The organism is Castellaniella sp., assembly GCF_049671645.1.
Classification (GTDB): Bacteria; Pseudomonadota; Gammaproteobacteria; order Burkholderiales; family Burkholderiaceae_B; genus Castellaniella.
On sequence record NZ_JBATVG010000008.1, the window covers coordinates 113705 to 155617 of the forward strand.

Below are 41913 nucleotides of genomic sequence, written 5' to 3' on the forward strand. Positions count from 1 at the left end.
GTCCGGACGCCGGAAATCCGCGGCCGGCGCCGTAGCCGCAACGGGCCCGCTGGCCAGCATGCGGCTGAGTTCTTCCGGCGTCAGGCGCACCTGCTGGGCGAATTCGCGTTCGACCTGCAGGCGGAACCCGCCTTCCGGCATCTGGGCGAACAGGGGCCGCGCCTCGTGCACACAGGCGGCGCGGCCCTCGGCTTCGCGCAGGTCATGGCGCGCCGCCAGTTCCTCCAGCATGAAGCGCGACAACGGCAAAGCCTCGTCCAGGCAGGCCCGCAGGGCCTGCACCCCATAGGCCCGCACGTAGGAGTCGGGGTCCTGGCCGTCCGGCAGGAACAGGAACCGCATGGAGACATCCTCGGCCACCCACGGCAGGCACGCCTGCAGGGCCCGCCAGGCAGCCTTGCGCCCCGCGCCATCGCCGTCAAAACTGAAAATGATGCGGTCGCTGGCCCGGCACAGCTTTTGCAGATGGTTGCTGGTTGTGGACGTGCCCAGCGTCGCCACGGCATTGTTCAGGCCGAATTGCGCCAAGGCGACCACGTCCATGTAGCCTTCGACGACCAGCACGCAGCCTTCGCTGCGGATGCCGGCGCGGGCCTCGTGCAGGCCATAGAGCTCGTGTCCCTTCGAGAACAGGCTGGTTTCGGGCGAATTCAGGTATTTGGGCTCGCCCGCCTCGATGAGGCGGCCGCCAAAGCCGATCAACTGCCCCCGGCCGTTCAGGATCGGGAACATCACCCGGCCCCGGAAACGGTCATGGCGGCGACCGTCCTCGGCCTCGATCACCAGGCCGGATTCGATCAGCGCAGGGTCTTCGTAGTGCTCGAACACCGAGGCCAGGCCCCGGCGATCGGCGCTGGCCCACCCCAGGCCGTAGCGGGCCGCCACTTCGCCGCTGAGCCCGCGTTTCTTCAGATACGTGATCGCCTGCGGCGCCTGCTTCAAGGCCGCCCGATAGTGGGCCTGCGCCTGCTGCAGCACGTCGCGCTGGCGGGACCCTTCCTCGCGGCGCTCGCGCTCGGCGGCCCGCTGGCGCGGGGTGCGCGGTTCCTCGGGAACCGTCAGGCCCACGCTGGCCGCCAGCGTACGCACGGCTTCCGGAAACGGCGCGCCGGTGTGCTCGGTCAGGAAATGGATCGCGCTGCCATGGGCGCCGCAACCGAAGCAGTGGTAGAACTGCTTGGTGGGGCTGACTGTGAACGACGGCGATTTTTCAGTGTGAAAAGGGCACAAACCCAACAGGTTTGCGCCCCCTTTGCGCAGCTGCACATACCGGCCGACGACATCGACGATATCTACGCGCGCCAGCAATTCCTGGATGAAGGATTCAGGAATCAATCAATAGAGTCGCGGCGGCAGTTGTTGGCTGCGAATGCGTTTGTAGTGGCGCTTGACGGCAGCAGCCAGCTTGCGCTTACGTTCGGCAGTGGGCTTCTCGTAGAATTCACGCGAACGCAGCTCGGTCAACAGACCGGTTTTTTCGATGGTGCGCTTAAAGCGCCGCAGGGCAGCCTCGAAGGGCTCGTTTTCTTTGAGGCGGACAATCGGCATGTAAATCCTTGAAAGCCTGTAAAAATCATGAATGTCGGCGGCATCGATGCTGCCGGTGCACCCACGGTTAGGGAAATGGAAAATATCCGTATAAGACAGCAGAAGATTCTAGCACGAATCAGGACGGGAATCTATGCTTTCGCATCAGGATACGCGGTGCGCACCCCCTTGCGGATCCAGGACTCCAATTGATGCGGGCGCAGGCTGTCGTAATCTTCGAAGGGCTGGTGAATCCAGGGGTTGGTGGGCAACTGGTCCACGTAATAATCCGGCTGGACCTGGGCATGGCCTTTTTGCCACAGCACGGCCGTGCGCATTTCGGTGATGCCCGGAAACTGCTTGAGCAAGTGATCGTGCACCCGGCTGAAGGTCAGGCCGGTATCCACCATGTCGTCCACCAGCAGCACCTTGCCGTCCAGCGTGCCGCGCGTAATGGTGATGAACTGCGCGATGTCCAGCTGCCCCTGCACCGTGCCGGCCGCCTCGCGGTAGCTGCTGGTGGCCAGGATGCCCAGGGGCACATCGAAAATGCGCGACAGCACGTCGCCCACCCGCACGCCGCCGCGCGCCAGGCACAGGATCTTGTCGAAGGCCCACCCCGATTCATGCACCTGCAGAGCCAGGCGCTCGATCAGCGAGTGGTACTGTTCCCAGCTGACCCAGAGGTCGCGATCGGTGCTTGGCGGAATGCTCATGTTTCTATCCTGTGATGTGCGTATGAAATAGGCTCAAAAACTACGGCGTGGCCAGCGCGTCTTTGCCGGCGGGCCGCCCCAAGGCAAAAAAGCCCCCACGGGCGGCGGCAAGCGAGCTTCAGCCTGCGCAGCGTGGGGGCCGCCATTGTGCCGCCTTACCCCTGGAAGGGGTGGCGCAGCACGATGGTCTCCAGCCGGTCCGGACCGGTCGAGACCATATCGATCGGCACATCGCAGACTTCGGCGATGCGTTCCAGGTAGCGCCGGGCATTGATGGGCAGCTTGTCGTATTCGGTGATGCCCACCGTGGATTCCGACCAGCCCGCCATTTCCTCCAGGACGGGCTCGGCTTCGGCGGCCGCATGGGCGCCATAGGGCAGCACGTCCAGGAATTGACCCTTGTAGCGGTAGCCCACGCCGATCTTGATCTGCTCGACGCCGTCGAGCACGTCGAGCTTCGTGATGCACAGGCCCGTCAGGCCATTGATCATGACCGAACGCTTCATGGCGGCGCCGTCGAACCAGCCGCAACGGCGGGGGCGTCCGGTCACGGAACCGAATTCCTTGCCCACCGTGGCCAGGCGCAGGCCGGTGTCGTCCAGCAATTCAGTGGGGAACGGCCCCGAGCCCACCCGGGTGGTGTAGGCCTTGGCGATGCCCAGCACGTAGTCCAGCGCCTGCGGCCCGACACCCGTGCCGGCCGCGGCGGCGCCCGCCACGCAGTTGCTGCTGGTGACGAAGGGATAGGTGCCGTGATCGATGTCCAGCAAAGTGCCTTGGGCGCCTTCGAACAACAGGTTGTGACCGGCCTTGCGGGCGATGTGGATGTTGCTGGAGACGTCGGCCACCATGGGCTCGATCTGCGGCGCCAGCGCCATGACCTGGTCACGCACCTGGCTGGCCTCGACGGCCTTGGCGCCCAGGTATTGGGTCAGGACGAAGTTGTGGTAGTCCAGCACTTCGGCCAGTTTCTCGTCGAAGACGGCCGGATCGTACAGATCCTGCACGCGCAAAGCGCGGCGGGCGACCTTGTCCTCGTAGGCGGGGCCGATGCCGCGCCCCGTGGTGCCGATCTTGCCCTCGCCCTTGCGGGCTTCGCGGGCCTGGTCCAGCGCCACGTGATACGGCAGGATCAGCGGGCAGGCCGAGGAAATCTGCAGCCGCGAACGCACGTCCAGGCCGGCGGCTTCGAGTTCGCCGATTTCGGCCAGCAGGGCTTCGGGCGACAGCACCACCCCATTGCCCACATAGCAGGTCACGTGAGGATGCATGATGCCCGACGGGATCAGGCGCAAAATGGTCTTGCGGCCATTGATCCACAGCGTATGGCCGGCATTGTGCCCACCTTGAAAGCGCACGACCCCCTGGGCGGACTCGGCGAGCCAATCCACGATCTTGCCCTTGCCTTCGTCACCCCACTGGGTGCCAATCACGACGATGTTCTTGCTCATAAGCCTTGCTTGTGGCAGCACCATGCCGCCTTGGGAAACGAATAAGTTTATACCATCAGACGCCGAGCGTCCGCAGGACCCAACCGCCATCGGCCAGGACCAGTTCCTGGTCGATCCGGAATTCATCGTACTGCTGCGGTTCTCCCGGCAGGCTCTGGATGACGATGTGGCCTTGCGCCCGCAGCGTGCCGATCACCTGGGTCAAAGCCGGATTGTCCGACCAGGGCGCCCGGATCGCCCGGGCGCGCTGCGCATCGGGCAGGCCGGCCGAGAGCTTGCGCAAATCCAGACTGAAGCCGGTGGCCGGACGCGCGCGGCCGAACTTTCGACCGATGCCGTCGTAGCGCCCGCCGCGCACCAGCGCGTCGTGCCAGCCCGCGGCATAAATCGAGAAAACAACGCCGGAGTGATAGCCGTAGCTGCCCCCCATATCGGCCAGATCGATGGCGATGGGCGCATCCGGCAACGCCGTGCACAGGGTGCGCAAGGCATCCAGGGCGGCATGCACGGCCGGCAGATCCGGCAGGCACTGCCGCGCGCGATCGACCACCGACAGATCCCCATACAAGGTCGTCAGCGTCCGCAAGGCCTGGCGCGTATCGGCGCGCGCCCGGGTTTCGACGCACAAGGCGTCCAGCCCCGGAACGTCTTTGGCGCTGAGCAGGTCGTAGACCATATTGGCGACCTCCGCCAAAGCGGGGTCCGCATCGACCAGCGCACGCCCCACGCCGGGATGATTCAGATCCAGGCGCGGCTGCAGAACCCCCGCGCGGCGCACGGAATCCAGGGCCAGCCGCACGCATTCGATATCGGCCTGGACACCCGCATGGCCGAATATTTCCGCTCCGATCTGCAGCAGTTCGCGATCCGAGGTCAGACCCGCCGGCCGGGTATGGACGACCGGGCCGCAATAACACAGACGCGTCACCCCGGGGCGATTGAGCAGATGGGCATCGATGCGCGACACCTGCACCGTCATGTCGGCTCGCACGCCCATGGTCAGCCCCGAAAGCTGATCGACCAGTTTGCAGGTGCGCAGGCGCAGGGCCTCGTCGTCGACCAGCATCAGGGAATCCAGATATTCCACCATGGGCGGCGCGACCAGTTCGAACCCGTAGGTGCGATACAGATCAAGCAGTTCACGACGCAGCTCTTCGATGCGTCGCGCTTCGGCGGGCAGGATGTCCGACAGATTTTCCGGCAGCAGCCAGTTCGACATCATGGGTTGTTATTCCAAAATCACAGCCAAAAGAAAGCGGCCCGGCACCCGGCCAGGCCGCCCGTCGGTACTGTCTAGCGCGTGGCCGGCTTGCTGCCGGGAGCGCGGTCCCAATAACGGAAGAAATCCGAATCGGGGCTGAGCACCAAGGTGCTGTCGTGCCCGGAGAAGGAGGAACGATAGGCATCCAGGCTCTTGTAGAAACTATAGAACTCGGGGTCCTTGCCATAGGAGGCCGCATAGATGGCGGCCGCCGTGGCGTCGCCCTCGCCCCGCTTGGCCTGGGATTCGGCATACGCCTTGGCCAGGATTTCCTGGCGCTTGCGGTCGGCCTCGGCGCGGATTCGTTCGCTGTCGGCGGCGCCGCTGGCCCGCAGGCGGTTGGCTTCCTGCTTGCGCTCGGCTTCCATGCGGCGATAGACCGATTCGGAAATTTCCGGCGCGAAATCGATGCGGCGCAGCCGCACGTCCACGACATCCACCCCCAGAGGCCTTGCCCGCTGGGCCACCGAAGACTGGATTTCCTTCATGATGGTGTCGCGATCGCTGGAGACGACCTGCTTGACCGTGCGCACGTTCACCGCCGCATTCAGGGCATCCCGGATCTGGGCCTGCAGACGTTCGACGGCCGCCCCGCTGTTGGCGCCGAACGTGACGTAGTACAGACGCGGATCGGCAATGCGCCATTTGACGAACGAGTCGATCAGCAGGTTTTTCTTTTCAGCCGTCTGGATGCGTTCCGGATCGCGGGTTTCAATGGTCTGCAGGCGCTTGTCCAGATAGACCACGTTTTCAAACGGAGGCGGATACTTGAAATACAGGCCGGGCTCGGTGATGGTTTCACGCACTTCGCCCAGGGCAAACAGCAGGGCCGAGTCCCGTTCCCGCACGACGAACAGGCAGGAGGACAAGGCGGCCACCAACAGGACCAGACCGACCAGGGCAGGGAAAAAACGTTGCATCATGGGCTCCTAGTTCGAGTACGGGCTGCGCATCAGCGAATCCAGCCCCGATGGCACGCCTCGGGCGGCGGGACGCCCCGAGGACGGCGCGCTCTTGGACGCCGCCTGGGCGGCGCCGGCGCCGGCCGTGCTGACGGTGGAGCTGCTGGATGAAGACGAGCCCGAGGCCCCCGAAGACGAATCCGACGAAGCCGCGCTGCCCGAACCGGCAGCCGGGCCGCTGCGGGCGGCCTGCTGCATGATCTTGTCCAGCGGCAGGTACAGCATGTTGTTGCCCACCGGAGCGTCGATCATGACCTTCGCCGTATCGCTGAAAATATCCTGCATGGTTTCCAGATACATGCGCTCGCGGGTAATGGCCGGCGCCTTGGCGTATTCGGACGCCACGCTATCGAAGCGCGAGGTATTGCCCTGGGCCTGCCCGATGACCTGGGCGCTGTAGCCTTCGGCTTCCTGGATCATGCGGGCGGACTGGCCTTCCGCCTCCGGCAGGACCTTGCTGGCGTAGGCATTGCCCTCGTTGATCTGGCGTTCGCGATCCTGCCCGGCCTTGACGGCATCGTCGAACGCGGCCTGGACCTGTTCGGGCGGCTGCACGTTCTGGATGGCGACCGTGGAAATCTGAATGCCGGTCTGGTAGCGATCGAGAATGCTTTGCGCCAGCGCCTGGACTTCGGTGGCGACCTCGGTGCGGCCCGAATACAGGACGAAGTCCATGGGCTTGCGGCCGACGATTTCCCGCATGGCGGTTTCGGCGGCCTGACGCACGGACTCATCGGGCTGGCTGGTGTTGAACAGATAGGCCGGCGCCCCGTCGGGCCGCAGGCGATACTGCACCACGAACTGCACATCAATGATGTTTTCGTCGTTGGTCAGCATCAGGGATTCGGACAGGACCTTGTTGCGCGCCGACCCGCGGAAACCGACCTCGAAGGTGCGCAACTGGGAAATATTGACGTCCTGCGAGTTTTCGATCGGGTACGGCAAACGCCACTGCAGGCCAGGGTTCAGGGTGTGGATGTATTTGCCGAAGCGCGTGACGACGGCGACCTGACCTTCCTGGACGATCATGAAACCGCTGGCCAGCCACAACAGGATGGCGGCAATGATCAGCAGCAGGATGAATTTCGGCGAAGGCCCCGGCAGCGACGGCAGGCCGCCGCCCGAGGGCATGCGCGGACCGCGCCCCCCGCCGCGCTTGCCGAACAGGCCCGACAGGCGTTTGTTGAAATCGCGCCAGACCTCGTCCAGGTCGGGAGGCCCGCCGGCGGGGTTCGGTTTGTTGGAAGGCTCGTTGTCCTGATTTTGCTGACCGCGCCCCCAGCCCGGATCATTCAGGTTGAACAGTTTCATTCCACGCATTGTTTCCCGTAGGCCCCCCAAATTCTGCAATCGACTGCCGCAAGCCGTCCAGACCGCTGCGCTGCAGCGCACTGACAAAGACTCGCGCAATCGTACCATGTTCGTTTCGTTCGACCCGGGGATCATACCCGGCCGTGTCGATTTTGTTATAGACCCGGATCTGCGGAATTTCATCCGCGCCAATGTCCTTCAGCACCTTGTTGACTTCGGCCGCCTGCTCGTCGCGCTGCGGACTGGCGGCATCGATGACGTGCAGCAGCAGGTCCGCATGCACGGTTTCTTCCAGGGTGGCCCGAAAGGCGGCGATCAGGGTGGGCGGCAAGGAGCGGATGAAACCCACCGTATCGGACACCACGACCTGCCCCGCCCCTTCGATCCAGACCCTGCGCGTGGTCGTGTCCAGGGTGGCGAAGAGCTGGTCGGCGGCATAGGCGTCGGCCCGGGTCAAGGCGTTGAACAGCGTCGATTTCCCGGCATTGGTATACCCCACCAGCGACACCGACAAGGTCTGTCCGCGCACCCTGGCCCGTCGCTGGGTCAGGCGCTGGCGCTGGACCCGGTCCAGGCGTTCACGCAAAGCCCGCACCCGGACACCGATCAGGCGGCGGTCGGTCTCCAACTGGGATTCACCGGGCCCGCGCACGCCGATGCCGCCCCGCTGACGCTCCAGGTGGGTCCACAAGCGGGTCAACCGGGTGGACAGGTGCTGCAACTGCGCCAGTTCCACCTGCAGCTTGCCTTCATGGCTCTTGGCCCGCAAGGCGAAAATATCCAGAATCAGGGCGACGCGATCCACGACCCGGACCTGGAGCTGACGTTCCAGGTTGCGCTGCTGGGCCGGGCTGAGCGGGTGATCGAACAGCACGACCTCGGCGTCCGTGGCCTTGACCAGGGCGGCGGCTTCCTCGATTTTGCCGGAACCGATGAACCCGGCCGCATCCGGCCGGCTGCGTCGCGCCACCAGGACCTCGGCGATCTCGGCCCCCGCGCCCTGCGCCAGCATCAGGAATTCTTCGGCATGCGCCGCGTAATCCAGTTCACCCAGGTCCACGCTGATGACCAGAGCGTTCATGATTCCCGCCTCGCGGCCTGCATGCCGCTCGGATTCGTGAGGCGGGGCATGGCCCCCACGGGCAAAAACCCGTCCTGTCTCATCCCCCACGCTGCTGGCGAAGCAACAAAAGCAATGCCCGCCGGTGCGGGCCGCACGGCGGGCGATGGCGACACCGGATCAGCCAGGAAATTATTCGGCAGAGTCGTCCACCTGAAAGGCAACCGGACGCGCCGGAACGACGGTGGAAATCGCGTGCTTGTAAACCATCTGCGTGACGGTGTTGCGCAGCAGCACGACGTACTGATCGAAGGATTCGACCTGACCCTGCAATTTGATCCCATTGACCAGATAAATCGAGACAGGCACATGGTCCTTGCGCAAGGCGTTGAGAAACGGGTCTTGAAGAATTTGCCCTTTATTGCTCATGGACGAGGCTCCGGTTATTGACGTTATAGTACTTGGATTATTTTAATGCGATTCACGCACTGCAGCACGGCCGCGACCGTGCTGCAGTGCACTGAATTCATCAAGCGGACAAGACGGCCTTCAGCGTATCACACAAGCGGATGCATTGTTCCGGCGTGCCCACGGTGATGCGCAGATATTGTTCGATCCGCGGCGCCTGGAAGTGGCGCACCAGAATCCCCTGGTCGCGCAGTCCCCGGGCGATGACACCGGCGTCCTGGGTGCGATGGCGGGCGAAGACGAAGTTCGCCTGCGACGGCAGGACGTCGAACCCCAGCGATTGCAGAGTCTCCGTCAAGGACTCCCGGGCGTTCACGACGGCATGCCGGGTGCGATCGAACCAGGCTTCGTCTTCGATCGAAGCCTGGGCGCCGGCCAGCGCCACCCGATCCAGGGGGTAGGAATTGAAACTGTCCTTGACCCGCAGCAGGCCGGCCACCAGATCGGTCGACGCCAAGGCGTAACCCACGCGCAATCCCGCCAGGGACCGGGACTTGGACAGCGTATGGATCACCAACAGGTTGGGAAAGTCCTGCAGCAGGGCGGCGGCCGATTCCGCGCCGAAATCCACATAAGCCTCGTCCACCACGACGGCGCTGTCGGGGCGGGCCCGGGCGATGGCCGCGATCGCGTCCAGCCCCAGGCCACGGCCGGTCGGCGCGTTGGGGTTGGCAAAGATGATCCCGGCCGGTTCCTGTTCAGCGGCTTCCGTGTAATCGCTCACCCGCAGGGTGAAGTCGTCGGCCAGCGGAATCAGGCGATGCGGCACGTCGTAGAAACGGCAGTAGGTGCGATAGAAGCTGTAGGTGACGTCCGGCAGCCACAAGGGGCGCCCGCCTCGCAGGAACAAGGCATTGAACACGTGCGCCAGGATCTCGTCCGAGCCATTGCCCAGAAACACCTGATCGGCCTCCAGACGATAGCGCCGCGCGATGGCCTGGCGCAGGCCCAGGGCCTGGTAGTCCGGATACAGCCGCATGTCGTCGCCCAGCGCCGCCTGCATGGCCTCGATCGCCTTGGGCGAAGGCCCGTAGGGGTTCTCGTTGGTGTTGAGCTTGAGCAGGTTTGGAATCCGGGCCTGCTCGCCAGGCGTATAGGGAATCAGACCGGCGATGTGGTCGCTCCAGAGCGTGCTCACGACTGCTTATCCTTCAGATAGGGGTTATGCGAGGATTTGAATTCGACGCTCAGGGGCGTTCCGGCCAGTTTGAAGGCATCGCGGAACTGGCCTTCCAGATAGCGCCGATAGGAATCCGGCACGGCGTCCAGCGCGTTGCCGTGAATGATGATGCGCGGCGGATTCTGCCCGCCCTGGTGCGCGTAACGCATCTTGGGCCGAAAGATGCCCTTGCGCGGCGGCGGCTGCTGCTCGATGGCGGCCTGCAGCGTGCGCGTCAGCTTCGGCGTCGACAGCTTTGCGAAGGCGGCCGCATGGGCGGCTTCGACGGCCTTGATGACCGGCCCCACCCCCTGCCCCTTCAGGGCGGACAGATGCAGCACCCGGGCAAAGGACAAAAACCGCAGTTTGCGTTCGTATTCGCGCTGAACCCATTCCCGCTGTTCGCTGTCGACGGCATCCCATTTGTTCAGTCCGACCACCAGGGCGCGGCCTGTCTCCAGTGCGAATCCGGCGATGTGGGCATCCTGGTCGGACACCCCGTCCTGGGCATCGATCAGCAAGAGCACGACATTGGCGGCCTCGATCGCCTGCAAGGTCTTGATGACGGAAAACTTCTCGACGGTTTCAAAGACCTTGCCCCGGCGACGCAGGCCCGCCGTATCGATCAGGGTGTAGCGTCGACCCGCGCGCTCGAATTCGATTTCGATGGCATCGCGCGTGGTGCCCGGCAGGTCATAGGCGATCACGCGCTCTTCGCCCACGAGGGTATTGATCAGGGTGGACTTCCCGACGTTCGGCCGCCCGGCGATCGCCAGCTTGATCCGATGATCGGGTTCGGCGCCGGGTTCCTGCGCCGATTCGTCCGTGGAGACTTCCGCCGCTGCCTGACGGGCCTGGGCCAACAGCGCGGCCAGGGCTTCGTCCACCAGGGCGGAGACCCCGTCGCCATGCGCGGCCGAAATGGCGTAGGGTTCGCCCAGTCCCAGCTCGTGAAACTGGGCCAGGTCGGCATGATCGCGCATGCCTTCGGCCTTGTTCACGGCCAGCAGCACCCGCTGCCCGGTCTTGCGCAGCAGGCGGGCGATCTCATGGTCATGCGCGTTGATGCCTTCGCGCCCGTCCACCAGAAACAGCACGACATCGGATTCCGCGATGGCCTGCTCCGTCTGGCGGGCCATTTCGACCAGGATGCCGCGCGTGGCGACCGGCTCGAACCCCCCGGTATCCACCACGATGAACGGAAAATCGCCCACCCGGCCTTCGCCGTAATGCCGATCGCGGGTCAGGCCCGAAATATTCGCCACCAAGGCCGCGCGGGAGCGCGTCAGGCGGTTGAACAGGGTCGATTTGCCGACATTGGTGCGTCCGACCAGAGCCACCACCGGTTTGAAATGCAGATCAGTCACCGACACCCACCAGCATCAGATTGCCGCTGCTCGTCTGCACCACGACACCTCGGGGCGTCGCCAGCGGAGCGGACAGGATCGGCCCGCCCCCGATCTGCAGCCGAGCCATCGGGCTGCCGTCGGCGCGGGAAAGAAAGTGCAGATAGCCTTCGAAATCGCCCACCGCCACGGCCCGCCCGGCGACCGCCGGGGCGCTCAGGCGCCGGTTCAGCAGCGCGGACTGCTTCCAGAGTTCATGGCCATCCTTCAAGTCCAGCGCATGCACGGCATCGCGCATGTCCGGCAGGTAGATGTGCTGGCCGTCCGTCGTCATGCCGGTGGCCGAGGCGATATCCTGCGACCACACCGCGCGCCCCCCCTGCGACACATCGAAGCAGGTGATGCGGCCCTGGTAGCTGACGCCGCACAGCAGCGGCCCGACCGTCAGCGGTTCGCCGACCACGTCGCTGATGCGCTCCAGATCGGATGCTCCGCGAGATGCCGACACGGAACCTTCCCAGCGCACGGTGCCCGAGGCCGCATCGATGACCAGCAGGCGGCCATTGGGCATGCCCGCGACCAGCAGGTTGGGCACCACCGCCATGCGGATGCTGGTGCGCAGCGCCAGCGCCGGCCCGGGCCGCTGAACGTTCCAGCGCAGTTTGCCCGTCGACTCGTCAAACGCCTGGATACGGTAATCCGTGGTGCGCACGGCGACGATGCCATTGCCCACGGCCGGCGGCACATTGACGGCGCTGGCCGCCTGGCTGCGCCAGAGTTCCTTGCCCTGCGCGTCGTAGGCCACCACGACACCCTTGCGGGTGACGACCGCCGTCGTGCGACCATCGCTGCCCACGCCGGCCTGCAAAGGCTCATCGCCCGCTTTCCAGCGCAAGGCCCCGGAAGCCAGGTCCACCGCGGCCACGGTCCCGGACGGCGTCGCGGCATACACGGTATCGCCCACCAGCTGCGGCGCGAAGCCGTAGTCCCCGCCGCTGCCGATGGATGTCGACCAGCGGGTCGCCACGGAGAGCGTCGGCGTGTAATCCACGAGCGGCGCCGGGTCGAAGCGGGCATCCGGGCTGGAAAACAGGCCGCAGCCGGACAAACCCGCCACCGTCAGGCCAAGGACGGCGACGCGGATGAGACGAACAGGAATACGCATGGGGCTCAAGCTCCGTTCAGGGCATCGATTTTCAGTTGGACGATCTGGGCGGCCGGGTCGGTCCCGAAAGCCTTGAGCGCGTCGCCCCAGGCCTGGACCGCCTGGTCGGCATGTCCCTGCGCCGCCAGCACGTCGCCGCGCCGATCGGCATACAGGCCGGCAAAGCCTTCGGGCGCGGTCCCCTGCAGCTGGGCCAGCGCCGGATCGTATTGTTTCTGCGCCAGCAGCACCCCCGCCAGGCGCAAGCGGGCCACTGCCTGCACGGCGGACGCCGAGCCGTCGCGCACCAGCCATTCCAGCTGTTCGCGGGCGCCATCCAGGTCGTGGCGTTCCTGCAAGGCCCAGGCCGCCACCAGCACCCCGCGGGCGGCATAGCCGGAGCCGGCATAGTCATTGCGCAGCGCCGTGCTGGCGGCCTTGATGCGGGCCACGGCATCATCGCCCGGCTGGCCGGCGGCGGTTTCCAGAGCCTCGTAGTAGCCCATGGCCTGCCCGGCCTGATGCGAGGCATACCACTGCCAACCGCGCCAGCCCGCGAAGGCGGCCGCCACGACCAGCACCAGCACCATGCTGAACGTGCCATAGCGTTCCCACCAGGCCTTCAGCGCGTCAATTTTTTCCTGTTCTTCGAGATCGTATGCCATGCCTGTAATCAGATCCTTTGCTTGAGATGATGCGCCAGCTGGTCGAAAGCGACCGATTCCTGCTGCGCGCCGTCCGGAGAGCCCGCGCGCAGCCATTTCACCGTGGCGGCCCCGGCAGCCAGCTCGTCCCCGCCCACGATCACGGCGACCGCGGCTCCGCTGGCGTCCGCGCGGCGAAATTGTGATTTAAACCCAGTCGAGCCGGCGTGGACAAGTGCCCGCAGCCCGACGTCCCGCAGGGATTCAGCCAGGCGGGCCGCTTGGCGCTGCCCGTCATCGCCCTGATGCGCCAGGTATACCTGGCATTCGGCGGGCGCCTGCTCCGGCGCGTCCTGCAGCCAGAGGTCCAGCAGACGCTCCATGCCGATGGCGAAGCCCACGGCCGGGGCCGGCTTGCCGCCCAGCAGTTCGATCAGGCCATCATAGCGGCCGCCCCCGCATACGGTGCCCTGGGCCCCCAGGCGGTCCGTCACCCATTCGAAAACCGTCAGGTTGTAATAGTCCAGTCCGCGCACTAGGCGGGGATTCAAGGTATAGGCGATGCCGGCATCATCCAGGCGCGCGCACAGACCCTGATAGTGCGCCAGGGACTCTGCCCCCAGGAAATCGAACAGGCGCGGCGCAGCATCGGCCATGGCCTGCATGGCGGGATTCTTCGTATCCAGCACCCGCAGCGGATTGCTGTGCATGCGGCGACGGGCTTCCTCGTCCAGCACGTCCAGATGCTGTTCGAGGTGGGCGATCAGGGCTGCGCGGTGCGCGGCGCGCTCGGCCGGCTGCCCCAGCGAATTGAGCTCCAGGCGGATGTCGTTCAAGCCCAGCAGGCGCCACAGGCGCGCCAGCATGAGGATCAGTTCGGCATCCACGTCGGGGCCCGGGAAGCCCAGCGCCTCGACGTCGATCTGATGGAACTGCCGGTAACGCCCGCGCTGCGGCCGTTCATGCCGGAACACCGGCCCCATGGCATAGATGCGGCGCGGCCGGTCGTAGAGGAAATTATGTTCGATGGCCGACCGCACGATTCCGGCGGTGAACTCCGGGCGCATGGTGAGGCGCTCGTCGTTCAGCGGATCGACGAAGGAATACATTTCCTTTTCGACGATATCGGTGACTTCGCCGATGCCCCGGGTGAACAGACGCGTGTGTTCCAGCACGGGCGTGCGCATGTTCTGGTAGCCATACCCGGCCAGCCAGTCGCGCACCAGGGCTTCGAGCTGCTCCCAGCCGGCCGATTCAGGCGGCAGGGTATCTTTCATGCCGGTCAGGCCGGCGACTTTCTTGAATTCGGACATGCATCAACCTGCTTGGCGCGGCACGACGCCCGGACGATGAGCCGGCTGTTCGCCCATGCCTCGTCCATAGCGTTGCGCCACATAATCTTCAACAATCTGCTTGAACTCGTCGGCAATGGTATCGCCCTTCAGGGTGACGGTACGCTGCCCATCGACGTACACGGGCGCGGCGGGAACCTCGCCGGTCCCCGGCAAGCTGATGCCGATGTCGGCATGCCGGCTTTCGCCCGGCCCGTTGACCACGCAGCCCATGACGGCGACGTGCATGTTCTCCACACCGGGATACTGGTTTTTCCAGACCGGCATCTGCGTGCGCAGATAGGTCTGGATGCTGGCGGCCAGTTCCTGGAACACGGTGCTGCTGGTGCGCCCGCAGCCCGGGCAGGCCACGACCATCGGCGTAAACGCGCGCAAGCCCATGGTCTGGAGAATTTCCTGGGCCACGATGACTTCGCGGCAGCGATCGCCGCCGGGTTCCGGGGTCAGGGAAATCCGGATCGTGTCGCCAATGCCCTGCTGCAGCAGCACGGCCAGGGCAGCCGTGGACGCCACGATGCCCTTGGAACCCATGCCGGCTTCGGTCAGCCCCAGGTGCAAGGGATAATCGCAGCGGCGCGACAGATCCTGGTAGACCGCGATCAGGTCCTGCACGTGGCTGACCTTGCAGGACAGCACGATGGCGTCGCCCGGCAAGCCCAGTTCCTGGGCGCGCTCCGCATTGCTGATGGCCGAGACCACCAGGGCGTCGCGCATCACTGCATTGGCCGTGCGGGGTGCCGCCTGCGCCGCGTTCTCGTCCATCATCCGCGCCAGCAGCTCATGATCCAGGCTGCCCCAGTTCACGCCGATGCGGATGGGTTTCCCGTACCGGCAGGCAACCTCGATCATCTGGGCGAAATTGTCGTCGCGGCGCTTGCCGCCCCCCATATTGCCCGGATTGATACGGTATTTGGACAAGGCCTGGGCGCAATCCGGGAACTGGGTCAGAAGCTTATGGCCGTTGTAATGGAAATCGCCCACCAAGGGCACCGGCACGCTCATGCGGTCCAGCGCATTGCGCAGCGCCGCCACTTGCGCGGCGGCTTCGGGCGTGTTGACCGTCACCCGCACCAATTCAGACCCGGCCTGCCACAATTCACGCACCTGCCGGGCGGTGGATTCGGGATCGGCCGTGTCGGTATTGGTCATGGACTGCACCACGACCGGGGCATCCCCCCCGACCTGCACCACATGGTCGCCCCAGCGCACGGCGACGGCGCGTGTGGGGCGGCGGGCGGCCGTCGAGGGCTCGGTATTCACAGAAGACGTCATGGACGCAAGGCCTTCAACCAATCAAAAATCAACCACTGATCGGGGACCCAGCCCCGATTGACCGCATACACGCCCACCACGCCAAACAGCACCAGGATCAGCAGCAGCCAGGCCCAGGTCCGGTGGGCGGGCTCGCCCTTGGGGGTCATGTCGGCCTGCTGCAGGGCGCGGCGCGCGCCCAGGGCCACGATGGCGGGCTGCGGCCGGGTAGTGCCCACCGCCTGGTCCAGCAGCCGCAAGACGGCATCCACATCGGCATCCAGGAAGCGGGCATAGTTGCGCACCAGGCCGCGCAGAGGCACGCCCTCGGGCAGCCGGACCCAATCGCCGGCTTCCAGGTAGCCCAGCTGCACGGCGGAATATTTGATCCGCGCGGAGACTTCGGGCAGCGTCAGGCCGCGCGTCTCGCGCAGCTGCCTTAATGCATCCCCGATGGACAGGGTCCCCGTATCGGGTGATTCCCGTTGCATCAGGCTGTCCCTCAGGGATTCGCTCATCCATGCTCCTTTTTGCGTATGACGATCCGGGCGCGATCCGGCAGGCGTTCATCGATGCGGGTGCGGTCGCGGACCTCTCCCGCCAGTTGTCCGCAGGCGGCGTCGATGTCGTCGCCCCGGGTCTTGCGTACCGTCACCACCAGCCCCGCGTCGGTCAGCTGCTGGGCAAACAGACGGATGCGCGCCATCGGCGAGCGCCGCAGGCCGGACTGGGGAAACGGATTGAAGGGAATCAGATTGAACTTGCAGCGAACCTGCCGCGCAATATCGATCAGTTCGCGCGCCTGTTCGTCCGCATCGTTGACCCCGTCGAGCATAATGTACTCGAATGTAATGAAATCGCGAGGCGCATGGTCCAGGTAGCGGTTGCAGGCGGCCAGCAATTCCGCCAGCGGGTACTTGCGGTTCAGGGGCACCAGGCGATCGCGCAGGGTGTCGTTGGGCGCATGCAGCGACACCGCGAGCGCCACGGGGCAATCCTGCGCCAGGCGGTCGATCATGGGCACCACGCCCGACGTGGACACCGTCACGCGACGGCGCGACAGGCCATAGGCATGATCGCTGACCATCAGGCGCAGGGCGCCCAGCACCTGGTCGTAATTCAGCAGAGGTTCGCCCATGCCCATCATGACCACGTTGCTGACGGCGCGCTGCGCGTCTTCGGCGGGGCCGTTCAAGCGGGCCGCCTGCGGATCGTCGCGCAAGGCGCGGTTGGCGTACCAGAGCTGGCCGATGATTTCGGCCGTCGTCAGGTTGCGGCTGAAGCCCTGATAGCCGGTCGAACAGAAAGGACAGGCCACCGTGCACCCGGCCTGGCTGGAAATGCATAAGGTGCCGCGGTCGTCTTCGGGAATGAAGACGGTTTCGATGGCATTGCCGGCCCCCATGTCGAACAGCCACTTGCGAGTGCCGTCGGACGAGCGCTTTTCCAGATTCAGCGGCGGCGCCTGCACGACGCAGTGGTCGTCCAGCCGCGCGCGGAAATCCTTGGCGAGGTCGCTCATGTCGGCGAACCGGTCGATGCCGCGCTGGTGCACCCACTGGGACAGCTGGCGCGCGCGAAAAGGCTTGCCGCCCCATTGCGCAACCAGCGATTCCAGGGCGGCTGGGTCCAGACCCAGGACATTGACGGATTCAGTGCCAGACATGAGCATTCAACCAATAAGAACCAATGCCCTGCCAGCAGGGCATCCGGGCCCCGGACACCCGGGCCCCGTCAGCCGGGATCAGCGGCTGAAAATATTGCTTTCGGGAAAGAAAAAGGCGATTTCCACCGCCGCGGTTTCAGGCGCGTCGGAACCGTGCACGGCATTGGCGTCGATGCTGTCGGCGAAGTCGGCGCGGATGGTGCCCGGAGCCGCTTTTTTCGGATCGGTGGCGCCCATCAGGTCGCGATTCTTCGCAATGGCGGATTCGCCTTCCAGGGCCTGGACGAACACGGGGCCGGACACCATGAAATCCACCAGGTCCTTGAAGAAGGGACGCTCCTTGTGCACCGCGTAGAAACGTTCGGCCTCGTCGCGCGACAATTGCTGCAGACGGGCGGCCACGATCTTCAGGCCGGCCTGTTCGAAACGGGCGACGATCTGGCCGATGGCGTTTTTCGCGACGGCGTCGGGCTTGATGATGGAAAGGGTACGTTCGATAGCCATGAAAGGATTTCCGGTGAAGAAACGGGAAAAGGAGTTTCCCGGATGAAAAGGTAGAATGAATCCCGCGCGACGCGCAGCCTGCCGAAAATCGGGCACCACGGACACGAGCGGTCAACCGCGCATTTTACCATGCGCGGTTTGCCTGACATCCGCCTACAATAATCGTTTTTTCGCCGTCTGAACCCAGCCTGATCCCATGAGCGACTCCCATTCTCTTCCCAAAAGCTTCGAACCCCAGGATATCGAGTCCCGCTGGTATGACGAATGGAACCGCCGCGGCCTGTTCGCCGGCGGACAGCACGTCGAACCGCCCGCCGGACACGCGGCCGCCCCCTTCGCCATCCAGTTCCCGCCGCCCAACGTCACGGGCACCCTGCACATGGGCCACGCCTTCAACCAGACCATCATGGACGGCCTGATCCGCTACCACCGGATGAGCGGCGACGACACGGTCTTCATCCCCGGCACGGACCATGCCGGGATCGCCACTCAGATCGTGGTGGAACGCCAACTGGATGCCGAGGGCGTCTCCCGCCACGACCTGGGCCGCGAAAAATTCCTGGAACGGGTCTGGGCCTGGAAGGAGCAATCCGGCAGCACCATCACCGGGCAGTTCCGCCGCCTGGGCTCGTCGTGCGACTGGTCGCGGGAATACTTCACCATGGACGATCGCCTGTCGCGCGGCGTCGTCGAAGTCTTCGTCCGCCTGTACGAACAAGGCCTGATCTACCGGGGCAAGCGCCTGGTGAACTGGGACCCGGTCCTGGGAACGGCGGTATCCGACCTGGAAGTCGTCAGCGCCGAGGAAGACGGCCACATGTGGGAAATCCGCTACCCGCTCACCACGCCGGCAGGAGACCTGACCCATCTGGTGGTCGCCACCACCCGCCCCGAAACCATGCTGGGCGACGTGGCGGTCATGGTGCACCCCGACGACGAACGCTACGCCCACCTGATCGGCCGGACCGTCACCCTGCCCCTGGTCGGACGCGACATCCCCGTGATCGCGGACGACTACGTGGATCGCGAATTCGGCACCGGGGTGGTCAAGGTCACGCCCGCGCACGACTTCAACGACTACGCCGTAGGCCAGCGCCACGGCCTGCCCATGATCAGCATCCTGACCCTGGACGCCAGGATCAGCGACGAAGCCCCGGCGGCCTACCGCGGCCTGGACCGCTACGAAGCCCGCAAGCGCATCGTGGCCGACCTGGAATCGCAGGGCCTGCTGCAGCAGGTGCGCGATCATAAGCTCATGGTGCCGCGCGGCGACCGCACCAACAGCATCATCGAGCCCATGCTGACGGACCAATGGTTCGTCGCCATGAGCCAACCCGCGCCCGCCGACAGCCTGCATCCCGGCAAGAGCATCACCCAGGTCGCCCTGGACGTGGTGGCCGACGGCCGTGTGCGCTTCGTCCCCGAAAACTGGACCACCACCTATAACCAATGGCTGGAAAAAATCCAGGACTGGTGCATTTCCCGCCAACTGTGGTGGGGCCACCAGATTCCCGCCTGGCACGCCGAGGACGGCCGCATCTTCGTCGCCCGCTCGGCCGAAGACGCCGAGCGCCAGGCGCGCGCGGCCGGCGTCACCGGGCCGCTGACCCGCGACCCGGACGTGCTGGACACCTGGTTCTCGTCCGCCCTGGTGCCCTTCACCGATCTGGGCTGGCCGGAACAGACCCCGGATCTCGCCCGCTATCTGCCGTCGGGCGTGCTGGTCACGGGTTTCGACATCATCTTCTTCTGGGTCGCGCGCATGATCATGATGAGCATGCACCATACCGGTCAGGTGCCGTTTCGCACGGTCTACGTGCACGGGCTGGTCTGCGACATGGAAGGCAAGAAGATGTCCAAGTCCAAGGGCAACACCATCGATCCGGTGGACCTGATCGACGGCATCGCTCTGGAACCTTTGCTGGCCAAACGCACCGCGGGCCTGATGAACCCCAGGCAGGCCGACTCCATCCGCAAACGCACGCGCAAGGACTACCCGGACGGCATCCCCGCCTATGGCACGGATGCGCTGCGCTTCACCATGGCCGCCTATGCCACGCTGGGACGCAACATCAACTTCGACCTGAAGCGCTGCGAAGGCTACCGCAACTTCTGCAACAAGCTCTGGAACGCCACGCGCTTCGTGCTGATGAACGTGGAAGGCCAGGATCTCGGCCGCCCCCAGGCGGGCGATCTGTCCTTCGCCGACCGCTGGATCATCGACGGCCTGCAGCGGCTGATCGGCGACGTCCACGCCGGATTCGAGCAATACCGCTTCGATCAGGTGGCCGACCGCCTGTATCACTTCATCTGGGATGAATACTGCGACTGGTACCTGGAACTGGCCAAGGTCCGCCTGAACACCGGCGACGGCGTGCAGCAGGCCGCCACGCGCCGCACCCTGATCCACGTGCTCGAAACCCTGCTGCGCCTGATCCACCCGATCATGCCCTTCATCACGGAAGAGCTCTGGCAAAAGGTCTCGGTGGCCGCGGGGGTGCGCGGGGAGGACACGCCCGCCAGCATCAGCACGCAGGCCTATCCGCAAGCCCGCGACACGCTGCTGGACACCGCCGCGGCGGAACGCATGAACACATTCAAATCCCTCACGGACGCGATTCGCGCCCTGCGCGGAGAAATGAACCTGGCGCCGGGCCTGCGGGTCCCCTTGCTGGTCCAGGGCGCAGGCGCCGAACTGGACGAGCTTGGCCCCTACCTGATGGCGCTGGCCCGATTGGACAGCGTCCAGGCCGTGGATCGCCTGCCGGACCTGGGCGCCCCTGTGCAGGTCGTCGGCACCGTTCAGCTCATGCTGCATGTGGAAATCGACCTCGCGGCCGAACGCATCCGCCTGGACAAGGAAATCGACCGTCTGGAGAAGGAAATCGCCAAGGCGCATGGCAAATTGTCCAACGCCAGTTTCGTCGAGCGCGCCCCGGCCGCCGTCGTGGAACAGGAAAAGGCGCGGCTGGCTCAGTTCGGCGACACCCTGGAACGCGTCCGCGCCCAGCGGGAACGGCTGCAGGACTGATCCTCCGGCCCGGACGAAGCGGGGGGGCCGCGCCGATAGGCGCGGCCCCCTTCAGCTTTCCGCCGACAGATTTTCTCTCATGGCGCGCTTATTGAGCTTGCCGACGCTGGTGCGCGGCAGGCTGTCCACGAAGCGCACCCGTTCAGGCACCGCATAGCGGGACAAGCGGCCGGCATCCACCTCGGCTTGCACCTGCGCCTGGATCTGCTGCACGTCGGCCGTCCGCCCCGACTTGAGCACGATCATGACCAGAGGACGTTCCCCCCAGCGCTCGTCGGGCACCGCCACCACGGCGACCTCGCTGACGGCGGGATGGCGGGAAATGGCATCTTCCAGCGCCAGAGAGGACACCCATTCGCCGCCGGTCTTGATGACATCCTTCAAGCGATCCGTGACCGTCAACATGCCCCGGGCATCCAGCGTCCCGATGTCCCCCGTATGCAGCCAGCCTCCGCGCCACAGAGACTCGGAAGCATCGGGATTGTGCAGATAGCCCTGAGTCAGCCACGGCGCGCGGACCACGATCTCCCCGACGCTGCGGCCATCGCGCGCCACGTCGCTCATCTGATCGTCCACCACCCGCAGCGCCACCAGGGGAATCGCATATCCGGTGCGCGTGCGGTCGCGCAATCGCGTCTCGGCATCCCCGCCGGCATCCTTCAAGTGCGCCAGGGTCAGGATCGGGCAGGTTTCAGACATGCCGTAGCCCGTGAACACATCGATGCCCCGGTCCAGGGCCGCCCGAGCCAGCCCCTGAGGCATCGCGGAGCCGCCGATGATCATCTTCAGGGCGGAAAAATCCGTGGCCGCCGCATCGGCATGGTCCAGCAGCATGTGCAGGATGGTCGGCACCGAATGAGAAAAGGTGACGTGTTCTTCCCGGATCAGGCGCAGCAGGGTGTCGGGCTGATAGCGGCTCGGATAGATCTGCTGCAAGCCCAGCATCGTCGCGATGTACGGGAAGCCCCAGGCATGGACATGGAACATCGGCGTCATGGGCATATAGACGTCTTCCCGATGAAGGCGCCCTTGCGCCAGAGGGCTGCCCAATGCCGCCGCCGTGGACAGGGTATGCAGGACCAATTGGCGATGGCTGAAATACACGCCCTTGGGCTGGCCGGTGGTCCCGGTGGTGTAGAACGTGGTGGCCCGGGTCCGCTCGTCCAGCTCGGGAAATTCGAAATCCGGAGCGGCCTGCGACAAGAGGGCCTCGTATTCGCCGACGGACCCCGGCCAGTCGCCATCCGGCCGGTCCGTCAGCGACAGATAATGCCGCACCGTCCGCAGCTGCCCCCGGATCGCGTCCAGGATGGGGACGAAATCATCATGCGCCAGCAACACCCCGGCTTCGGCGTCATTCAGGGTATAGGCGATCTGTTCGGGCGACAGGCGGACATTGACGGTTTGCAACACCGCCCCCATCATGGGCACGGCGAAAAAGGCCTCCAGGTAGCGATGACTATCCCAATCCATGACCGCCACGGTATCGCCTTCGCGCACCCCCAGATCGGCCAGGACACGCGCCAGGCGGGCCACCCGCTCGAAGAAATCGGCATACCGCAGGCGCCGGTCCCGATACACAATTTCATTCGGACTGGCATTGGCCCGGGCGGACTCGAAGAGTTGCTTGATCAGCAGCGGGTAGCCGTAGGCGGATGATGCGGCCATCAGAGAATCGGCAGTCATGGAAACGAGCCTCCTGGGAAATAATCCTTTATTACTGGTTTTATACCTCAGGCTGGCGTTTGAAATCCGCTAAGTTTGAAATCCGCTAAGATGGATCCATTCCGACGTTTCCGATGCTTCTGATGTCTTCCCTGCATGCCACTGCCTTCCAGCCCGTCATCACGTCCCTGCTGGATACCGATCTGTATAAATTCACGATGTGGCAGGCCATGCTGCATCGCCATCCGGCCGCGCAGGCGGAATATCGCTTCATCTGCCGCAACCCGCCGGAACACTCCCTGACCGATCTGGCGCCGGATATCGAATCCCAGATCGATCATCTATGCAGCCTGCGATTCACCCAGGCCGAACTCGATTATCTGGGCCAGCTGCGCTACATCAAATCCGATTTCGTCGACTTCCTGTCGCTCTTTCATTTTCAACGCCGATTCATCCAGGTCAGCACGGACGGCGGCATCTTGAATATCGTCGCACGGGGCCCTCAAGTCCATGTCATGGCCTTTGAAATCTTCGTGCTGGCCATTGTCAACGAACTGTATTTTCGCCGTTATCAGACTCCGGCCGTCATGGCGGAAGGCCGTCGACGGTTGCAGGAAAAAATCAAACTCCTGCAGGACTTCTCCAGAACATCCACCCGCCGCTTTCCATTGCAGATTTCCGATTTCGGCCTGCGGCGGAGATTTTCCCGCGCCTGGCAAACCGAGGTCGTGGAACAACTACGGGCAGCCGTGCCGCAGGTCATCACCGGCACATCCAACGTCGCGCTGGCAAAATCCCATGGGCTGGTGCCGGTGGGCACCATGGCGCACGAATATCTGCAGTCGTACCAGGCCTTCGGCAAAGTCCGCCTGCGTGATTTTCAGCGCAGCGCCCTGGAAGACTGGGTGCAGGAATACCGCGGCGACCTGGGCATCGCCCTGACCGACGTGGTCGGCATGGATGCCTTCCTGGCGGATTTCGACCTGTATTTCGCCAAACTGTTCGACGGCCTGCGCCACGACTCGGGCGACCCGATCGCCTGGGGTGAAAAGGCCCTGGCGCATTACCGATCACTGCGCATCGATCCCGCCAGCAAGCGTTTCGTGTTTTCCGACGGACTGGACCTGCCGCGCGCCCTGCACATCTACCAGCACTTCGCCGACCAGGTGCAATTGGCCTTCGGCATCGGCACGAACCTGACCAATGATCTGGGGCCGCAGCCCCTGAACATCGTCATGAAACTATTCGAATGCAACGGCATGCCCACGGCGAAACTGCCCGACAGCCCCGGCAAGGAACACTGCACCGATGCCACCTTCCTGGCTTATCTGCGCCAGGTGTTCGGCCGCGCGGCGGACGCCGGCGCGATCAACAGCCCCGCGGCCTGACACCCGGGAATGAATCCGGACATGGCGCAGTCCGCGGGGACGGCGCCGTGTCCGTCGAAGCCGAACCGCCGGCAAGCGGCAAAGCGGGCAAGCGCCCCCGTCAGGAAGCGGTGCCCCCCACCGTCAGGCCATCCATCCGCAGGGTCGGCATCCCGACCCCGACGGGCACGCTCTGGCCTTCCTTGCCGCAGGTGCCCACCCCGGAATCCAGGGCCATGTCATGGCCGATCATGCTGATGCGGCGCATGGCGTCGGGGCCGCTGCCGATCAGGGTGGCGCCCTTGACCGGGTGGGTGACCTTGCCCTTTTCGATCAGGTAGGCCTCGGAGGCTGAAAAAACGAACTTCCCGCTGGTGATGTCCACCTGCCCGCCACCGAAATTCACGGCGTACAGGCCGCGCTCGACGGACGCGATGATTTCCTGCGGATCGGCCTTGCCCGCCAACATGTAGGTATTGGTCATGCGAGGCATGGGCAGATGCGCGTAGGATTCGCGCCGCCCATTGCCGGTGGGCGCCTGCTTCATCAACCGCGCATTCATGGAATCCTGCATGTAGCCGCGCAGAATGCCGTCCTCGATCAGCACGTTGCGCTGGGTGGGATGGCCTTCATCGTCGACGTTCAGGGACCCGCGCCGATCCGGCAAGGTGCCGTCATCGACCACGGTCACGCCACGCGAGGCGACCCGCTCGCCGATGCGTCCGGAAAACACGCTGGAACCCTTGCGGTTGAAATCGCCTTCCAGGCCGTGGCCGACGGCTTCGTGCAGCAGAATGCCGGGCCAGCCCGACCCCAGCACGACCGTCATCTGGCCCGCCGGCGCCGGACGGGCCTGCAGATTGACCCGAGCCTCGTGCACCGCGCGATCCACATAGCCGCGCAGGATTTCATCGGTGAAATAGGCCAGGCCGGTGCGCCCGCCCCCGCCGCCATGGCCCATTTCACGCCGGCCCTTGCGTTCGGCGATGACCGTGACGGACAAACGCACCAGCGGGCGCACATCCGCTACCAGGCGGCCATCGCTGCCGGCCACCAGGATGACGTCGTATTCGGCCGCCAGGCCTGCCATGACCTGGATGATTTCCGGGTCGGCGGCGCGCGCCATGGCTTCGACGCGTTCCAGCAGGGCGACCTTGTCCGGCGCCGACAGGGAATCCACGGGATTGACGGCGGGATACAGACGATGAGGTGTCTCCAGCCCGCCATCCACGCGGCGGCGCCCCGCCCCCTGGCGGGCGATGGTGCGCACGGCCTGCGCGGACGACAGCAGCGCGGCCGGCGACAGGCTGTCGGAATAGGCGAAAGCGGTTTTTTCCCCGCTGACGGCCCGCACCCCGACGCCCTGGTCGATGGAAAAGCTGCCGGTCTTGACGATGCCTTCTTCCAGGCTCCAGCCTTCGGAGCAGCTGTATTGGAAATACAGATCCGCATAATCGACCCGATGGGTATGGATTTCGGACAAGGCCCGCGCCAAATGGGATTCATCCAGCCCCCAGGGATCCAGCAGCAGGGAACGCGCGGTATTCAGGGCATCCAGGCCCGGTTCAATCACTTTCATCAAATGCAACCTATAGACAACATCACATGACCCGGTGCCGCAAGGCCGGCAGCGACTGCCGCACCGAAGCAAGACGGCCGGCATCCAGCACCCCCGCCGCGAGGCCGGGGCCTTCGGGCAGACGGCTGAGCACGTCTCCCCAGGGATCGACCAGCATGGAATGCCCCCAGGTGCGGCGGCCATTTTCATGCACGCCCCCCTGGGCGCTGGCCAGCACGTAACACTGATTTTCGATCGCGCGGGCACGCAACAGGACTTCCCAGTGTACAGAACCTGTGGTGTAGGTAAAAGCGGCGGGCAGCACCATCAGGCGCACATCCCCCTGAGCCCGGAAAAACTCCGGGAAGCGCAGGTCATAACAGATACCCAGCGCCACTCGGCCGAATGGCAATTCGAATACCTGGGGCGGCGCATCGCCCGGCCGGATGGCAACCGATTCATCGTAGGCTTCCGCGTCTTTCTGAAAACCGAACAAATGAATCTTGTCGTAGCGGGCGCACAGATCGCCTTGAGGCCCATAGACCAGGCACGCGTTGTAAATACGGTGCGCATCCGGACTGCGCAGCGGCAAGGTTCCGCCCACCAGCCAGACCTCATGCTGTTTCGCCTGCTGCGCCAGAAATGTTTGAATGGGGCCATCGCCCGGGGCTTCCGCCAGAGCAAGTTTGTCCTGGTCCCGACGCCCCATGAAACAGAAATATTCCGGTAATGCGATCAAGCGGGCGCCGCCCTGCGCGGCCTGGGCAATCCAGTGCGCAGCCTGCCGCAGATTTTCCTGAACCGACAGCCCGGCCACCATCTGCACAGCGGCCACTGAAAGAGAATCATCCTGCATATTTAACAATCCTTGCCCCGGCGAGGTGCGCGATTCAATATCTGATACATAATCCATTGCGACACGGCTTGCACAAACAGGTCAAAATCCGATTAAAATCAGAAACTGCCCTGGACCAGGATCGCACGCAACTTGAAAAGTCGGCATTCCCCAAATATCAGCCAGGCCCAAGTCCCTACTTTCGGAGTATCGAATGGCCCGTACCAGTTACGCCTCGCAAAAAACCCGGCTGGAAAAAGAAAAAGCCAAAATCGAAAAACAGCTGCAAACCCTGCAAGCCAAACAACGCAAACCGGTGATCACGTCCATCGTGCGATCCATGCGTGATTATGGCATCACTCCGGAAGAAATCTCCGCCGTTTTCGATCGCAAGTCCGTCAGCCGCAGCGCCGCCGCCCCGCGCAAAGCCGCTTCCGGCGCCAAGCGCGTCATTCCGCCTAAATACCGCCACCCCGACACCAAAGCCGAATGGACCGGCCGCGGCAAACCGCCGCGTTGGGTGTCCGATGCCGAAGCGTCGGGTATTTCACGCGACACTTTCCTGATCGACAAAGCCGCCTGATCGCCGCAGGCGAATCGATGGGGCCCGCCTGGGCCCCATTTCTATTCCAGAGGATAGCGTACCTGCACGACCTGTCCGTTGCGGCCCGGAAACCGGTCAAACAAAGCCCGGGCCAGATACGGCATGGCGGCGCCCAGTTGGTGGTCCCGCCCCGCCGTTACCGCCGTCGCCCGGTAGACTTCGTTCCCCTGCTGGTTCTTGTCGTCGATGCGCACCGACAGATGCAGACGGCTGACGACGACCGGCACGGTCTCGACCATCGGGCCCGGCCCCCAGGCGCCCCAATAGCGCTGATAGCCGAATCCTGGCCCCGGAAAGCCGCCATAAAAATAGGGGTCGACCAGACGCTGACGCCATTCCTGTTCTTTCTGGCTGCCATAATCCATGCGTACGATAAACCGCGCCTGCGCCGGGGACTGGGCCTCGACCAGCCCGGTGGGTCCCAAAGCGGCGCGCACCGTATCGGCAAACGTCTGGAACTGCAGATTATTCTGCTGGGCCGCATCCGGCTCGATCCAATATCGGGCCCCCTGGGTTTGATCGGGCCATTGCTGATACCGCGTGACCTGCGCGGAAAAAACACTGGCGCAACCGCCCAGCGCGATCATCACGAACACCAAGCCCAGCCAACACCGCAGCAGGCGGCCCCCGCCCGACAACATACTCATCGCATCGTCATACCTGAAAACCGAACGTCTTCATCATAAGCGCAGCCCGGATCCGGCGAAAGCCGGCCGTTGCACTCCGACACAAGCCGCGCCTGCCCGGCGCAAGCCCGACCGGCCGACTACAATGAAGCCTTGATGATGAAGGCCGGACGGACAGAACCATGCGCACCGATATTGCTCAGACAATTTATCGCCAGGATTACACCCCGTATCCCTATCGCCTGTCCCAGGTCAGGCTGGAATTCGACCTGGACGCCCAGGCAACGCGCGTGCATTCGACGCTGAGCTTCGAGCCCGGTCCCCAGACATCGCCCGGCGCCCCGCTGGTGCTGCAAGGCGAGGATCTGGAACTGATCGAGGCGCGCATCGATGGCCGGATCCTGACGACTCAGGATTTCCAGCTGGATGAATCCACGCTGCAACTGACGCCGCCCGCCCACGGCCGGCCTTTCGTCGTCGAAATCATCAGCCGCTGCCACCCGGCGCAAAATACGACGCTGATGGGGCTGTATGTATCGGGAGATAAACTATTCACCCAATGCGAAGCCCAGGGTTTTCGACGCATCACCTGGTTCCCGGACCGCCCCGACCTCATGGCCTGCTACGACGTGGTGCTGCGCGCCGATCCGGCGGCCTACCCCACCCTGCTGTCCAACGGCAACCTGATTGAACAGACCACGCTGGCCGACGGCCGCCGGCAAACCCTGTGGCGCGACCCGCACCCCAAGCCCTGCTACCTGTTTGCCCTGGTGGCGGGCGACTTCGACTGCATCGAGCGCACCGAAACCACCCGCAGCGGCCGATCCGTCCTGTTGCAGGTCTACAGCGACCGGGGTTGCCGCGAACAAACCCACTGGGCGCTGGATTGTCTGGCGAATGCCTTGCACTGGGATGAACGGCGCTTCGGCCTGGAGCTGGACCTGGACCGCTTCATGGTCGTCGCCGCCCGCGACTTCAACATGGGCGCCATGGAAAACAAGGGCTTGAACGTCTTCAACGCCGCCTATGTCCTGGCCGACCCGGCCAGTGCCACGGACGGGGCTTATCGCCGCATCGAAGCCGTCATCGGGCACGAATATTTCCACAACTGGACCGGCAACCGCGTCACCTGCCGCGACTGGTTCCAGCTGTCCCTGAAAGAAGGCCTGACCGTTTTCCGCGAACAGGAATTTTCCGCCGACATGCTGGCCCAGGGGTTGCCGGAACACGAAGCCGCCAGCGCACGGGCCGTCAAACGCATCGACGACGTGCACGTGCTGCGCATGATGCAGTTTCCCGAAGACGCCGGCCCCATGGCCCACCCCATCCGCCCCGACAGCTACCAGGAAATCGGCAACTTCTACACCGCCACGGTCTATGAAAAGGGCGCGGAAGTGATTCGCATGCAGCACACGCTGCTGGGCGAAGCCGGTTTTCGCGCCGGCATGGATGAATACTTCCGCCGCCACGACGGCCAGGCCGTCACCTGCGACGATTTCGTCAAGGCCATGGAATCGGTGTACAGCCGGCAACACGCCGGACAGGACTTCGGCATCTTCCGCCGCTGGTACGAACAGGCGGGCACCCCGCGCCTGCAGGTCGAACAGCGCTACGACCCCGCCGCCCGCCAACTGCACCTGACGCTCAGCCAGCACTGCGCCCCCGCCGGGCTGGAAGCCCGTCAAAACCCCATCGCCGAAAAACCGCCGCTGCATATCCCGGTGGCCATCGGGCTGCTGGACCCCGCCGGTCGCGCCCTGCCGATCGCCTGGGAGGGGCAGCAGCGGGACACCGTGGTGCTGGAACTTCGCGAAGCGCGCCAGTCCTGGACCCTGGACGGCATTGCGCAAGCGCCCGTCCTGTCCCTGCTGCGCGGCTTCTCGGCCCCCGTCATCATCGACACCGAGCGTCCCGCCGCCGATCTGGCCCTGCTGGCCCGCTGCGACACCGACCCCTTCGCCCGCTGGGACGCCACTCAGGAAACCGCCCTGCGTCATCTGCTGGCCGGAATCGGGACGCGACAGACGCATACGCCCGCTCCGGACATCGCGCCGCTACTGGCGCTGTGGCAGGCCGCGCTGCAAGACGACACCCTGTCGCCCGACTACCGGGCCCGCCTGCTCGCGCTGCCGGCCCTGCGTGAACTGATCGAACGCAGCGCGCCGATGGCGCCCCGGGCCGCAGTGGCCGCCTGGACCGATGTCCAGGCGGCGCTGGGCGCCGGCCTGGCCCCCGCATGGCGCACCCTCTATGACTCCCTGGCCGATGACGGCAGCCCCTATTCTCCCGACCCCGTGGCGGCCGGGCGCCGCGCCCTGCGCAATCTGGCGCTGGACTATCTGCTGGCCGGCCGCGAAGCCCACGCCATCCAGACGGCGCGGGAACAGTACGCCCAGGCGCGCAACATGACCGAAAGCCTGGGGGCGTTGAGCGCCCTGCTGCAGCACGCGCCGCAGGACTGCGCCGACCTCCTGCAAGACTTCCACGAGCGCTGGCGGCACGATCCCCTGGTTCTGGATAGCTGGTTCGGGGTGCAGGCCAGCGCGCCGTCCAGCTCGGTCGCCCAGGTCCGGGCGCTCATGGCCTTGCCCGATTTCACGCTGCGCACGCCCAACCGCGCCCGCTCCGTCATCTTCCGCTTCGTCATGGATAACCCGGCCAATCTGCACACGCCGGAGGGCTACGACTTCTGGGCCGAGCAGGTGCTGGCCCTGAACGAACTCAACCCGGAAGTCGCCGCCCGTCTGGCGCGCGCCTTCGACAACTGGGCGCGCTTCGAACCCGCCGGCCGCGACGGCATGCAGGCCGCCTTGCAGCGGGTGCGGGCGGCGCCCGGCCTGTCGCGCAACGTGCACGAAATCGTATCCAAGGCACTGGCGTCCTGATCCGGGCGCCGGCCCGCTGACCTCTTTATCTTTCCAATGGGGAACATTTTGAAATTCAAGACATTGACCCAGTACCTGGTCGAACAACAAAGAGAACACAAGGCCGTGTCGCCGGAGGTCCGGCTGCTGATCGAAACCGTCTCGCGGGCCTGCAAGGCCATCGGCCACGCGGTCAGCAAAGGAGCCCTGGGCGGCGTGCTGGGCAGCCAGGGCACGGAAAACGTGCAAGGCGAAATCCAGAAGAAACTGGACGTCCTGTCCAATGAAATCCTGCTCGAAGCCAATGAATGGGGCGGCAACCTGGCCGCCATGGCCTCCGAGGAAATGCAGACCATCCACCGCATCCCCAACCACTACCCCAAGGGCCAGAACCTGCTGCTGTTCGATCCCCTGGACGGCTCCTCCAATATCGACGTCAATGTGTCGATCGGCACCATCTTTTCGGTCCTGCAGGCCCCTGCCGAAGCGTCCGGGCGTGAAATCGCCGAAGCCGATTTCCTGCAGCCCGGCACGCGCCAGTTGGCGGCCGGCTATGCCATCTACGGCCCGCAGACCATGCTGGTGCTGACCGTGGGCGCGGGCGTGATGGGTTTCACGCTGGATCGCGAGATGGGATCGTGGCTGCTGACGCACGAAAATATCCGCGTGCCCGAGGAATCCAGTGAATTCGCCATCAACGCATCGAACATGCGCCACTGGGAAGCGCCCGTGCGGCGCTACATCGACGAATGCCTGCAGGGCGAAACCGGTCCGCTGGGCAAAAACTACAACACGCGCTGGATCGCATCCATGGTGGCCGACGTCCACCGCATCCTGACACGCGGCGGCATCTTCATGTATCCCCGCGATGCCCGGGCATCCGGGCGCAAAGGCAAGCTGCGGCTGATGTACGAAGCCAACCCCATGAGCTTCCTGATCGAGCAGGCCGGGGGCAGCGCCACCGACGGCCACATGCGGATCCTCGACATCCAGCCCGAGGCCATCCATCAGCGCGTGGGCGTGATCCTGGGTTCGAAAAAAGAAGTCGAACGCGTGACCCGCTACCATCAGGACGCCTGATCCGCTCACCTGTCAGAGCGGGCATCGACAAAAAAGGGGGGGCGCGACGCCCCCCTTTTTTCACGAATGCACGGCCCGTCCCGACATCGTCCGGGCGCCGGGTTCAGTCCAGGGTCAGGACCGTGGCCCCGGTGGTCCGGCGCGACTGCAGGGCCTCGTGGGCCAAGGCGGCATCCTTCAGCGCAAAACGCTGGCCGATGACAATATCGAGCTTGCCCGCCGTCACCAGCTCGAACACGTCGGCGGCGGCAGCCTGCATGGCCTGCGCAGTCGCCGTGTAGGACGCCACCGTCGGGCGCGTCACGTACAGCGAGCCCTTGGCCGCCAGCAGGCCCAGATTGACGCCTTCCACCGAGCCGGACGCATTGCCGAAGCTGACCATGAGGCCGCGCGGCTGCAGGCAGTCCAGGGACATTTCCCAGGTGGCCTTGCCCACCCCGTCGTAGACCACCGGCACCTTCTGGCCGCCGGTCAGCTCCAGCACCCGGGCGGGCACGTCCTCATGCGTGTAGTCGATGACTTCCCAGGCCCCATAGCGGCGGGCCAGCGCCGCCTTTTCGGGCGAGGAAGTGGTGCCGATCAGGCGCACGCCCAGGGCCCGCGCCCATTGACAGGCAATCAGGCCGACCCCGCCGGCGGCAGCGTGAAACAGAACGGTTTCATTGCCCTTCAGGCGATAGGTCTGGCGAAACAGATACTGAACGGTCAGCCCTTTGAGCATCAGGGCCGCCGCCTGTTCGAAACTGACGGCATCCGGAATGGCGACGACCTTGTCCCCAGGCACATTGCGCAAGGTGGCATACGCGCCGATCGGCCCCTGGCCATACGCCACGCGATCACCCGCCCGAACGTGGCTGACGCCCGCCCCGACGTCCGCGACGATACCGGACGCCTCGAACCCCAGACCGTGCGGCACGGGGTTCGGGTACAGGCCCGTGCGACAATAGATATCGATGAAATTCAGGCCGATGGCCTTCTGGCGGATCTGCACCTCGCCGGGGGCGGGTGCCGGAACGTCGACCTGAGCCAGTTGCAGGACCTCCGGCCCCCCATGCTGGCTGACTTGAATGATCTGTGCCTTTTCCACTGTGATTTCCTCCGGCCCGCGCGGGCCCTGTATTGCCGAACCTGATCAGACTAGCATGAATTCCCGCCAAGCCCAGTTCGCCATCCACCTGACGGCACTCCTCTTTGGACTGACCGGCATCTTCGGCGAACTGATCCAGGCCAGCGCCACGCTCATCACGGCGGGCCGGGCCCTGTTCGCCACAGCCGCCCTGCTGCTGTTCATCGGCCACGCCGGACACCGCATCTCCCTGCCGCAGCGCCGATCCTGGCCCGCCCTGGGGGCGGCCGGCATCTTGCTGGCCATCCACTGGATCAGCTTCTTCATTGCCGTCAAGGTCGGCGGCATCGCGATCGCCACCCTGGGCTTTGCCAGCTTCCCCGCTTTCATCACCGTGCTGGAAGGCCTGCTGTTTCACGAACGCACCCGGCCATCCGAATGGCTGGTCGTGGGGCTGGTCACGCTGGGCCTGGTCCTGGTGACGCCGTCCTTCGACTTCCGAGACCAGGCTACCATCGGCCTGGCCTGGGGCGTACTGTCGGGCCTGGCCTTCGCCCTGTTCACGCTGGCCAACCGCAAGGCCGTCAGCCACATGCCGGGACGCGAGCTGGCCTGTTGGGAAAACCTGGTCGTCGCGGCCCTGACCCTGCCATGGTGCTTCCGGGAATTCACGACCCTGCGGCCGCTGGACTGGCTGTGGATCTTCGTGCTGGGCGTCTTCTGCACCGCCCTGTCGCACGCCCTGCTGGTATCCAGTCTGGCGCGACTGAAGGCGCGCACCGCCGGCATCGTCATCGCGCTGGAACCCGTCTACGCCATTTTGTTTGCAGCCCTTCTGTTCGCCCAGTACCCGTCCGCCCGCGCCCTGGCGGGCGGCGCCCTGATCATCGGCGCCATCGTCTGGTCGGGCCTGCGCCGAGCGCCCCCCGAACCCGATCCGGCCATGGCCCCAGCAAGCGCCACGCCGCCCAAAGCGCCCTCGCCGGACTGATGCGCCCCAAGCGGTTAAAATGCTCGATTCCCTGTTTTATCCTAGTTGACACATTATGGCCGGACACAGCAAATGGGCAAACATCCAGCACCGCAAAGGGCGTCAAGACGCCAAACGCGGCAAGCTCTGGACCAAGATCATCCGTGAAATCACCGTGGCCGCCCGTGCCGGTGGCCCCGACCCCGACGCCAACCCGGGCCTGCGTCTGGCCTGGGACAAGGCCACCGCCGCCAACATGCCCAAGGACAACATCCTGCGCGCCATCCAGCGCGGCGCAGGCGGCGGCGACGATACCAACTACGAAGAAATCCGCTACGAAGGCTACGGCGTGGGCGGCGCGGCCCTGGTCATAGACTGCATGACCGACAATCGCCAGCGCACGGTGTCCGAAGTCCGCCACACGCTCGTCAAGCACGGCGGGAATCTGGGCCAGGACGGCAGCGTGGTGTTCATGTTCAAGCACTGCGGCCAGTTCATCTTCGCCCCGGGCACGTCCGAGGAACAGGTGATGGATATCGCCCTGGAGAACGGCGCCGACGACGTCCAGTCCGACGACGAGGGCGTGATCGAGGTCACCTGCGAACCGGGCGATTACACCGCGTTGAAGCAGGCCTTCGACGCCGCCGCCCTGGAAGCCGAGATCCACGGCGTCGTCATGAAGGCGCTGTCCAAAGTCCAACTGACCGGCGAAGACGCCGAGCGCATGCAGAAAATCATTGATCTCCTGGAAGACCTGGACGACGTGCAAGAGGTCTACACCACGGCCGTCATGGACGACATCGAATGAAACTGCTGGTGATCGGCGCGGGCGGCCGTGAACACGCCCTGGCTTGGCGCCTGGCCCAGTCCCCCCGGGTGCAGAAGATCTACGTCGCGCCCGGCAATGGCGGGACGGCCCACGCGGCGCTGCTTGAAAACCTGCCGCTGCAGGACACCGACGCGCTGATCGCCTTTGCCCGCGACGAAAAAATCGCCTTCACGGTGGTCGGCCCCGAAGCCCCTCTGGCGGCGGGCATCGTGGACGCCTTCCGGGCGGCCGGCCTGCGCATCTTCGGCCCCACCCGGGCGGCTGCGCAGCTGGAGAGCTCCAAGGACTACGCCAAGGCCTTCATGCAGCGCCACGGCATCCCCACGGCGGCCTACCAGACCTTCACAGACGCGCAACAGGCCAAGGCCTACGTCCAGGCCCAGGGCGCCCCGATCGTCGTCAAAGCCGACGGCCTGGCGGCCGGCAAGGGCGTCGTCGTGGCCCAGACCCAGGACGAGGCCCTGCAGGCCATCGACCACATGCTGGGCGCGGATGGGGCCTTCGGCGCCGCCGGCGCCCGCGTCGTCATCGAGGAATTCCTCGACGGCGAGGAAGCCAGCTTCATCGTCATGTGCGACGGCCACCACGTGCTGCCGCTGGCCACCAGCCAGGACCACAAACGCCTGCAGGACGCGGACGCCGGCCCCAATACCGGCGGCATGGGGGCCTATTCCCCCGCCCCGCTGGTCACACCCGCCCTGCACAATCGCATCATGCGCGAAGTCATCCAGCCGGCCATCCAGGGCATGGCGCGCGACGGCATCCCCTACACCGGCTTTCTGTACGCCGGGCTGATGATCGGCCAGGGGCCGGACGCCACCCGCCCGCTGAAGGTGCTGGAATTCAACTGCCGCATGGGCGACCCTGAAACCCAGCCCATCATGCTGCGCGTGAAAAGCGACTTCACGGAAACCCTGGAACACGCCCTGAACGGCACCCTGGATCAGGCCGACATCGACTGGGACCGACGCACCGCCGTGGGCGTGGTGCTGGCGACGGCCGGCTACCCCGACAGCCCGCGCAAGGGCGATGCCATCACCAGCCTGGCGCCCGACACCGATACCTGCGTGACCTTCCATGCAGGCACGACCATCCAGGACGGGCAACTGCGCACCAGCGGCGGCCGTGTCCTGTGCGTCACGGCGCTGGCGGATTCCATCCGCCGCGCCCAGCAGGCCGCCTACGACGCCGTCAACCAGACACTGTTCGAAGGCCGCCAATTCCGCCGCGACATCGGCTGGCGCGCTCTGGCCAGCAACAAACGGCACGATTGATCATCCGCCCACGGAGCCCGCATGCACGTCCCCGTCGACCACGTCCACGAGACCTTTTCCAACTTGCAGACGCGCATCGTCGACGCCCTTGAAGACCTGGAAGGCGCCCGCTTCGGCCGCGACCCCTGGACCCGCCCCGAAGGCGGCGGCGGCCTGACCCGCTACTGCGAGAACGGCACGGTGTTCGAGCGCGCCGGGGTGCTGTTCAGCCACGTGCGCGGCCACACCCTGCCTCCATCGGCCAGCGCCCACCGTCCGGAGCTGGCCGGCCGCAGCTGGGAGGCCATGGGCGTCTCCATGGTGCTGCACCCCCGCAATCCCTACGTCCCCACGACGCACATGAACGTGCGCCTGTTCGTCGCCCACGGCAGCGGCGAGGAACAGGATGTCTTCTGGTTCGGCGGCGGGCTGGACCTGACCCCCTACTATCCCTTCGAGGACGACGCCCGCCATTTCCATCAGGTCTGCCACGATGCCGTGGCCCCCTTCGGCGCCGACAAATACCCGCGCTACAAGGCCTGGTGCGACGACTATTTCCTGTTGCGCCACCGCCAGGAAACCCGGGGGGTGGGCGGCCTGTTCTTCGACGATCTGAACACCCCGGATTTCGCCGCCTGCTTCGCCCTGACCCAATCCGTCGGCAACTGTTTCATCCCCGCCTACGTGCCCATCGTCCAGGCCCGCTGCCAGATCCCGTATGGCGATCGGGAACGCGGCTTCCAGGCTTACCGTCGCGGGCGCTACGTCGAATTCAACCTGGTCTACGATCGCGGCACCCTGTTCGGCCTGCAGTCGGGGGGACGCACCGAATCCATCCTGCTGTCCATGCCGCCCATCGCGCAATGGCGCTACGACTGGACGCCGGAACCCGGTTCGGCCGAAGCCGCCCTGGCCGACTACCTGAAACCCCGCGCATGGCTGTAATACCCCAGGTCGGCCTGCTCGGCGGCAGTTTCGACCCGGTCCACCGGGCGCACATCGCCCTGGCCCGGGCAGCCTGCCAGACCCTGTCGCTGGCCTACGTCGAGCTCCTGCCCGCGGGCCGCCCCTGGCAGCGCGGCCAGTTGGGCGCGGCGCCCGAACACCGGCTGGCCATGCTGCGGCTGGCCTGCGGCGACGACCCGCGGTTGCGCATCAACCCCATCGAACTGCAGCGTCCCGGCGCCACCTATACCATCGACACCCTGGCGGCTCTCCCCCGCACCGCCCGCTACACCTGGATTCTGGGGGCCGACCAATTGGCCAATTTCTGCACCTGGCACCGCTGGCGCGACATCCTCCAACACGTCCGCCTGGCCGTGGCGCAACGCCCGGGCACTTCGCCGACCCCGCCCGCCGAACTGGCGCTGGCGCTGGCGCCCGATGGCCTGGTTCGCATTCCCTTTCCCCCCCTGGACGTCTCCGCCTCGACCATTCGCCAGGAACTGATCCAGGGACGCCTGCCCGAATCGCAACTCGACCCGCTGGTGCTGGGTTACATTCGTACTCACCAGCTCTATCAACGTCCGGCTCTTTCCCCGGACAGTTCCCGAACGCCATGAATCTGCAAAAACAGCAACGCCTCGTCATCGACGCCCTGGAAGACACCAAGGCCCAGGACATCAAGGTCTTCAACACCACGGGCCTGACCGGCCTGTTCGACCGCGTCATCATCGCCAGCGGCACGTCCAACCGCCAAACGCGCGCCATCGCCAGCCACGTGGCCGAACAGGCCAAGAAACAGGGCCTGGAAGTCGTGGCCTTCGAAGGCCAGGACACCGGCGAATGGGTGCTGATCGATCTGGGCGACATCGTCGTGCACTGCATGCAGCCAGCCATCCGCAGCTACTACAACCTGGAGGAAATCTGGGGCGCCAAGCCGGTGCGCGTCAGGCTGCTGCCTACCGGGCCTGCTCAGGCCTCGGACTTCGACGACGACCTCCCCGAGGCATGAAACTGCGCATCTACGCCGTAGGTACCCGCATGCCGGCCTGGGTGCAGGACGCCTGGCAGGACTACGTCAAACGCATGCCGCGCGACTGCGCCATCGAACTGCACGAGATCCGGCCGGAACCCCGCACCCATGGAAAGACCGCCGCCCAACTGATGCAAGCCGAGGCTCAGCGCATCGAATCCGCCTTGCACGAACCCGCCTGGCGGGTCATGCTGGACGAACACGGGCGCGACGTCAGCACCCGCGACCTGGCGCATCACCTGGAGGACTGGCGGGCCGGCGGCCAGGACGTCGCCCTCGTCATCGGCGGGCCGGACGGCCTGGATCCCGCGCTGAAACAAACCGCCCGCCAGACGCTGCGCCTGTCTTCGCTGACACTGCCGCACCCCATGGTCCGCATCCTGCTGGCCGAACAGCTCTACCGCGCCTGGAGCATCCTGTCCGGGCATCCCTACCACCGCGATTAAGGATCCGCCATGACCGCCCGCCGCCGCACCAAGATCGTCGCCACGCTGGGGCCGTCGACCTCCAGTCCGGAACGCATCGAGGCCCTGATCCAGGCCGGCCTGGACGTGGCCCGGCTGAATTTCTCGCACGGTTCGGCGGACGACCACCGGGAACGCGTCCGATTGGTGCGCGCCATCGCGGACCGGCTGGACCGCCACGTCGCCATCATGGGCGACCTCCAGGGTCCCAAGATCCGCATCGCCCGCTTTCTCGACGGCGCCATCGAACTGCGCGCGGGCGACCCGTTCACCCTGTCCATCCGGCACCCGCTGGACGCCGGCACGGCGGCCATTGTCGGCATCGAGTACCCCCCGCTGGTGCAGGACTGCGCCCCCGGCGACGAACTGTTGCTGGATGACGGCCGCGTCATCCTGCAGGTCACGTCCGTCGACGAGACGGCCGTCCACACCGTGGTCGTGGTGGGCGGCGCCCTGTCCAACAACAAGGGGATCAACCGGCGCGGCGGCGGCATCTCGGCGCCCAGCCTGACGGACAAGGACCGCCAGGACATCCTCCTGGCCGCCGAGCTGGAACTGGACTACGTGGCAGTATCCTTCCCCCGCTCCGGGGCCGACATGGAACAGGCCCGGCGCCTGGTGCGGGAAACCGGCAGCACCGCCTGGATCATCGCCAAGATCGAACGCGCCGAGGCCGTCGCCGACGACGCGGCCCTGGACGACCTGATCCGGGCCAGCGACGGCGTCATGGTCGCCCGGGGGGACCTGGGCGTGGAAATCGGCGACGCCCGCCTGGCCGGCATCCAGAAACGGATCATCCAGCATGCGCGCACCCTGAACAAGCTGGTCATCACGGCTACCCAGATGATGGAATCCATGATCTCCAGCCCGATCCCGACGCGCGCGGAAGTGTCGGACGTGGCCAATGCCGTGCTGGACTACACCGACGCCGTCATGCTGTCGGCGGAATCGGCATCCGGGCACTATCCGGTCGAGGCCGTCCAGGCCATGGCCCGCATCTGCCTGGGGGCCGAACAGGAACCGACCAGCATCAAGTCTCACCACCGCCTGGGGGAAACCTTCTCGCGCTGCGACGAAACCATCGCGCTGGCCAGCATGTACGCGGCCAACCACTTTCCGGGCATCAAGGCCATCATCAGCCTGACCGAAAGCGGCCACACGCCGCTGATCATGTCCCGGATCCGCTCCGGGGTGCCTATCTACTGCTATACCCGCCACGTGGCGACCCAGCGCCGGGCCGCCCTGTTCCGGGGGGTCTACACCGTGCCCTTCGATGCGGCGGCGCTGCCGCCCTCCGAGGTCAGCGAAGCCGCCATCGACGTCCTGCGCCAGCGCGGCCTGCTGCAGGCCGGCGACTGGATCATCCTGACCAAAGGCGATTTCTACAGCAACAGCGGCGGCACCAACGGCCTGAAGATCCTGCGCGTCGCCTGATGATTCCCGCCTTCATCCTGTTGGCTTCGGCCAGCCCGCGCCGACACGAAATCCTGGACCAATTGGGCATTGCCCACGGCATCCTGCGCGTGCCCGCGCCCGAAGGCGAAGACGAACCCCGCCTGCCGGGCGAGGCCGCGGCGGACTACGTCCGGCGCACGGCCCAGGACAAGGCGCGCCAGGCGGTGGCCTGGCTGGCCGGCGGCGGGCATCCCGCCGACATCCCCTCCGCCTGGCCCGGAGACTGGATGCAGGCCCCCATCCTGTGCGCCGACACCACCGTCATCCTGGACGGCGACGTGCTGGGCAAACCGGTCGATGCAGCTGACGCCGCCGCCATGCTGCGCCGTTTATCGGGCCGCACGCACCAGGTGCACACCGCCGTCGCGCTGGCCTCGGGCGGCCGCCTGCTGGAAGCCTGCCAGATCAGCCTGGTCAGCTTCCAGGAACTGTCCGACACCGAGATCCAGCAGTATTGCGCCAGCGGCGAGCCTTTCGGCAAAGCAGGCAGCTACGCCATCCAGGGCCGCGCCGCCGCCTTCATCACGCACTTGTCGGGCAGCCACAGCGGCGTCATGGGCCTGCCCGCTCATGAAACCACGCAGCTGCTGCGACAGGCCGGGACCTCCCGCTAGGCGCATCCCGGGGCCCCCGACAGGCCTCACCGTCAAGCCTCGGGTTATCCCTCGATTTCCAGCTGCATCCTTGACCTGCCCGGTCTCGTCTCCTAGCATGTGCTGACAACTTGCTGAACATCGCAAGCTCCGGTGATGGCCGTGGCTGCATGCAGGGCCATCGTTGCAAACATCTTGCCTTCCAAAGAGGTATTGCACATGGTTGACCCAGCTGTCAGTCCCGCCGCATCCGGCCAGACCGCCTCTGAAATCCGCAGCGGCAATCTGCCCCCCGTCACATACCGCGACCTGCCCGAACCCCTGCCCCTCAAGAAAGTCATCGGCCCCAGCGTCCTGCTGCTGGCGGGCTCGATCGGGTCCGGTGAATTCGTCCTGTGGCCGTACATTTCGACCCAGACCGGCCTGGCATTGGTCTGGCTGGCCACCATCGGCATTCTGACCCAGTATTTCCTGAACATGGAAATCACCCGCTATACCCTGGCAACGGGCGAAACCGCGGTCACCGGCTTCACTCGCCTGTGGAAGCCCTGGAGCTGGCTGTTCATCATCATGGCGGTGATTCCCTGGATGTGGCCGGGCTGGGCCACCGGAAGCTCCACGGCGCTGACCTACGCCTTCGGCCTGTCCCAAGGCGCGGTCATTCCGATCACCATCGCTTCCCTGGTCCTGATCGGCATCATCCTGACGGTCTCCCCGGTGGTCTACAAGACGGTCGAGAAAATCCAGTTCTTCCTGGTGGCCCTGATCGTGATCTTCATGATCTACATTATCTTCGGGCTGCTGACCGGCGAATCCTGGTCCGCGCTGGTGTCCGGCTTCACCACTGAAGTCCCCCAGATCCCCGAGGCCATCGGCAAACTGCCCATCGCATTGCTGCTGGGGGCCATCGCCTTCGCCGGCGCCGGCGGCGTCATGAACCTGGCTCAATCGAACTGGGTGCGCGACAAAGGCATGGGCATGGGGGCGCTGCTCCCCAAAATCGTCTCGCCCATCACTGGCGAGGAAACCACCGGCGCGGCCATCGGCCACTTCTTCCCCCAGGACGAAGCCAATATGAAGCGCTGGCGCGGCTGGTGGCGCGTCGCCGACCGTGAACAGTTTCTCACCTTCTTCGTGCTGGGCCTGCTCGCCATCCTGCTGTTCATGATGCTGGCCTACACCTACCTCGGGGTCGGCGGCGAGGCGAAGAATTTCGACTTCGTGCGCCTGCTGGGCGAAACCCTGAACGAAAAGGTCGGCAGCTGGGTCGGGCCGGCCTTCTGGTTCACCGGCGTCGTGGTGCTGCTGTCCACCAACCTGACCGTGCTGGACATGATCGGCCGCATCGTCGCCGACATTGCCAAGAACAACTGGCTACGCGACAGCAAGACCTGGTCGGAAAGCCGCCTGTACTTCCTGGTCGTCTGGCTGATGGTGGCATTCGGCTCGATCATCCTGCTGTCCGGCGTCAGCCAGCCGCTGCTGTTGCTGGTGATCGCCTCGGCGCTCAACGGCTTGGTGATGTTCGTGTATTCGGTCCTGCTGATTCAGTTGAACCGTTGCATGCTGCCCCGCGCCATCGGCCTGACCGGCGTGCGCTATGCGGCCATTCTGTGGGCCGTGGTGTTCTACGGCGGCTTCTCGATCTATCTGCTGATCGACCAGCTCGGGAAGCTGTTCTAGGGGTGGCGTCCAAGGCCGCCTGCTGCAGGCGGCCCGTGGGGGCCCACGGCGCGCGGTTGCGCAGCGGGCGATATCGTTGGTCTTGCTTTGGTTTTACCCAAGACAAAGCCCCTGCAGAGAGACTCTGCAGGGGCTTTGCGGTATAAAAGCCTGACGATGACCTACTTTCACAG

General features: G+C 65.3%; 38 protein-coding genes (1 of these 38 running past the window's edge). 15 read left to right on the plus strand and 23 right to left on the minus strand.

Going from position 1 to position 41913, the window contains the following annotated elements; genetic code table 11:
* The 18 genes from dnaG to ndk form a co-directional block, all read right to left on the minus strand.
* A protein-coding gene (dnaG, locus tag WBG56_RS02905; RefSeq protein WP_424265063.1) for a DNA primase crosses the window boundary here: on the minus strand, nt 1-1335 show its 5' portion. The gene continues 597 nt to the left of window position 1, outside the view; only the first 1335 of its 1932 coding nucleotides appear in the window; its start codon is at nt 1333-1335; the stop codon falls past the left edge of the window.
* The gene (gene rpsU / locus WBG56_RS02910; protein WP_298015764.1) at nt 1336-1548 is read right to left on the minus strand and encodes a 30S ribosomal protein S21; all 213 of its coding nucleotides are present in this window, start codon (nt 1546-1548) and stop codon (nt 1336-1338) included.
* 131 nt (nt 1549-1679) lie between these two features.
* Nucleotides 1680-2243 carry a phosphoribosyltransferase gene (locus WBG56_RS02915; protein WP_424265065.1) on the minus strand — a complete coding sequence of 188 codons (564 nt, stop codon included), beginning with the start codon at nt 2241-2243 and terminating at the stop codon, nt 1680-1682.
* Between the two features lie 155 nt (nt 2244-2398).
* Nucleotides 2399-3694: an adenylosuccinate synthase gene (locus WBG56_RS02920; RefSeq protein WP_424265067.1), complete on the minus strand. Its 1296-nt coding sequence runs from the start codon at nt 3692-3694 to the stop codon at nt 2399-2401.
* 55 nt (nt 3695-3749) lie between these two features.
* Nucleotides 3750-4913 carry an ATP phosphoribosyltransferase regulatory subunit gene (locus tag WBG56_RS02925; RefSeq protein ID WP_424265137.1) on the minus strand — a complete coding sequence of 388 codons (1164 nt, stop codon included), beginning with the start codon at nt 4911-4913 and terminating at the stop codon, nt 3750-3752.
* A 74-nt stretch (nt 4914-4987) separates the two neighbouring features.
* The gene (gene hflC, locus WBG56_RS02930) at nt 4988-5875 is read right to left on the minus strand and encodes a protease modulator HflC (RefSeq protein WP_424265139.1); all 888 of its coding nucleotides are present in this window, start codon (nt 5873-5875) and stop codon (nt 4988-4990) included.
* A 9-nt stretch (nt 5876-5884) separates the two neighbouring features.
* Nucleotides 5885-7237 (minus strand): FtsH protease activity modulator HflK, encoded by a 1353-nt coding sequence (gene hflK, locus WBG56_RS02935; protein WP_424265069.1) that lies wholly within the window; start codon nt 7235-7237, stop codon nt 5885-5887.
* Nucleotides 7206-8309 (minus strand): GTPase HflX, encoded by a 1104-nt coding sequence (hflX, locus tag WBG56_RS02940; protein WP_424265071.1) that lies wholly within the window; start codon nt 8307-8309, stop codon nt 7206-7208. Before hflX ends, hflK begins: the two co-directional genes overlap by 32 nt.
* 171 nt (nt 8310-8480) lie before the next feature.
* On the minus strand, nt 8481-8717 hold the full coding sequence (hfq, locus tag WBG56_RS02945) for an RNA chaperone Hfq (RefSeq protein ID WP_322995321.1): 237 nt from the start codon (nt 8715-8717) through the stop codon (nt 8481-8483).
* Nucleotides 8718-8817: 100 nt separating this feature from the next.
* Nucleotides 8818-9894: a histidinol-phosphate transaminase gene (hisC, locus tag WBG56_RS02950; RefSeq protein ID WP_424265074.1), complete on the minus strand. Its 1077-nt coding sequence runs from the start codon at nt 9892-9894 to the stop codon at nt 8818-8820.
* Complete coding sequence (der, locus tag WBG56_RS02955; RefSeq protein ID WP_424265141.1) at nt 9891-11273, minus strand: ribosome biogenesis GTPase Der; 1383 nt, start codon at nt 11271-11273, stop codon at nt 9891-9893. The genes hisC and der overlap by 4 nt, the downstream gene beginning before the upstream one ends.
* Before the next feature lies 1 nt (nt 11274).
* Entirely contained in the window at nt 11275-12426 is a 1152-nt protein-coding gene (gene bamB / locus WBG56_RS02960) for an outer membrane protein assembly factor BamB (protein WP_424265076.1), read from the minus strand.
* Nucleotides 12427-12431: 5 nt separating this feature from the next.
* Nucleotides 12432-13070, minus strand: a complete 639-nt coding sequence (locus WBG56_RS02965; RefSeq protein ID WP_424265078.1) for a YfgM family protein — start codon at nt 13068-13070, stop codon at nt 12432-12434.
* Between the two features lie 8 nt (nt 13071-13078).
* Complete coding sequence (hisS, locus tag WBG56_RS02970; protein WP_424265080.1) at nt 13079-14362, minus strand: histidine--tRNA ligase; 1284 nt, start codon at nt 14360-14362, stop codon at nt 13079-13081.
* A gap of 3 nt (nt 14363-14365) precedes the next feature.
* Nucleotides 14366-15673, minus strand: a complete 1308-nt coding sequence (gene ispG, locus WBG56_RS02975; protein ID WP_424265082.1) for a flavodoxin-dependent (E)-4-hydroxy-3-methylbut-2-enyl-diphosphate synthase — start codon at nt 15671-15673, stop codon at nt 14366-14368.
* Nucleotides 15670-16170, minus strand: coding sequence for a helix-turn-helix domain-containing protein (locus WBG56_RS02980; protein ID WP_424265084.1), 501 nt, complete (start codon nt 16168-16170; stop codon nt 15670-15672). Before WBG56_RS02980 ends, ispG begins: the two co-directional genes overlap by 4 nt.
* Entirely contained in the window at nt 16167-17318 is a 1152-nt protein-coding gene (gene rlmN / locus WBG56_RS02985) for a 23S rRNA (adenine(2503)-C(2))-methyltransferase RlmN (RefSeq protein ID WP_424265086.1), read from the minus strand. The genes WBG56_RS02980 and rlmN overlap by 4 nt, the downstream gene beginning before the upstream one ends.
* Before the next feature lie 78 nt (nt 17319-17396).
* Nucleotides 17397-17822 carry a nucleoside-diphosphate kinase gene (gene ndk / locus WBG56_RS02990; RefSeq protein WP_424265088.1) on the minus strand — a complete coding sequence of 142 codons (426 nt, stop codon included), beginning with the start codon at nt 17820-17822 and terminating at the stop codon, nt 17397-17399.
* 196 nt (nt 17823-18018) lie between these two features.
* On the opposite strand from ndk, the gene WBG56_RS02995 reads away from it, so the two are divergent.
* Nucleotides 18019-20853 carry a valine--tRNA ligase gene (locus tag WBG56_RS02995; protein WP_424265090.1) on the plus strand — a complete coding sequence of 945 codons (2835 nt, stop codon included), beginning with the start codon at nt 18019-18021 and terminating at the stop codon, nt 20851-20853.
* Between the two features lie 51 nt (nt 20854-20904).
* Here WBG56_RS02995 and WBG56_RS03000 read toward each other — a convergent pair whose 3' ends face one another.
* Nucleotides 20905-22539 (minus strand): fatty acid--CoA ligase, encoded by a 1635-nt coding sequence (locus tag WBG56_RS03000; protein WP_424265092.1) that lies wholly within the window; start codon nt 22537-22539, stop codon nt 20905-20907.
* Between the two features lie 122 nt (nt 22540-22661).
* On the opposite strand from WBG56_RS03000, the gene pncB reads away from it, so the two are divergent.
* Entirely contained in the window at nt 22662-23906 is a 1245-nt protein-coding gene (pncB, locus tag WBG56_RS03005; protein ID WP_424265094.1) for a nicotinate phosphoribosyltransferase, read from the plus strand.
* A gap of 100 nt (nt 23907-24006) precedes the next feature.
* Here the strand turns inward: pncB and tldD are convergent, their stop codons facing one another.
* Both tldD and WBG56_RS03015 read right to left on the minus strand, forming a co-directional pair.
* The gene (tldD, locus tag WBG56_RS03010) at nt 24007-25464 is read right to left on the minus strand and encodes a metalloprotease TldD (protein WP_424265096.1); all 1458 of its coding nucleotides are present in this window, start codon (nt 25462-25464) and stop codon (nt 24007-24009) included.
* Nucleotides 25465-25486: 22 nt separating this feature from the next.
* Nucleotides 25487-26299 (minus strand): carbon-nitrogen hydrolase family protein, encoded by an 813-nt coding sequence (locus tag WBG56_RS03015; protein ID WP_424265098.1) that lies wholly within the window; start codon nt 26297-26299, stop codon nt 25487-25489.
* A 193-nt stretch (nt 26300-26492) separates the two neighbouring features.
* Between WBG56_RS03015 and WBG56_RS03020 the strand changes: the two genes are divergently transcribed.
* Nucleotides 26493-26861 (plus strand): H-NS family nucleoid-associated regulatory protein, encoded by a 369-nt coding sequence (locus WBG56_RS03020; RefSeq protein WP_424265100.1) that lies wholly within the window; start codon nt 26493-26495, stop codon nt 26859-26861.
* Nucleotides 26862-26902: 41 nt separating this feature from the next.
* On the opposite strand, the gene WBG56_RS03025 is transcribed toward WBG56_RS03020, so the two are convergent.
* A complete protein-coding gene (locus WBG56_RS03025; RefSeq protein ID WP_424265102.1) occupies nt 26903-27529 on the minus strand; it encodes a DUF4136 domain-containing protein in 627 nt (208 codons plus the stop codon).
* A gap of 161 nt (nt 27530-27690) precedes the next feature.
* Between WBG56_RS03025 and pepN the strand changes: the two genes are divergently transcribed.
* Entirely contained in the window at nt 27691-30393 is a 2703-nt protein-coding gene (gene pepN / locus WBG56_RS03030) for an aminopeptidase N (RefSeq protein WP_424265104.1), read from the plus strand.
* A gap of 48 nt (nt 30394-30441) precedes the next feature.
* Entirely contained in the window at nt 30442-31452 is a 1011-nt protein-coding gene (locus tag WBG56_RS03035) for a class 1 fructose-bisphosphatase (RefSeq protein WP_424265106.1), read from the plus strand.
* A 103-nt stretch (nt 31453-31555) separates the two neighbouring features.
* Here the strand turns inward: WBG56_RS03035 and WBG56_RS03040 are convergent, their stop codons facing one another.
* Nucleotides 31556-32545 (minus strand): quinone oxidoreductase family protein, encoded by a 990-nt coding sequence (locus WBG56_RS03040; protein WP_424265143.1) that lies wholly within the window; start codon nt 32543-32545, stop codon nt 31556-31558.
* A 49-nt stretch (nt 32546-32594) separates the two neighbouring features.
* Here WBG56_RS03040 and WBG56_RS03045 point away from each other — a divergent pair, with 49 nt between their 5' ends.
* The 10 genes from WBG56_RS03045 to WBG56_RS03090 all read left to right on the plus strand — a co-directional run bounded on the left by WBG56_RS03045 (nt 32595) and on the right by WBG56_RS03090 (nt 41740).
* Nucleotides 32595-33509 carry a DMT family transporter gene (locus tag WBG56_RS03045; protein WP_424265108.1) on the plus strand — a complete coding sequence of 305 codons (915 nt, stop codon included), beginning with the start codon at nt 32595-32597 and terminating at the stop codon, nt 33507-33509.
* Nucleotides 33510-33564: 55 nt separating this feature from the next.
* Nucleotides 33565-34296: a YebC/PmpR family DNA-binding transcriptional regulator gene (locus WBG56_RS03050; protein WP_424265110.1), complete on the plus strand. Its 732-nt coding sequence runs from the start codon at nt 33565-33567 to the stop codon at nt 34294-34296.
* The gene (gene purD, locus WBG56_RS03055) at nt 34293-35591 is read left to right on the plus strand and encodes a phosphoribosylamine--glycine ligase (RefSeq protein ID WP_424265112.1); all 1299 of its coding nucleotides are present in this window, start codon (nt 34293-34295) and stop codon (nt 35589-35591) included. The genes WBG56_RS03050 and purD overlap by 4 nt, the downstream gene beginning before the upstream one ends.
* Nucleotides 35592-35612: 21 nt before the next feature.
* The gene (hemF, locus tag WBG56_RS03060; RefSeq protein WP_424265114.1) at nt 35613-36515 is read left to right on the plus strand and encodes an oxygen-dependent coproporphyrinogen oxidase; all 903 of its coding nucleotides are present in this window, start codon (nt 35613-35615) and stop codon (nt 36513-36515) included.
* Nucleotides 36515-37132, plus strand: coding sequence for a nicotinate (nicotinamide) nucleotide adenylyltransferase (gene nadD / locus WBG56_RS03065; protein WP_424265145.1), 618 nt, complete (start codon nt 36515-36517; stop codon nt 37130-37132). Before hemF ends, nadD begins: the two co-directional genes overlap by 1 nt.
* Nucleotides 37129-37524, plus strand: a complete 396-nt coding sequence (rsfS, locus tag WBG56_RS03070; protein WP_424265116.1) for a ribosome silencing factor — start codon at nt 37129-37131, stop codon at nt 37522-37524. Before nadD ends, rsfS begins: the two co-directional genes overlap by 4 nt.
* On the plus strand, nt 37521-37991 hold the full coding sequence (rlmH, locus tag WBG56_RS03075) for a 23S rRNA (pseudouridine(1915)-N(3))-methyltransferase RlmH (protein WP_424265118.1): 471 nt from the start codon (nt 37521-37523) through the stop codon (nt 37989-37991). The genes rsfS and rlmH overlap by 4 nt, the downstream gene beginning before the upstream one ends.
* 9 nt (nt 37992-38000) lie before the next feature.
* Nucleotides 38001-39443 carry a pyruvate kinase gene (pyk, locus tag WBG56_RS03080; RefSeq protein WP_424265120.1) on the plus strand — a complete coding sequence of 481 codons (1443 nt, stop codon included), beginning with the start codon at nt 38001-38003 and terminating at the stop codon, nt 39441-39443.
* On the plus strand, nt 39443-40078 hold the full coding sequence (locus WBG56_RS03085; protein ID WP_424265122.1) for a Maf family protein: 636 nt from the start codon (nt 39443-39445) through the stop codon (nt 40076-40078). The genes pyk and WBG56_RS03085 overlap by 1 nt, the downstream gene beginning before the upstream one ends.
* A 198-nt stretch (nt 40079-40276) precedes the next feature.
* Nucleotides 40277-41740: an Nramp family divalent metal transporter gene (locus WBG56_RS03090; protein ID WP_424265124.1), complete on the plus strand. Its 1464-nt coding sequence runs from the start codon at nt 40277-40279 to the stop codon at nt 41738-41740.
* Nucleotides 41741-41913: the final 173 nt, after the last annotated feature.

Bases quoted from the DNA above. Each gene is read 5' to 3' on its own strand.
- pyk (WP_424265120.1), top strand. From the start codon at position 38,001: ATGACCGCCCGCCGCCGCACCAAGATCGTCGCCACGCTGGGGCCGTCG.
- pepN (WP_424265104.1), top strand. From the start codon at position 27,691: ATGCGCACCGATATTGCTCAGACAATTTATCGCCAGGATTACACCCCG.
- WBG56_RS03050 (WP_424265110.1), top strand. From the start codon at position 33,565: ATGGCCGGACACAGCAAATGGGCAAACATCCAGCACCGCAAAGGGCGT.
- WBG56_RS03025 (WP_424265102.1), bottom strand. From the start codon at position 27,529: ATGAGTATGTTGTCGGGCGGGGGCCGCCTGCTGCGGTGTTGGCTGGGC.
- purD (WP_424265112.1), top strand. From the start codon at position 34,293: ATGAAACTGCTGGTGATCGGCGCGGGCGGCCGTGAACACGCCCTGGCT.
- rsfS (WP_424265116.1), top strand. From the start codon at position 37,129: ATGAATCTGCAAAAACAGCAACGCCTCGTCATCGACGCCCTGGAAGAC.
- WBG56_RS03090 (WP_424265124.1), top strand. From the start codon at position 40,277: ATGGTTGACCCAGCTGTCAGTCCCGCCGCATCCGGCCAGACCGCCTCT.
- WBG56_RS02925 (WP_424265137.1), bottom strand. From the start codon at position 4,913: ATGTCGAACTGGCTGCTGCCGGAAAATCTGTCGGACATCCTGCCCGCC.
- hflC (WP_424265139.1), bottom strand. From the start codon at position 5,875: ATGCAACGTTTTTTCCCTGCCCTGGTCGGTCTGGTCCTGTTGGTGGCC.
- tldD (WP_424265096.1), bottom strand. From the start codon at position 25,464: ATGAAAGTGATTGAACCGGGCCTGGATGCCCTGAATACCGCGCGTTCC.
- hisS (WP_424265080.1), bottom strand. From the start codon at position 14,362: ATGTCCGAATTCAAGAAAGTCGCCGGCCTGACCGGCATGAAAGATACC.
- rlmH (WP_424265118.1), top strand. From the start codon at position 37,521: ATGAAACTGCGCATCTACGCCGTAGGTACCCGCATGCCGGCCTGGGTG.
- rlmN (WP_424265086.1), bottom strand. From the start codon at position 17,318: ATGTCTGGCACTGAATCCGTCAATGTCCTGGGTCTGGACCCAGCCGCC.
- WBG56_RS03085 (WP_424265122.1), top strand. From the start codon at position 39,443: ATGATTCCCGCCTTCATCCTGTTGGCTTCGGCCAGCCCGCGCCGACAC.
- WBG56_RS03045 (WP_424265108.1), top strand. From the start codon at position 32,595: ATGAATTCCCGCCAAGCCCAGTTCGCCATCCACCTGACGGCACTCCTC.
- pncB (WP_424265094.1), top strand. From the start codon at position 22,662: ATGTCTTCCCTGCATGCCACTGCCTTCCAGCCCGTCATCACGTCCCTG.
- WBG56_RS03015 (WP_424265098.1), bottom strand. From the start codon at position 26,299: ATGCAGGATGATTCTCTTTCAGTGGCCGCTGTGCAGATGGTGGCCGGG.
- ndk (WP_424265088.1), bottom strand. From the start codon at position 17,822: ATGGCTATCGAACGTACCCTTTCCATCATCAAGCCCGACGCCGTCGCG.
- WBG56_RS03020 (WP_424265100.1), top strand. From the start codon at position 26,493: ATGGCCCGTACCAGTTACGCCTCGCAAAAAACCCGGCTGGAAAAAGAA.
- hemF (WP_424265114.1), top strand. From the start codon at position 35,613: ATGCACGTCCCCGTCGACCACGTCCACGAGACCTTTTCCAACTTGCAG.
- rpsU (WP_298015764.1), bottom strand. From the start codon at position 1,548: ATGCCGATTGTCCGCCTCAAAGAAAACGAGCCCTTCGAGGCTGCCCTG.
- hflK (WP_424265069.1), bottom strand. From the start codon at position 7,237: ATGCGTGGAATGAAACTGTTCAACCTGAATGATCCGGGCTGGGGGCGC.
- hfq (WP_322995321.1), bottom strand. From the start codon at position 8,717: ATGAGCAATAAAGGGCAAATTCTTCAAGACCCGTTTCTCAACGCCTTG.
- ispG (WP_424265082.1), bottom strand. From the start codon at position 15,673: ATGACGTCTTCTGTGAATACCGAGCCCTCGACGGCCGCCCGCCGCCCC.
- WBG56_RS03000 (WP_424265092.1), bottom strand. From the start codon at position 22,539: ATGACTGCCGATTCTCTGATGGCCGCATCATCCGCCTACGGCTACCCG.
- WBG56_RS02915 (WP_424265065.1), bottom strand. From the start codon at position 2,243: ATGAGCATTCCGCCAAGCACCGATCGCGACCTCTGGGTCAGCTGGGAA.
- hflX (WP_424265071.1), bottom strand. From the start codon at position 8,309: ATGAACGCTCTGGTCATCAGCGTGGACCTGGGTGAACTGGATTACGCG.
- WBG56_RS02995 (WP_424265090.1), top strand. From the start codon at position 18,019: ATGAGCGACTCCCATTCTCTTCCCAAAAGCTTCGAACCCCAGGATATC.
- bamB (WP_424265076.1), bottom strand. From the start codon at position 12,426: ATGCGTATTCCTGTTCGTCTCATCCGCGTCGCCGTCCTTGGCCTGACG.
- WBG56_RS02965 (WP_424265078.1), bottom strand. From the start codon at position 13,070: ATGGCATACGATCTCGAAGAACAGGAAAAAATTGACGCGCTGAAGGCC.
- WBG56_RS02920 (WP_424265067.1), bottom strand. From the start codon at position 3,694: ATGAGCAAGAACATCGTCGTGATTGGCACCCAGTGGGGTGACGAAGGC.
- WBG56_RS02980 (WP_424265084.1), bottom strand. From the start codon at position 16,170: ATGAGCGAATCCCTGAGGGACAGCCTGATGCAACGGGAATCACCCGAT.